General features: G+C 68.7%; 42 protein-coding genes and 1 tRNA gene (2 of these 43 cut by a window edge). 22 read left to right on the forward strand and 21 right to left on the reverse strand.

Features of this window, described 5'->3' with window-relative positions:
• A protein-coding gene (locus OHB23_RS03850) for a PucR family transcriptional regulator (RefSeq protein ID WP_261776324.1) crosses the window boundary here: on the forward strand, positions 1 to 82 show its final stretch. The gene continues 1,175 nt to the left of window position 1, outside the view; only the last 82 of its 1,257 coding nucleotides appear in the window; its start codon lies beyond the left edge, outside the window; it ends in the stop codon at positions 80 to 82.
• 67 nt (positions 83 to 149) lie between these two features.
• Here OHB23_RS03850 and OHB23_RS03855 read toward each other — a convergent pair.
• The 3 genes from OHB23_RS03855 to OHB23_RS03865 all read right to left on the reverse strand — a co-directional run bounded on the left by OHB23_RS03855 (position 150) and on the right by OHB23_RS03865 (position 1,982).
• Positions 150 to 239 (reverse strand) — tRNA-Ser (locus OHB23_RS03855).
• Between the two features lie 10 nt (positions 240 to 249).
• Positions 250 to 756: a MarR family winged helix-turn-helix transcriptional regulator gene (locus OHB23_RS03860; protein WP_222633270.1), complete on the reverse strand. Its 507-nt coding sequence runs from the start codon at positions 754 to 756 to the stop codon at positions 250 to 252.
• Positions 757 to 806: 50 nt separating this feature from the next.
• Positions 807 to 1,982: an alpha-hydroxy-acid oxidizing protein gene (locus OHB23_RS03865; protein WP_328810913.1), complete on the reverse strand. Its 1,176-nt coding sequence runs from the start codon at positions 1,980 to 1,982 to the stop codon at positions 807 to 809.
• A 79-nt stretch (positions 1,983 to 2,061) separates the two neighbouring features.
• Here OHB23_RS03865 and mgrA point away from each other — a divergent pair, with 79 nt between their 5' ends.
• Complete coding sequence (gene mgrA, locus OHB23_RS03870) at positions 2,062 to 3,108, forward strand: L-glyceraldehyde 3-phosphate reductase (RefSeq protein WP_328810914.1); 1,047 nt, start codon at positions 2,062 to 2,064, stop codon at positions 3,106 to 3,108.
• Positions 3,109 to 3,128: 20 nt separating this feature from the next.
• Entirely contained in the window at positions 3,129 to 4,118 is a 990-nt protein-coding gene (locus OHB23_RS03875) for an NAD(P)H-quinone oxidoreductase (protein WP_328810915.1), read from the forward strand.
• A 10-nt stretch (positions 4,119 to 4,128) separates the two neighbouring features.
• Here OHB23_RS03875 and OHB23_RS03880 read toward each other — a convergent pair whose 3' ends face one another.
• Entirely contained in the window at positions 4,129 to 5,331 is a 1,203-nt protein-coding gene (locus OHB23_RS03880) for a cysteine desulfurase-like protein (protein ID WP_328810916.1), read from the reverse strand.
• A 94-nt stretch (positions 5,332 to 5,425) separates the two neighbouring features.
• On the opposite strand from OHB23_RS03880, the gene OHB23_RS03885 reads away from it, so the two are divergent.
• Genes OHB23_RS03885 through OHB23_RS03905 form a run of 5 tightly spaced genes read left to right on the forward strand, consistent with a single transcriptional unit; the run spans position 5,426 to position 9,506 of the window.
• Entirely contained in the window at positions 5,426 to 6,037 is a 612-nt protein-coding gene (locus OHB23_RS03885; protein WP_051613544.1) for a bacterial proteasome activator family protein, read from the forward strand.
• 27 nt (positions 6,038 to 6,064) lie between these two features.
• On the forward strand, positions 6,065 to 6,940 hold the full coding sequence (wzm, locus tag OHB23_RS03890; RefSeq protein ID WP_027506560.1) for a galactan export ABC transporter permease subunit Wzm/RfbD: 876 nt from the start codon (positions 6,065 to 6,067) through the stop codon (positions 6,938 to 6,940).
• A 15-nt stretch (positions 6,941 to 6,955) separates the two neighbouring features.
• On the forward strand, positions 6,956 to 7,780 hold the full coding sequence (wzt, locus tag OHB23_RS03895; RefSeq protein WP_328810917.1) for a galactan export ABC transporter ATP-binding subunit Wzt/RfbE: 825 nt from the start codon (positions 6,956 to 6,958) through the stop codon (positions 7,778 to 7,780).
• Complete coding sequence (gene glfT1 / locus OHB23_RS03900; protein WP_328810918.1) at positions 7,773 to 8,660, forward strand: galactofuranosyltransferase GlfT1; 888 nt, start codon at positions 7,773 to 7,775, stop codon at positions 8,658 to 8,660. Before wzt ends, glfT1 begins: the two co-directional genes overlap by 8 nt.
• A gap of 39 nt (positions 8,661 to 8,699) precedes the next feature.
• Positions 8,700 to 9,506 (forward strand): class I SAM-dependent methyltransferase, encoded by an 807-nt coding sequence (locus OHB23_RS03905; protein WP_027506557.1) that lies wholly within the window; start codon positions 8,700 to 8,702, stop codon positions 9,504 to 9,506.
• Here the strand turns inward: OHB23_RS03905 and OHB23_RS03910 are convergent.
• Positions 9,499 to 11,367 carry a glycosyltransferase gene (locus tag OHB23_RS03910; protein ID WP_328810919.1) on the reverse strand — a complete coding sequence of 623 codons (1,869 nt, stop codon included), beginning with the start codon at positions 11,365 to 11,367 and terminating at the stop codon, positions 9,499 to 9,501. The two genes, OHB23_RS03905 and OHB23_RS03910, sit on opposite strands and share 8 nt — an antisense overlap.
• Before the next feature lie 153 nt (positions 11,368 to 11,520).
• On the opposite strand from OHB23_RS03910, the gene OHB23_RS03915 reads away from it, so the two are divergent.
• From OHB23_RS03915 to OHB23_RS03935, 5 genes are read left to right on the forward strand one after another with little or no spacing between them, the layout of a single operon-like run.
• Positions 11,521 to 13,767, forward strand: coding sequence for a hypothetical protein (locus tag OHB23_RS03915; RefSeq protein WP_328810920.1), 2,247 nt, complete (start codon positions 11,521 to 11,523; stop codon positions 13,765 to 13,767).
• Between the two features lie 38 nt (positions 13,768 to 13,805).
• On the forward strand, positions 13,806 to 14,831 hold the full coding sequence (locus OHB23_RS03920) for a glycosyltransferase (protein WP_056444213.1): 1,026 nt from the start codon (positions 13,806 to 13,808) through the stop codon (positions 14,829 to 14,831).
• Positions 14,828 to 15,769 (forward strand): NAD-dependent epimerase/dehydratase family protein, encoded by a 942-nt coding sequence (locus OHB23_RS03925; RefSeq protein ID WP_056443141.1) that lies wholly within the window; start codon positions 14,828 to 14,830, stop codon positions 15,767 to 15,769. The genes OHB23_RS03920 and OHB23_RS03925 overlap by 4 nt, the downstream gene beginning before the upstream one ends.
• A gap of 60 nt (positions 15,770 to 15,829) precedes the next feature.
• Positions 15,830 to 16,303: a GtrA family protein gene (locus tag OHB23_RS03930; protein WP_231476428.1), complete on the forward strand. Its 474-nt coding sequence runs from the start codon at positions 15,830 to 15,832 to the stop codon at positions 16,301 to 16,303.
• A 1-nt stretch (position 16,304) separates the two neighbouring features.
• Positions 16,305 to 17,153 (forward strand): glycosyltransferase family 2 protein, encoded by an 849-nt coding sequence (locus OHB23_RS03935; protein ID WP_328810921.1) that lies wholly within the window; start codon positions 16,305 to 16,307, stop codon positions 17,151 to 17,153.
• On the opposite strand, the gene rfbB is transcribed toward OHB23_RS03935, so the two are convergent.
• Positions 17,154 to 18,158, reverse strand: a complete 1,005-nt coding sequence (rfbB, locus tag OHB23_RS03940; protein WP_056443132.1) for a dTDP-glucose 4,6-dehydratase — start codon at positions 18,156 to 18,158, stop codon at positions 17,154 to 17,156.
• Positions 18,159 to 18,215: 57 nt separating this feature from the next.
• Here rfbB and rfbA point away from each other — a divergent pair, with 57 nt between their 5' ends.
• Complete coding sequence (gene rfbA / locus OHB23_RS03945; protein WP_328810922.1) at positions 18,216 to 19,091, forward strand: glucose-1-phosphate thymidylyltransferase RfbA; 876 nt, start codon at positions 18,216 to 18,218, stop codon at positions 19,089 to 19,091.
• Complete coding sequence (locus tag OHB23_RS03950; protein WP_056443125.1) at positions 19,088 to 19,645, forward strand: dTDP-4-dehydrorhamnose 3,5-epimerase family protein; 558 nt, start codon at positions 19,088 to 19,090, stop codon at positions 19,643 to 19,645. The genes rfbA and OHB23_RS03950 overlap by 4 nt, the downstream gene beginning before the upstream one ends.
• On the opposite strand, the gene OHB23_RS03955 is transcribed toward OHB23_RS03950, so the two are convergent.
• Positions 19,642 to 20,103, reverse strand: a complete 462-nt coding sequence (locus OHB23_RS03955) for a GtrA family protein (protein ID WP_082544389.1) — start codon at positions 20,101 to 20,103, stop codon at positions 19,642 to 19,644. The genes OHB23_RS03950 and OHB23_RS03955 overlap by 4 nt on opposite strands.
• Positions 20,104 to 20,150: 47 nt before the next feature.
• On the opposite strand from OHB23_RS03955, the gene OHB23_RS03960 reads away from it, so the two are divergent.
• From OHB23_RS03960 to OHB23_RS03985, 6 genes are read left to right on the forward strand one after another with little or no spacing between them, the layout of a single operon-like run.
• Entirely contained in the window at positions 20,151 to 21,557 is a 1,407-nt protein-coding gene (locus tag OHB23_RS03960) for an FAD-binding oxidoreductase (protein ID WP_328810923.1), read from the forward strand.
• Positions 21,554 to 22,318 carry a decaprenylphospho-beta-D-erythro-pentofuranosid-2-ulose 2-reductase gene (locus OHB23_RS03965; RefSeq protein WP_328810924.1) on the forward strand — a complete coding sequence of 255 codons (765 nt, stop codon included), beginning with the start codon at positions 21,554 to 21,556 and terminating at the stop codon, positions 22,316 to 22,318. The genes OHB23_RS03960 and OHB23_RS03965 overlap by 4 nt, the downstream gene beginning before the upstream one ends.
• A gap of 8 nt (positions 22,319 to 22,326) precedes the next feature.
• Positions 22,327 to 24,216, forward strand: a complete 1,890-nt coding sequence (locus OHB23_RS03970; protein ID WP_328810925.1) for a galactan 5-O-arabinofuranosyltransferase — start codon at positions 22,327 to 22,329, stop codon at positions 24,214 to 24,216.
• Positions 24,213 to 25,928, forward strand: a complete 1,716-nt coding sequence (locus tag OHB23_RS03975; protein WP_328810926.1) for a glycosyl transferase — start codon at positions 24,213 to 24,215, stop codon at positions 25,926 to 25,928. Before OHB23_RS03970 ends, OHB23_RS03975 begins: the two co-directional genes overlap by 4 nt.
• A gap of 47 nt (positions 25,929 to 25,975) precedes the next feature.
• Positions 25,976 to 29,245: an arabinosyltransferase domain-containing protein gene (locus tag OHB23_RS03980; RefSeq protein ID WP_442973017.1), complete on the forward strand. Its 3,270-nt coding sequence runs from the start codon at positions 25,976 to 25,978 to the stop codon at positions 29,243 to 29,245.
• A 50-nt stretch (positions 29,246 to 29,295) separates the two neighbouring features.
• Positions 29,296 to 32,607: an arabinosyltransferase domain-containing protein gene (locus OHB23_RS03985; RefSeq protein ID WP_328810927.1), complete on the forward strand. Its 3,312-nt coding sequence runs from the start codon at positions 29,296 to 29,298 to the stop codon at positions 32,605 to 32,607.
• Between the two features lie 10 nt (positions 32,608 to 32,617).
• On the opposite strand, the gene OHB23_RS03990 is transcribed toward OHB23_RS03985, so the two are convergent.
• From OHB23_RS03990 to glf, 14 genes are all read right to left on the reverse strand, one after another.
• Positions 32,618 to 33,877 (reverse strand): lipase family protein, encoded by a 1,260-nt coding sequence (locus OHB23_RS03990; RefSeq protein WP_328810928.1) that lies wholly within the window; start codon positions 33,875 to 33,877, stop codon positions 32,618 to 32,620.
• A 24-nt stretch (positions 33,878 to 33,901) separates the two neighbouring features.
• Positions 33,902 to 35,443, reverse strand: a complete 1,542-nt coding sequence (locus OHB23_RS03995; protein ID WP_056443109.1) for an acyl-CoA carboxylase subunit beta — start codon at positions 35,441 to 35,443, stop codon at positions 33,902 to 33,904.
• Positions 35,440 to 40,536 (reverse strand): polyketide synthase Pks13, encoded by a 5,097-nt coding sequence (gene pks13 / locus OHB23_RS04000; RefSeq protein WP_328810929.1) that lies wholly within the window; start codon positions 40,534 to 40,536, stop codon positions 35,440 to 35,442. Before pks13 ends, OHB23_RS03995 begins: the two co-directional genes overlap by 4 nt.
• A 101-nt stretch (positions 40,537 to 40,637) precedes the next feature.
• Positions 40,638 to 42,533 (reverse strand): long-chain-fatty-acid--AMP ligase FadD32, encoded by a 1,896-nt coding sequence (gene fadD32, locus OHB23_RS04005; RefSeq protein WP_027507279.1) that lies wholly within the window; start codon positions 42,531 to 42,533, stop codon positions 40,638 to 40,640.
• Positions 42,534 to 42,729: 196 nt separating this feature from the next.
• Positions 42,730 to 43,734 (reverse strand): LLM class F420-dependent oxidoreductase, encoded by a 1,005-nt coding sequence (locus OHB23_RS04010; RefSeq protein WP_027507278.1) that lies wholly within the window; start codon positions 43,732 to 43,734, stop codon positions 42,730 to 42,732.
• Between the two features lie 113 nt (positions 43,735 to 43,847).
• On the reverse strand, positions 43,848 to 44,837 hold the full coding sequence (locus OHB23_RS04015; protein WP_328810930.1) for a cutinase family protein: 990 nt from the start codon (positions 44,835 to 44,837) through the stop codon (positions 43,848 to 43,850).
• Between the two features lie 10 nt (positions 44,838 to 44,847).
• The gene (locus OHB23_RS04020) at positions 44,848 to 45,393 is read right to left on the reverse strand and encodes a DUF732 domain-containing protein (protein ID WP_027507276.1); all 546 of its coding nucleotides are present in this window, start codon (positions 45,391 to 45,393) and stop codon (positions 44,848 to 44,850) included.
• A 140-nt stretch (positions 45,394 to 45,533) separates the two neighbouring features.
• On the reverse strand, positions 45,534 to 47,393 hold the full coding sequence (locus OHB23_RS04025; protein ID WP_328810931.1) for an alpha/beta hydrolase-fold protein: 1,860 nt from the start codon (positions 47,391 to 47,393) through the stop codon (positions 45,534 to 45,536).
• Between the two features lie 231 nt (positions 47,394 to 47,624).
• On the reverse strand, positions 47,625 to 48,581 hold the full coding sequence (locus OHB23_RS04030) for an alpha/beta hydrolase (RefSeq protein WP_231476482.1): 957 nt from the start codon (positions 48,579 to 48,581) through the stop codon (positions 47,625 to 47,627).
• A gap of 398 nt (positions 48,582 to 48,979) precedes the next feature.
• Positions 48,980 to 50,800, reverse strand: a complete 1,821-nt coding sequence (zomB, locus tag OHB23_RS04035) for a flagellar motor control protein ZomB (RefSeq protein WP_321163703.1) — start codon at positions 50,798 to 50,800, stop codon at positions 48,980 to 48,982.
• Positions 50,801 to 50,849: 49 nt separating this feature from the next.
• Positions 50,850 to 51,755, reverse strand: coding sequence for a decaprenyl-phosphate phosphoribosyltransferase (locus OHB23_RS04040; RefSeq protein ID WP_027507272.1), 906 nt, complete (start codon positions 51,753 to 51,755; stop codon positions 50,850 to 50,852).
• Positions 51,752 to 52,297 carry a phosphatase PAP2 family protein gene (locus OHB23_RS04045; RefSeq protein ID WP_328811586.1) on the reverse strand — a complete coding sequence of 182 codons (546 nt, stop codon included), beginning with the start codon at positions 52,295 to 52,297 and terminating at the stop codon, positions 51,752 to 51,754. The genes OHB23_RS04040 and OHB23_RS04045 overlap by 4 nt, the downstream gene beginning before the upstream one ends.
• Before the next feature lie 19 nt (positions 52,298 to 52,316).
• Positions 52,317 to 54,209 carry a glycosyltransferase gene (locus tag OHB23_RS04050; protein ID WP_027507271.1) on the reverse strand — a complete coding sequence of 631 codons (1,893 nt, stop codon included), beginning with the start codon at positions 54,207 to 54,209 and terminating at the stop codon, positions 52,317 to 52,319.
• On the reverse strand, positions 54,206 to 55,405 hold the full coding sequence (glf, locus tag OHB23_RS04055) for a UDP-galactopyranose mutase (protein WP_231476480.1): 1,200 nt from the start codon (positions 55,403 to 55,405) through the stop codon (positions 54,206 to 54,208). The genes OHB23_RS04050 and glf overlap by 4 nt, the downstream gene beginning before the upstream one ends.
• 223 nt (positions 55,406 to 55,628) lie before the next feature.
• Here glf and OHB23_RS04060 point away from each other — a divergent pair, with 223 nt between their 5' ends.
• Positions 55,629 to 57,671, forward strand: the 5' portion of a protein-coding gene (locus OHB23_RS04060) for an N-acetylmuramoyl-L-alanine amidase (protein WP_222641451.1). 36 nt of this gene lie beyond the right edge of the window; only the first 2,043 of its 2,079 coding nucleotides appear in the window; the start codon lies at positions 55,629 to 55,631; the stop codon falls past the right edge of the window.

A 57,671-nucleotide genomic window follows, 5' to 3' on the forward strand; every position in this document is an offset into this window, starting at 1 on the left:
CGATCCCAGCGTGCCCTCGGGACTGCGCTACCTGCAGGCCGCCATCGTGGCCCGCGGACTCGCCGCCGCGAAGCAGAAGTAACGCGGCACCGACCGACACGAACGCCCCCTCCGGACGGAGGGGGCGTTCGTCGTCGATCACAGCGCACTGGCGGAAGCGGAGGGATTTGAACCCCCGGACGCTTTCACACGTCTCTCGCTTTCAAGGCGAGTGCATTGGGCCGCTCTGCCACGCTTCCGCGATCGATACTAGTGGTCTCCCGTGAGCAGTCGTCGATCGACCTTCTCGAACACCTCGGCCATCGTCGCGAGTTCGTCGGCCGTGAGCAGATCGATCAGGCATCGCCGTACCGCGGCGACGTGCGACGGTGCCGCTGCCGCCAGGCGGGCGCGTCCGTCGTCCGTGATGACGGCCAGGACACCACGGCCATCCTCGTCGCAGGTGTCTCGAACGACCAAGCCCTGCTCCTGCATTCGGCGGATCTGGTGCGTGAGCCGGCTCCTCGACGAGAGCACGCCGTCGGCGAGCAGACTCATCCGCAGCGAACCGTCGGGAGCCTCGCTCAGTCGCACCAAGATGCGGTACTCGGCCAGGGTCAGACCTTCTCGCGTGTGCAGGTCGCGGTTCAGGGTGTCCATGAGGCGGTAGTCGGCATCGATGAACGCGCGCCACGCGCGGGCCTCCGCCTCGTTCAACCAGGCCACCGGCGGGGCCGCGGTCTGTGACTCCTCGGGACGCGCACTGTGAACGACCATGACGGAAGGCTAGACCGAGGTGACCCCCGCGCGTGCCGACCTGCGCATCTTCAGGACCGGTACAGAATCGACCCGTCCACCTCGGTGACCGACGACAGCCCGGCCAGTCCCATGGTGATGTCGAGGTCGCCCAGCAGGCACCGCAGCGCATGGACGACACCCTCCCGGCCCGCGAGTCCCAGGCCGTACACCCACGGCCGCCCGTAGAACACCGCGTCGGCGCCGAGGGCCAGCGCGACCACCACGTCGGCGCCGGAGCGGACACCGGAATCGAGCAGCACGGTCGCGTGATCCCCGACGGCCGCGGCGACGGGTTCGATCGCGTCGAGCGCGGCGATCGAGTTGTCCACCTGTCGCCCACCGTGATTGGAGACGACGACGCCGTCGGCACCCGCGTCGACGACGGCACGGGCGTCGTCGGGGTGCAGGATCCCCTTGACCACGACGGGCAGATGCGTCCACTCACGCACCCGCGCGACGTCGGACGGGCGGAGCGTGTGGTTGCCGAACATGCCGACCCAGGTGAGCACCGCGATCTGCAGCGCCTCGGCACTCTCCTCGGGAGGCGACGCCAGGCGTGAGCGAAAGACCGGATCGGACAGGTAGTTCGCGATGCCCTCGGCGCGGAGGAAGGGCAGATGACCGAGCGTGAGATCGCGCGGACGCCACCCGATGCCGGGGGTGTCCGCCGTGACGACGATGACCTTCGCTCCCGCCGCGGTGGCACGACGCACCAATGACTCCGCGACGCCGTCGTCCGACGGCCAGTACAGCTGGTACCACCAGTTCTCGCCGGACTCCGCCGCGACGTCCTCGAGTGGGGTGGACGACGCGGTGGACAGCACCGAGCCGATCCCCAGCTCGGCGGCGGCCGACCCGACGGCGGGTTCCGCCGCGGGGTGCACCATGCCGAGGACGCCGATGGGCGCGGTGAGCACCGGTGCGGCGAGGGTGGTCCCCAGCACGGTCACCGACAGGTCGCGGGCGTCCGGTGCGCTGGCCCCGCGCCACATCCGGGGAACGATCCTGCGGGAGCCGAACGCGTCGACGTTCCCACGCGCCGTGCGTTCCGTGGACGCACTCCCGGCGATGTACGCGAACGCGGCCGCGGACAGCGTCTCGCGCGCCCGCTCCTCGAGACCGTCGGCCGTCATCGGCAGGTCGGGGGTCGTGCCGCCGAGCCCGGTCAGGTAGATCTCGTTCTGGAAGTTGCCGAAAGTGCTCACACGCAAACGCTAGCGAACGCGCACGCCCGGCAACACGATTTCACGCTGGCGAGCGTCGCATGTCCGGCAGGATGACGCCATGCCGGATCCCTATGTCGCCTCCCCCGACCGCTACGACACAGACCGCCCGACAGCGATGCCCTACCGCTGTACCGGTGAGAGCGGACTGAAGCTGCCCGCCATCTCGCTGGGGCTGTGGCACAACTTCGGTGACGACGTGCCGCTCGCCACCCAGCGCGCCGTCCTCCGCCGGGCGTTCGACCTCGGCATCACCCACTTCGATTTCGCCAACAACTACGGGCCGCCGTACGGCAGCGCGGAGATCAACTTCGGCCGCATCCTGCGGGAGGACTTCGGGCCGTACCGCGATGAGCTGGTCATCTCGACGAAGGCGGGGTGGGACATGTGGCCGGGCCCGTACGGCTTCGGCGGGTCGCGCAAGTACCTGCTGAGCTCACTGGACCGCTCACTCGAGCGCATGGGGCTCGACAGCGTCGACATCTTCTACAGCCACCGCCCCGACAAGGACACACCCGTCGAGGAGACCGCGGGCGCGCTGGTCAGTGCCGTCGAGCAGGGCAAGGCGCGCTACGTGGGCATCAGCTCGTACTCGGCGGCGCGCACCCGCCAGATGGCGGCACTGCTGTCCGATGCGGGAGTGCCACTGCTGATCCACCAGCCGAGTTACTCGATGCTCAATCGCTGGATCGAGTCCGATCTACTGCCGGCCGTCGACGAGCTGGGAGTCGGCGTGATCGCGTTCTCCCCTCTCGCGCAGGGCATGCTGACCGACAAGTACCTCGGCGGCATCCCCGACGAGTCGCGCGCGGCACAGGGGAAGTCGTTCGATCCCGAGTGGCTGACCGAGGACATGCGCGGGCATCTGAACGCGCTGAACGACATCGCCGCGGCGCGGGGGCAGTCGCTCGCCCAGATGTCGTTGGCGTGGGCGCTGCGGGACCCGCGGGTCACGACGGTGCTGATCGGCGCCTCGTCCGTCGAGCAGCTCGACGACAACGTGGGTGCACTCGCGCAACTCCGATTCGACGACGACGAACTGAGCCGCATCGACGAACACGCCACCGAGGCCGGGATCAACCTGTGGGAGGAACCCTCCCGTATCTGAGGGCGGCATACGATCGAGACGTGCATGCCATCACGCTGACCGAGTACGGCGACCCGGAGGTCATGGTCTGGACCGAGGTACCCGATCCGGTGCCCGGCCCGGGCGAGGTCCTGATCTCGGTGTCCGCGTCCGCCGTCAACCGCGCCGATCTGCAGCAACGGCAGGGCAACTATCCGCCGCCATCCGGCGCCACCGACATCCTCGGGCTCGAGTGCTCCGGTGTGATCGCCGACGTCGGTGCGGACGTCACCTCGTGGAAGGTCGGCGACCGGGTCTGCGCGCTGCTCGCGGGCGGTGGCTACGCCGAGCAGGTGGTGGTGCCGGCCGGACAGGTGCTGCCCGTTCCCGACGGGCTCGACCTGCACGTGGCCGCATCGCTGCCCGAGGTCGCGTGCACGGTGTGGTCCAACGTCGTCATGTACGCCGGCTTGTCCGCCGGGGACACGTTGTTGATCCACGGCGGTGGCAGCGGCATCGGCACGCACGCCATCCAGGTGGCGAAGGCCCTCGGCGCGCGCGTCGCGGTGACGGCAGGCTCGGCGGAGAAGCTCGAGATCTGCCGATCGTTCGGCGCGGACATCCTCATCGACTACAAGACCTCGGACTTCACCGAGGAGTTACGGTCCGCGACGGACGGGCACGGAGCCGACGTCATTCTCGACAACATGGGCGCGAAGTACCTCTCTCTCAACATCTCCGCGCTCGCGATGGACGGCCGCCTGGTCACGATCGGCATGCAGGGCGGCCGGGTGGCCGAGTTCGACTTCGGCGCGCTGATGGCCAAGCGCGGCAGTGTGCACTGCGCCGGGTTGCGGGCGCGCCCCCTCACCGGCCCGGGCGGCAAGGCCGACATCGTGCGCCAGGTGCGCGAGCACGTGTGGCCGATGATCGCCGACGGTGCGGTCGTGCCCGTCGTGCACGCGGAGGTGCCGGTGTCGGACGCACCGCAGGCTCATCGCATGCTGGACGACCACGCCACGGTGGGCAAGGTGATCCTGCGCGTCCGCTGACGGGCGCGGATCAGGTCAGCGTCTCGAGAACCGTGACGAGCTGGTCGATCTCGTGCCGCGTCGTGTACGGGGCCAGCCCCACCGTGATCGCGCCACCGGCATCGGCGACACCCAGCGACTCGAGCAGGCGGCTGCCGCCGTGCAGGCCACCGACCACGTCGATCCTGTTGTCCGCCAGTCGCGCCGCCACCTTGTCGGAGTCGACGCCGTCCACGCTGATGCTCAGGCACGGGATGCGGCTGGACGCCTGACCGATGGCCATGACGTGCGGCAGTGCCGCCACACGTTCCTGCAGGTACGCGAAGAGCCGATCCTGATAGTCCTGCAGCGAGCCGATGGACATCTCGAGACGCTGTCGGCGTGTCCCGCTCGCGTTCTCGTCGAGGGCGGCGAGACAGTCGACGGACGCGGTCATCCCCGCGAGCAGTGAGTAGTGCAGACCGGCGACCTCGAGCCGCGCCGGACCCTTCGCATCGGTGTCGAGCGCCTGCGACGGCAACCGGTCGAGCAGCTCGGGGTCCCGGAACACCAGCGCTCCGACGCGAGGCCCACCCCAGGCCGCGGCGTTGACGGCGACGACGTCCGCCCGGAGTTCCTCGATGTCGAGCACCGCGTAGGGGGCCGCACCCACCGCGTCGACGACCAGCAGCCCACCGGCGTCGTGCACGAGGTCGGCGGCGACACGGACGTCGGGGGCCGACCCCACCACCGTCGACGCCGCGGTCAGCGCGACGAGCCGAGTGTTCGCCGCGATGAGTTCCCCGAACTGCCAACTGGGGAGCTCGCACGTCTCGATGTCCACCTCGGCCCACTGCACCTGGGCGCCGTACCGATTGGCGATGCGCAGCCACGGTGCCACGTTCGCCTCGTCGTCCAGCCGGGACAGGACGATGCCCGTACCGAGGCCGAGACGCGTGCTGAGGGCTTCCGCGAGAGCGGTCAGGAGGATGCCGTGGTCCGGACCGAGGACCACGCCCTCGGGGGTTCCACCGACCAGATCTGCGACGGCCTGCCGAGCTTCGTCGGCGACCTTCGCGCTGCGCTGCGCGTAGGGGTGCCGACCGATGTGCGTCGATGCGGTCCCACGGAAGGTGGTGGACACGGCCGTGGCCACCCGGTCGGGGATCTGCATGCCCAGCTGCGGATCGAGGTGGATCCAGCCGTCGCCGAGCGAGGGAAACAGCCCTCGTACGCGGGCGACGTCGTAGGTCATGCCGCACACTCTAGGCGCCGACGGCGACAGGGCGGGCACGCACGGGCACGCCCCGGACCCCACCCTGGTGAGCGACCCGGGTCAAGATGGAGACATGACGTCTTCACACGAGCAGAACTCGGACGGCGGCCGCGCGGACGACAGCGCCGACCACGTCGTCGTCATCGGTCCGGACGGGCAGCCGATCGCGCTCAGTCCCCGCGAGGCGGCGGCCGCCGCTGCCCGCGCGAACGTCACCGGGGCCGGCGACTCGTCGGACGGCGACGACCAGGAATCGCTGGCGGACATGGTCGAGCAACCCGCCAAGGTCATGCGCATCGGCACCATGATCAAGCAGCTCCTCGAGGAGGTGCGCGCGGCACCGCTGGACGACGCCAGCCGCACCCGCCTCAAGGAGATCCACACCTCCTCCATCCGTGAGCTCGAGCAGGGACTCGCGCCGGAGTTGCGCGACGAGCTCCAGCGCCTGGCGTTGCCCTTCGGCGAGGACGCGGTGCCGTCCGACGCCGAGCTCCGCATCGCCCAGGCACAACTGGTGGGCTGGCTGGAGGGACTGTTCCACGGCATCCAGACGGCACTCTTCGCTCAGCAGATGGCGGCGCGCGCCCAGCTCGAGCAGATGCGCCAGGGTGCACTTCCGCCCGGTGTGTCCATCGGCGGCGGCGGTCAGGGCCAGCACGGGCAGGGCACCGGCCAGTACCTCTGACGGTTCTCGTCTGTAGGGTCGTCGGTCGTGGCAGCACCAGCGATCGACTCGAACACCGGGGACTCGAACTCCGGGGATGCACCCGCGTCCGATTCGCAGACGTTCCGCCGGGCCGTCCGCGATCTCCGGCAGGGCTACGCCCAGCGTGAGCTGTGGCTGAGCCTCGGGTGGCAGGACATCAAGCAGCGGTACCGGCGTTCCGTCATCGGCCCGTTCTGGATCACCATCGCCACGGGTGTGCAGGCCGTCGCGATGGGTCTGCTGTACTCGGTCCTCCTCGACATCGACCTGAAGTCGTTCCTGCCCCACGTCACCGTCGGGCTCATCATCTGGAACCTCATCAGCGCGTCGATCCTCGAGGGCGCCGACGTCTTCGTGGCCAACGAGGGCCTGATCAAGCAACTGCCGTCGGCACTGAGCGTGCACATCTATCGGCTCGTGTGGCGCCAGGTGCTGCTCCTCGGCCACAACATGCTGATCTACCTGATCATGCTCGCGGTGTTCCGTCCCGAGCTGCACTGGACCATCGTCATGGCGATCCCGGCGTTCGGTCTGATCGTCGTCAACATGGTGTGGGTGTCACTGCTCTTCGGCATCATCGCCACCCGCTATCGCGACCTGGCCCCGATCCTCGGCAGCGTCGTCACGCTGCTGTTCTTCATGACGCCGATCGTGTGGACCACGGCGAATCTGCAGAAGATGGGCGGGGCCGCGGCGGACCGCGCGCGGCTGGTGGAGATCAATCCGCTGTTCCACTACCTCGACATCCTGCGCGCGCCCCTGATCGGCGAGGACCAGCAGGCGTACCACTGGTACATCGTGCTGGCGTTCACCGTGGTCGGCCTGGCCGTCACCATGGTGGCGATGCGTACGTTCCGGGCCCGCGTGCCCTACTGGGTCTGATCGGACGAGACACACATGACAGTCAGCATCGAGACGCACGCCGCGTGCGTCGACTTCCCCATCTTCGACGCCAAGACCCGGTCGCTGAAGAAGGCGTTCCTCGGCAAGGCCGGCGGCACCATCGGACGCAACAGCAGTGACGTCGTCGTCGTGGAGGCGCTGCGCGACATCACGCTCTCACTGAAGGAGGGCGACCGCGTCGGACTGGTCGGCCACAACGGTGCGGGCAAGTCGACGCTCCTGCGCCTGCTGGCGGGCATCTACGAACCCACCCGCGGCAGTGCCGTCGTGCGGGGTCGCGTCGCGCCGGTCTTCGACCTGGGCGTCGGCATGGACCCGGAGATCTCCGGTTACGAGAACATCATCATCCGCGGCCTGTTCCTCGGCCAGACACGCAAGCAGATGATGTCGAAGATCGACGAGATCGCCGACTTCACCGAGCTCGGCGAGTACCTCGACATGCCGCTGCGCACCTACTCGACGGGCATGCGCGTGCGCATCGCCATGGGCGTCGTCACGAGCATCGACCCCGAGATCCTGCTGCTCGACGAGGGCATCGGCGCTGTCGACGCCGAATTCATGAAGAAGGCGCGCACTCGTCTGCAGAAGCTCGTGCAGCGCTCGGGCATCCTCGTCTTCGCCTCGCACTCCAACGAGTTCCTCGCCCAGCTCTGTGATTCGGCGATGTGGATCGATCACGGCCACGTGCGGCAGCAGGGCGGTATCGAGGAGGTCGTGCGGTCGTACGAGGGCGACGACGCGGGAGACCACGTCGCGCACGTCATTCGTGAGCTGGAGGCCGCGGATCGTGGCCAGGCCGATCACGACCCGCATGCCTGAGTTCATCGTCGGCGTGGTGGTCACCCACCGGCGCCGCGAGCTGCTGGCCCAGTCCCTCGCCGTCCTGACGTCGCAGACCCGTCCGCTCGACCATCTGATCGTGGTGGACAACGCGAACGAGACCGCGGTCCGCGAGCTCGTCGAGAGCGCAGACGTGCCGACCACCTACCTCGGGAGCAAGCACAACCTCGGTGGGGCCGGCGGCTTCGCGCTGGGGATGCTGCACGCGCTGTCCCTCGGTGCCGAGCGGGTGTGGCTCGCCGACGACGACGGCAGGCCGGAGGGGCCGGACGTCCTCGCCACGCTCCTCGACTGCGCGGTGCGCCACGGCCTCGACGAGGTCTCCCCCGTCGTGTGCGACATCGACGATCCCGATCACCTCGCGTTCCCGCTGCGACGCGGCACCGCGTGGCGACGGTGGCGGTCCGAACTCGGTGACGAGGAGTTGTTGCCGTCCTACGCGTCGTTGTTCAACGGTGCGTTGTTCTCGGCCGCTGCGATCGACGCCGTCGGTGTCCCCGACCTCCGGCTCTTCGTCCGCGGCGACGAGGTCGAGATCCACCGTCGCCTCACACGCTCGGGGCTGGCTTTCGGCACGTGCCTGCAGACCGCGTACCTGCATCCGAACGGCGCCGACGAGTTCAAGCCGATCCTCGGCGGCCGGATGCACACGCAGTATCCGGACGACGCCACCAAGCGCTACTTCACCTACCGCAACCGCGGATACCTTATGGCTCAACCCGGCATGCGCAAGCTTCTCCCGCAGGAATGGGTGCGCTTCGGGTGGTACTTCGTGGTCACACGACGGGACCTCCGCGGCCTGCGCGAGTGGTTGCGTCTGCGCAAGCTCGGCCGGGATGAGTACTTCCGCAAACCCTGAACTACGGTATGTCCCCATGACGAGTGGACGGTGCGGGTGATGCGGTGGAGCCGACGCGTCAGAGCCTCGGCGCGGGGCAAGGTCGTGCAGGCAGTCCAGGACGCCGTGGCACCCGAGGCCGACCGTCGTCACAGTGAGTTGATAGACCTGATCACGGGTCAGGCGAAGACGATCGCCGACCTCCAGGAATCCATCACCACGCTGGAGTTCCGGATGCGCCGCGACATCCCGTTCGCCTCGGACCTCGAGGCCACCGCCTCGAGTGCCGACTTCGTGGAGGACCACCTCCCGCGGACGCCGTCGTTCACCCGTCCCGACCTCACGTTGCGCCACGCACTGGGTGCGGTGTCCATCGACGGCATGGCACTCGAGTTCGGGGTCGCCACCGGGACCACGCTGGCGATCATCGTCGACGAGTGGCGCCGCGCCGCCAACGTCGGAGTCATCGCCGGCTTCGACACCTTCGAGGGCCTGCCGGAGGACTGGCGCACCGGCTTCGAGGCCGGGACCTTCGCTCAGGACGCTCTACCGGACGTTCCGGGAGCGCACCTGGTGAAGGGCATGTTCCAGCAGACCCTCGGGCCGTTCCTGTCGAAGAACCGCGGCCCGGTCGCGTTCCTGCACCTCGACGCCGACCTGTACTCGTCGACCGACTTCGTCCTGCGTCGTCTCGAGTCACGACTGGTGCCGGGCACCGTCATCGTGTTCGACGAGTTCTTCAACTTCCCCGGCTGGGCCCTGCACGAGTACAAGGCGTGGACCGAGTTCGTCCACCGCACCGGGGTGACGTTCGAGTACCTCGCCTACACGTCCAACAACGAGCAGGTGGCGGTCCGGCTCACCTGACCGATTCGGTGACGGCAGTGTCGATCCCGTAGAGGCGCGCCCAGTTCTCGCGTGCGATGAGATCGGCACCGGCCGCGCGGTACTGCTCCTGCAGAGCAGGAGCCTCCCGCCGCAGACGCCGCATCACCTTGACGGCACGCACCATCAGCGCGACCCCGCGTGCCTTGTCCCGCTTGCGGATTCGAACGCCGCCCTGTGATGCGTCGGTGACCACGACGTGGTCGAACCTGGCGATGTGCCACCAGTGCGCGTCCTCGCGTGTGACGCCGACGAGACCGCCGATCGTGCGTCCGAGGAACTGGTCGACACCGCGCTTGGCCAACACCGCTCGCATCGCGCTCGGCTCCCCGCCCGCTCGCGACACCCGCACCTCCGCGGAGGGCACCGGCGCGGTGGCCGCCGGGTGCATGATCGTCTCCGGGTACTCCTTGCGGTCGGCTCGGATACGAGCCATCGCCGCCATGCCGCCGTCGGACAGATGGTCCGGCCCCGACAGCCAGTCCTCGATACCCTTCAAGGTGGTGTGGGCGAGGCCGTACTGCATTCCGACGACGTACTCGGCGATGTGCCGCAGGAACATTCGCGACAACACCGTCGTGTTCAGGTCGCTGTGCAGAGACCCGACGATCAGCGAGTTGCGCGTGCTGAAGTACCGCGCCCAGTCGTCGAAATCTTTCCAGTAGAAGTCGGCGTGCCACACCGCCGCGTTGGGCAGCGTGACGGTCGGGAAGCCGGCACGGCCGGCGCGCACGCCGTACTCCACGTCGTCCCACTGGAAGAACATGGGAAGCGGGAGACCGATCTCCTCGACGACCTCGGACGGGATCAGGCACGTCCACCAGGCGTTGTAGCCGGCGTCGACCCGGCGCTCCTGGTTCTTCTTGATCATGCTCTTGTTGGACAACGCCTTTCCGACGGTGCGACCGTGCTGCAGGTGCAGGAAGTCCACCTCCTCCGCGCCGACGTTGAGGTAGTCGGGATTGAGCAGGAACAGCATCTGCGCACCGACCAGGGTCGGCTGCGCCGTGACGTTGGCGAAGGCGCTCAGACGCAGCACCGTCTCCGGCTCACACAGGATGTCGTCGTCCATGAGGATGACGTCGACACCACTCCGAGACGCGGTCACCTCGTACAGTCCACGCGTGAAACCGCCCGCACCACCGAGATTGGGCTGCCGGAGGTACACCAGGGTGTCGCCCATCCGCGCCCGCGCATCGGCGAACTCCGGCTGATCCTGCACGAGGTCGGTGCCCTGATCCACGACGTGCACGGTGTCGATCAGCGACAACACCACGTCGTCGGACGCCAGTGCGGCCACCGTGTGCGCACAGTCGATGGCGCGGTTGAACGTGCAGATGGCAATGGCCACCGGACGTCTCGGCACCGTGGTGGCGTGGGTCCACTCGAGGCCGTCGACGACGGCGGACTCGCCGAACGTCTCGAACTCCAGCCAGAGGGCACCGCCGTCGACGAACTTGTCGAGCGGAGCCTCGAATGTCAGCACGGCGTCGCTCCGCGTCTCCTGCACCGACACGATGCGGCGGTGACCGGCGATGTCCGAGGCCAGCAGTCGCACTCGGACACGGCCGCTCGTCGCGATGCGCAGAGACGCCGTGACCGCGCCGACCGTGGTCCACCGCTGCCAGTAGGACGCCGCGAAGCGCCCGAAGTACGTGTTGGTGTGAGCGAAGGAGTTCTTCGCGAGCGTCATGTCGTGGCGCCTGCGATCCCCGCTGCCCTTCTCGATCTGCACGTACAGATCGGGATTCACTCTGGTGGAGGGGCCGAGGAAGACGCCTCGCTGGAGGACCAACCTGTCGTGGCCGCTGTGCGGAATCGTCGCGGGCGCGGTCGACTGCATCGGTTGTCCAACTCCTGACAGTAGAGACAGGCGTGCTCGTCGCACCCCGTAACAAATGAGACCGGTCTGTGACCTACGATAACAACCGGGAGGGTTCCGTCGCGTCCATGACACTTGCGGGGAACGACGTGTCGGTCAGGAAGCGAGGACGGTGTGACGCACACGCCTGTCGTGACCTCGGTCGAGACGTCCCGTCGAGAGCGCTGGTCCTGGGGTCTCGGCTCCGGTGTGGTGGTGGTGCTGGGATTCGTCGCGATCCTCGTGAGCGACCATCGCTTCTTCTACCTCGACGACACCGAGTCGGGCGCGGTGGGCAACTGGCTGGCTCTGGGCCGACTGCTGCGTGAAGGGCAGTTCCTCCCCCTCGTCACCACCCAGTGGATGGCCGGCAACTACCCGGTCGAGGGCCAGGGTGGGCTCTGGAATCCCGTGCAGATGATCGTCAACCTCATCTCACCGTCGGTGGACGACCTGGCACTGCTCGCTGCCGTCGTCAAGATCTTCTTCGCCGTGGTGCTGGCGATCGGCGTCTACCGCGTGGCTCTCGAATACGGATCCAGGCCCTCCTGGGCGGCGGTCGCTGCGACTGCCACGCCGTTCGCGGGATTCACCCTCTTCTTCGAGCAGCCGTCCTGGGTGACGTCGCTGATCGGCATGGCCTGGGTGATCAATGCCTGGGCGAGTGCCGTGCGCTATGCCCGCGGCACCTCCGGTCCGCTACCGGTCTTCGCGTTTCTCTACCTCGCCATCAGCGTGGGGTACGTCCACGCGGCCCTCATGGCCGGAGTCGCCGCGGGCGCGGTGATGATCGGCGAGTACCTGCGTGCGCGCGTCCTGATGCCGGTGATCCGACTCGGGGCCGTATCGATCGCCGCCGCCCTGTGCGGCGCCGTCACGTTCCTCCCCGGCGTCCTCACCTCGGGCGTCACCTGGCGCTCGGGCGCCGAGGGAACCCTCAACGACAACTTCCTCGTGGTCCCCTGGTCGGAGACCTTCAGCGCGAGCCTGCCGTCGGCGGTGACCAGCATGGAGTCGTGGAGTGGCGAGACCACCATGGCCCCGGTCACCTACATCGCCTGGTTCCTCGTCCCGGCTGTGGCATTCATCGACTGGCGCCGTGTGCCGACGGTCGTGCGCGAACTGTCCGGTCCCCTCATCGTTCTCGGCGCCCTGCTCCTGTACACCGCGGGGCCGTCCGACATCGGGCCGATCCGTTGGCCCGGACGACTGCTGCCCTTCGTCGCTGCCGCCCTGCTCATCATCGCCGCAGTTCTGCTGAGCCGTTTCGGAACCCTGCGCTCTCTGCGCGGCCGACTGACCGCCGCCGGCGTCATCACGGGCGTCCTGCTGATCCGCGCGCTGTCGTCCGGACCGCAACTGGCCGGCCGACACCTGCTGTCCGTCCTCTTCGTCGTCGTTCTCGGCGGGCTCGTCGTCGCCGTCTTCCGCGCGCGCAGGGCGACCGCCGCCACCGCGCTGCTCATGGTGTCTGTCATTCCCGTCGCGCTGTACCAGATCCACAACTACCGGCCCGTTCTGAGCGAGTGGAACTTCCCGTCGTCCCAGCAGGAGGCGCGTGCGGAGTTCCCGGACTGGACCGGGACCACGCTGCAACTGGGCGATCGGGCACTGTCCGACAGATCGCCCGAGGACGCCACGGATCGCTGGCGTGCGCAGGTGTACGGCAACTACGCCAAGGTGCTCGACCTGAACTACGTCAGCGCCTACACGCCGGTCGGCCACCAGGCGTTCTCGGAACTGTTGTGCGTCGCCTACGAGGGCACCACCTGCCCCGATGCGTACCGCAACGTGTTCCGTCCCGACGTCTACACCGGGCGGACCACGGCGGATCTGATGTTGCTCGACCGCGTCGTCGTCCAGAAGGCGCAGTACCCGATGTGGCGGCAGCTTCCGGTTCCTCCCGGATGGCGCTGGGTCGACGTCCCACGACCGCAGTCCGACCAGGTCGCCGTCCTCGAACGGGTCGACGGGCCGGTGTCGACGCAGGAGGGCACCGTGTCCGCGACGGTGAACGCCGACGTCGAGCCGGTGCGCTCGAGCGACGTCGACGAGAGCCTGCGGGTGAGCTCCGCCGCCGGCGGCAGCGTGGTCTTCGCCAGGCTCGCCTGGCCGGGATACACGGCCACGCTGAACGGACAGCCGTTGCAGACCAAGGGGCTGGGCGACACCTTCCTCTACGTCGACCTGCCCCCGGGTACCACCGACGCCGATCTCGAGCTGACTTTCCGCCCGCCCGGGTTTCGGCTCGGACTGGCTGCCATGGGCGCTGGAATCGTCGTTCTGCTGGGCCTCGTCGTGCTCGACGTCCGACGACGGTTCTCCGCGCGACCGCAGTCGTCGGCCGCTCGCTCGTCGGCAACCGGCCCCTCTGCGTTATAGGGTCGGCTCTCGTGACTGACGATCAGCTTCCGCACCGGATCTCGGTCATCGTTCCCGTCTACCAGGGTGAGAGGACCCTCGGCCCGTTGACCGACGAGCTCGAGACCCTCACCCGGCCCTTTCTGACCCCCGGTCGCCGACTCGCGGTGGTCGAGGAGGTCCTGTTGGTGTTCGACCACGGCCCGGACGGATCCGCGGCCGTCATCCGAGACCTGGCGGACCGTCACTCGTTCGTCCGCGGAATCTGGCTCAGTCGCAACTTCGGGCAGCACCCCGCGACGCTCGCGGGCATGGCCTCGAGTGGCGGCGAGTGGATCGTCACGATGGACGAGGACGGGCAGCACGATCCCGCCGACATCGGCGGACTTCTCGACACCGCACTCGACGAGCAGGCCTCGGTCGTCTACGCCCGCGGTACCAACGCCGCCCCGCACGGACTGTGGCGCAACGCGACGAGCAAGGGTTCGAAGTGGCTCATCGCCAAGGCGTTGGCCGGTGAGAACACCGTGCAGTACAGCAGCTTCCGCATGGTCGTGGGCGAGGTCGGACGGTCGGTGGCCGCCTACGCCGGATCCGAGGCGTACCTCGACGTCGCACTCGGGTGGATCGCCGGCAGTGTGACCACCAGCCCGGTGACGCTGCGCGAGGAACAGGGACGGCGTTCCGGCTACAACCTGCGGACCCTGCTGTCCCACTTCTGGCGCATGGTTCTCTCCAGCGGCACCAAGGGTTTGCGTCTGGTCAGCGTGCTGGGGGTGGTGTTCGCCGTTCTCGGTCTCGTCCTGGTCGCCTATCTCCTCGTCGTGTACACGTTCTTCGACCCGGACACCGAGGTCCGCGGCTGGGCGTCCACCATGGTCGTCCTGCTGTTCGGATTCGGGGCCACCCTGTTCTCTCTCGGCGTCGTCGCCGAGTACGTCGGCGTCAACGTGAAGACCGCGATGGGAAAGCCTCCCTATCTGATCGTGGGCGATCCGGCTGCCGGGCCACTGGGTCGGGCCGACCGGGTGTCCCCGAGCCCGGACGCCGAGAACCGGGACGCCGAGAACCCCGACCTCTCGTGACGACGTTGTCCTGGGTCGTCGGGAGTGGTGGACTTCTCGGCTCGGCCGTCTCCGCCGAACTCGCCCGTCGTGGGCACCGGGTGGTGACCGAGACGATCCCGTGGCTCGACGAGGACGCGGCGCGCACCGTGATCACCTCTCGCGCGCGAGCGGTGGCCACCTCCGACGCACGCCGCGTCAATGTCGTGTGGTGTGCGGGCGCAGGCGTCAACGGCACGCCGCGCGCGGCCTTCGACCGGGAGAACGACCTGTTCGCGCACGCGTTGGCACAGCTCGAGTCGTATGCGGTCCCGAGGCCGGAGCCTGTCACCGTCTTTCATGCGTCGTCCGCCGGTGGGGTCTACGCGGGCACGCCCGACGCACCGCACGACGAGTCGAGCGCGGTCGCGCCGCTGGGCGAGTACGGCCACGCGAAGCTACGCGCCGAGCAGAGAGCGGTGGATTTCGGTCGACGCACCGATGCGTCGGTGGTGGTCGGCCGCTTCGCCAACCTGTACGGACCGGGACAGAACCTGTCGAAGCCGCAGGGCCTCATCTCCCACCTGTGCCGCGGGTACCTGCTGGCATCACCCATCTCGATCTACGTGCCCATCGACACCCTGCGCGACTACCTCTACATCTCCGATGCGGCAGAGATGGTGGCGGACGCCCTGGACGTCGCCGCGCGGGAGCGCACGGAGCCCGTCACCAAGATCTTCGCCTCGGGGAATGCCGTCACCATCGGCGCCATTCTCGGCGCGTGCAGGTCCGTCTTCCGTCGGCGACCGCTCGTCGTCCAGGCCGCCTCCCCGTTGTCCTCGCTCCAGGGCCGTGACCTGCGTCTTCGATCCACCGTCTGGCCCGAGATCGATCGCAGGACTCACCGCACGCTGCCCGCCGGCATCGCCTCGACGCTGGAGTCCATCCGGTCCTCGCTCCTCGCCGGCCACCGCGGGTGACGAACCCGGAGCGGGTCCGCGAGTTTGTGCCACGGTGAACGCTGCTGAGACACTGCCGTGGTGACCGCCGATCAACCTGCCGACGACGACCGTGTCGTCGTGGACGCGCAGCCGGTCGGCCCGCTCCTCCGCCTGATGGGCAACCAAGGACTCGTCTTTCTCCTGGTGGGCGGCTTCAACACGGTGCTCGGCACCGTCTGGTTCATCGTCTGGCAGCTCGCGATCGGTGACACGCTCGGTTATCACGCCGCGATCGTGCTCGGCTACCTGTGCAACGTGCTGACTGCCTTCTGCACGAATCGCTACCTCGTCTTCCGGGTGCGGGGACACGTGCTCCGCGACTTCTGGCGCTTCGTGGTGGTCAACTCCGGGGCCTTTGCGGTGAACCTCGCCGCGATGACCGTGGCCGTCTCGGTACTCGGATTCGCGCCCATCCCGTCCCAGCTGGTCATCACCTTGCTCACCGCCTGCATCAGCTTCTTCGGCTACCGCGACTTCTCGTTCAAGCGCTCGTCCTCGGTGAAAGGTTCCTGACATGGCACCCCGCGTGTCGATCGTGGTCCCGGCGTACAACAACGCCGACTTCATCGGCGAGACCATCGAGTCGATCCTGAGTCAGACCTACCGAGACTTCGAGCTGGTGATCGCCGATCACGCGTCGACCGACTCCACCCTCGACGTCATCGCCCGCTACGACGACGGTCGCATCCGCGTCGAGCACACCGAGGCCGGCGGCGGAGCGAAACGCAACTGGGACAGAGTGAGTCGACTGGCCACGGGCGAACTGATCAAACTCGTGTGCGGCGACGACACGATCACCGAGACGTCGATCGCCGACCAGGTCGCCGCGTTCGACGCGCACCCGTCGGCCGTCCTGGTGGCGTCGCAACGCACGCTCGTCGACGCCGCCGGCAAGACCATCATCGCCACGCGTGGACTGGGAAAGTTGTCCGGCCTCGTCGACGGACGCACGGCCGCACGCACCGCGGTGCTCGCCGGCTCCAACATCTTCGGTGAGCCGGGATGCGTCCTGATGCGACGAGACGCCCTCGCCGACATCGGCTGGTGGGACAACGACCACCCGTTCCTCATCGATCAGGCGACCTTCACGGAGGTCGCACTCAAGGGTGACGTGGTTGCCATCCGCTCGTCGCTCGCGGCGTTCCGCATCAATGCCGGGCAGTGGAGCGTGCGCCTGGCGCGGGAACAGGCGGGGCAGGCCGCGGGATTCCATCGGAAACTGCGCGCGGCCTACCCGGACCTGCTGTCCGAGAACGACGTTCGTATCGGTAATGCTCGCGCGCTCGTGACGTCGTTCCTGCGCCGCGCGGTGTACGTGCTGCTGCGGCGGCGCATCACGCACCAGCCGCCAGAACCCGTCTGATCAGAGCGTCCGTTCGCCGGCCGATGCGTAGGCCGCTTCGGTCGCGGCTTTCTGCGGCGCCCACCAGGATTCGTTGTCGCGGTACCAGTCGATGGTGGCGGCGAGTCCGCTGCGGAAGTCGGAGTAGCGGGGTGTCCAGCCGAGTTCGGTGCGCAGGCGGGTGCTGTCGATGGCGTAGCGCAGGTCGTGGCCGGGGCGGTCGGTGACGAAGTCGAAGTCGGCCTTGTCGTGGCCGCAGAGTTCGAGGATGGTCTCGACGACGGTGCGGTTGTCGACCTCGCCGTCGGCGCCGATGAGGTAGGTCTGGCCGAGGGCGCCCTTGTCGATGATGGTCCAGACGGCGGTGTTGTGGTCCTCGACGTGGATCCAGTCGCGGACGTTGAGTCCGGCGCCGTAGAGCTTGGGGCGGATGCCGGTGAGGACGCCGGTGATCTGGCGGGGGATGAACTTCTCGACGTGCTGGTAGGGGCCGTAGTTGTTGGAGCAGTTGGAGATGGTGGCGCGGACGCCGAAGGATCGGGTCCAGGCTCGCACCAGCAGGTCGCTGGAGGCCTTGGTGGAGGAGTACGGCGAGGAGGGGTTGTAGGGGGTGTTCTCGGTGAACCGGGCGGGGTCGTCCAGCTCGAGGTCGCCGTAGACCTCGTCGGTGGAGATGTGGTGGTAGCGGACGTCGTGGGTGCGGACCGCTTGGAGGAGGGTGGTGGTGCCGACGATGTTCGTGTGCACGAACGGCCAGGGGTCGCCGAGAGAGTTGTCGTTGTGGGATTCGGCGGCGAAGTGGACGACGAGGTCGGTGTCGGCGACGAGGCGGTTCACGAGGGCGGTGTCGGTGATGTCGCCGTGGACGAAGGTGATGCGGTCGGCGACAGGCTGGAGGGAGGCCTTGTTGCCGGCGTAGGTGAGGGCGTCGAGGACGGTGATCTCGATGTCGGGGCGGGTGCGGGCGGTCAGGTGCACGAAGTTCGCGCCGATGAACCCGGCGCCGCCGGTCACGAGCATTCTCATGGGCGGCACTTTACGTGGGAGAGCGGCGCGAAGCGCAGTCTGAAAGACTCGACCATCATGCGAGGAATCATTCTGGCCGGTGGCACGGGGTCGCGGCTGCATCCGATCACTCAGGGCGTGAGCAAGCAGTTGGTGCCCGTCTACGACAAGCCGATGATCTACTACCCGCTGACCACGCTGATGCTCGCCGGGATCCGCGACACCCTGATCATCACCACCGCGCAGGACGCCGAGCAGTTCCAGCGGCTGCTCGGTGACGGCTCCCAGTTCGGCATCTCGCTGACCTACAAGGTGCAACACGAACCCAACGGCCTCGCGCAGGCGTTCGTGCTGGGTGCCGAGCACATCGGCACCGAGGGCGCCGCGCTGGTGCTGGGGGACAACATCTTCTACGGCCCCGGCCTGGGAACGCAGCTGAGCCGGTTCGGGGACATCGACGGCGGCGCGGTGTTCGCCTACGAGGTCTCCGACCCCACCGCGTACGGGGTCATCGAATTCGACGAGAGCGGCACCGCCCTGTCCTTGGAGGAGAAGCCGACGCACCCGCGGTCGAACTACGCGGTACCGGGGCTGTACTTCTACGACAACGACGTCATCGCCATCGCCCGCGACCTCGCCCCCTCCGCTCGCGGGGAGTACGAGATCACCGACGTCAACCGCCACTACCTCGAGGCGGGGACCCTGCAGGTGCAGGTGCTGCCGCGTGGGACCGCGTGGCTCGACACCGGCACCTTCGAATCACTCCTCGACGCCTCCAACTACGTGCGCACCATCGAACAACGCCAGGGACTCAAGATCGGCGCCCCCGAGGAGGTGGCGTGGCGACGCGGGTTCATCACCGACGACGACCTGCGCGCCCGCGCGCAGACACTGCTCAAGTCCGGATACGGGGCATACCTGCTGGACCTGCTCGAGAGAGGACACCGACCGTGAGCTTCCGCGAACTGCGCGTCCCCGGGGCGTTCGAATTCACTCCCCGCCAGTTCGGCGACGACCGCGGGGTGTTCTTCGAATGGCACAAGGACTCCGCCTTCACCGCCGCCGTCGGCCACCCTCTGGAACTGCTGCAGGCCAACTGCTCGGTCTCCGCCGCCGGTGTGCTGCGCGGCATCCACGTCACCGTCGACCCACCCGGACAGGCGAAGTACGTCACCTGCACCCGCGGCGCATTCCTCGACGTCGTGGTCGACCTCCGCAAGGACTCACCGACGTACGGCACCTGGGACTCGGTGCTCATCGACGACGTCGACCGCCGCGCGGTGTACCTGCCCGTCGGGCTCGGGCACGCGATCCTCTCCCTCGAGGACCACTCCACGGTGATGTACCTGTGCAGCCTCGAGTACACCCCCGGAGCGGACCGCGACATCCACCCGCTCGACCCCGACCTCGCCATCGACTGGCCCACCCACGGCCGCGACGGCACACCCCTGACCTACCAACTCTCCGACAAGGACGCCGCGGCACCCGCGTTCGCGGACTGGGCCTAGCGCAACTTGAAGATCACCGCTCGCTGGACCACGAAGTTGATCACCGTCGCGGTGCCCTGCGCGATGACGAACGCCGCGGCGCTGTAGAGGATCGTCTCGGGCCACAGGTGCCCGAACAGCGTGTACAGCACGTTCTGGACACCGAACGTCGCCGCGTACAGGACGACGACGGCCACGAACCGCGCCCGCGACGGCGGTGCCGCGAACGTCCAGCGCCGGTTGATCAGGTACGCGACGGTGGTGCCCACGACGAATCCCGCGGCCTTGGCCAGCGAGAGCTGCACGTCCAGGCCGTACTGCAGCGCGATGGTGATGGAGAAGTCGACGACGGCCGACAGCACCCCGGTGACGAGGAACCGGACGATCTGGGTCCGCAGATCCAGCGCGTCGTCGGCGGTGTTCTCCGTGACGGGGATCTCGACGGGCAGAGGAAGGCGCTGGTGATCGTCTGATGACACAGAGCGTCAGCGTACTGGCCCTCTCACTGCCTGTAACCTGGCGAACGATGTCCATCACCGAATTGCCACCCACCAGTGCGCGCACCCTCACCGGGTGGGCACGTACCTCGCCCACCACGGCGCAGGTGCTGACCACGTCCGATCCCGAGATCGTGGCCGCCGCCGTCCTCCGGGTCGCGGAGCAGAACGAGAGCAAGCCGTCCCATCTGCGGCGCGGCGTCATCGCCCGCGGACTCGGCCGTTCGTACGGTGACAACGCGCAGAACGGCGGCGGGCTCGTCGTCGACATGAGCGCACTGAACCGCATCCACTCGATGGACGCGGAGACGCACATCGTCGATGTGGACGGTGGAGTGAGCCTGGACCAGCTGATGCGTGCGGCACTGCCGTTCGGATTGTGGGTCCCCGTGCTCCCCGGCACTCGTCAGGTGACCATCGGCGGCGCCATCGGGTGTGACATCCATGGCAAGAACCATCACAGCGCCGGCAGCTTCGGCAATCACGTGCGCTCGATGGAGCTGCTGCTCGCGGACGGCACCGTCCGCCACATCACGCCCGACGGCGACGACGCGCCGCTGTTCTGGGCCACGGTGGGCGGAAACGGCCTGACCGGCATCATCCTGCGAGCGACCATCGAGATGACGCCGACCGAGACCGCGTACTTCATCGCCGACGGCGACGTGACGGCGAGCCTCGACGAGACCATCGCGATCCACAGCGACGGCAGCGAGAGCCGATACGACTACTCGAGCGCCTGGTTCGACGCCATCTCGGGTCCGCCGAAGCTGGGACGTGCGGCGCTGTCGCGCGGATCGCTCGCGACCCTGGACCAGCTGCCGGCGAAGCTGCAGAAGGATCCGCTGCGCTTCAGCGCGAAGCCGCTGCTGACCTTCCCCGACATGTTCCCCAACGGCCTCGCGAACAAGTACACGTTCGGACCCATCGGCGAGCTCTGGTACCGCAAGTCGGGTACCTACCGCGGCAAGGTGCAGAACCTGACGCAGTTCTATCACCCGCTCGACATGTTCGGGGAATGGAACAGGGCCTACGGCCCGGCCGGATTCCTGCAGTACCAGTTCGTGGTGCCGCCGCAGGCCGTCGGCGAGTTCAAGAAGATCATCCACGACATCCAGCGCTCCGGGCACTACTCGTTCCTCAACGTCTTCAAGCTCTTCGGGCCGGGAAACCAAGCGCCACTGAGCTTCCCGATCGAGGGCTGGAACGTCTGCGTCGACTTCCCGATCAAGGACGGCCTGGGCGCGTTCGTCGCGGACCTCGACCGGCGGGTGCTCGAATTCGGCGGACGGCTCTACACAGCCAAGGACTCCCGGACGTCCGCGGACACGTTCCACGCGATGTACCCGCGCATCGACGAGTGGATCGCCGTTCGGCGATCCGTCGACCCCACAGGCGTCTTCGCCTCGGATATGGCCAGAAGGTTGGAACTGCTGTGACGATCGATGCTGTGGGCGACCCACAGACCATTCTCGTACTGGGTGGCACGAGCGAAATCGGCCTCGCGATCACCGAGGAGTACCTCGCCACGTCGTCTGCCCGCGTGATCCTCGCGGCACTGCCGAACGACCCCCTGCGTGACGCCGCCGTTGCACAGCTGAACGCCAAGGGCGCCAAGTCCGTCGAGGTCATCGACTTCGACGCACTCGACACCGCGTCGCACCCGAAGGTCATCGACGAGGCCTGGTCCAAGGGTGACGTCGACGTCGCGATCGTGGCGTTCGCGGTGGACTTCGACCCGGAACTGTTGTGGCAGGACCAGAACAAGGCCGTGCTCACGGCCAACATCAACTACACCGCGTCGGTGTCGGTGGGTGTGCTCCTCGGCGAGAAGATGAAGGCGCAGGCCTTCGGCCGCATCATCGTCATGTCCTCCGTCGCGGGCGAGCGCGTGCGCCGCTCCAACTTCGTCTACGGCTCCACCAAGGCCGGACTCGACGGGTTCTACCTCGGCCTCGGGGAAGCCCTGCGCGAGTTCGGACCTCGCGTCACCGTCATCCGTCCGGGCATGGTGCGCACCAAGTTCAGCGCGCACGTCAAGGAAGCACCGCTGACGGTGGACAAGGAGGACATCGCCAAACTGGCCGTGTCCGCGTCCCGCAAGGGCAAGGATCTGGTGTGGGCTCCGGGGCCCTTCCGCTTCGTCATGATGGCGCTGCGGCACGTCCCGCGTCCGATCTTCCGCAAACTCCCCATCTGAGCAGGGCCATGCCGAACAGAGTCATGCGGACGGCTCTGAGTACCAGCGCAGAGGCCGTCGCCGCGGCAGTCGTCGCGGCCGCGGTGGCGGCCGTCGGTCTGTACGCCTTCTCCCTGGTGCAGTGGCCGGCGTTCAACTCCTCCAACGTGACTCGCGCCGTCGCGACGGTCGGGCAGGTGGCTGCTCTCGCCGTGCTGGCCGCGTCGGTGGTGATGCTCCGGCTGCGCCGCTCCCCCCGTGTCGCGACCCTGCTGTCGTGGATCGGCCTCTCCGGATTCGTCACCGTCACACTCGGCATGCCGCTGGCCGCCACGAAGCTGTACTTGTTCGGCATCTCGGTGGATCAGGAGTTCCGCACCGAGTACCTCACTCGCCTCACCGACTCGCCGGCACTGGCCGACATGACCTACGCCGACCTCCCGCCGTACTACCCCGCGGGGTGGTTCTGGGTCGGTGGCCGGGTCGCGGACGCGCTCGGTATTGCCGGGTGGGAGGCCTACAAGCCCTACGCCATCGCGTCCCTCGCCGTCGCCGCCGTGGTCTCGCTCGTGCTGTGGCGCAGTCTCGTTCGGGCGGACCTGGCAGTACTGGCCGCGCTCGGCGTGACGGCCCTGATGCTGGCCTACGGTTCACCCGAGGCCTACGGCGCCACGATCGCAGTCATGATCCCGCCCGCGCTGATCCTGGCGTGGGGTGCACTCCATCGCCCGGGGTCGACACGCGGCGCAGGATGGGGAGCCGTCGTCGGCACCGGCCTGTTCCTCGGTGTCGCCGCGACGGTCTACACCCTCTATCTCGGTATCGCGGCCTTCACCGTCGTGCTCATGGCGGTGGTCGCGGCGGTGCTGCGCTATCGGGGGAACCGTTCCCTCGCAGTACTGCTCGACCCGGCACTTCGCCTCGTCGTCATCGCAGGCATCTCCGGGCTGCTCGCGCTCACCGTCTGGGCGCCGTACCTGCTCGCGTCGCTGACGGGCAGCACGGCGGAGAGCGGTACCGCTCTGCACTACCTGCCGGAGTCCGGGTCCGAGCTGCCCTTCCCGATGGCGCAGTTCACCCTCACGGGCGCCCTGTGCCTCGTCGGCACTCTGTGGATCGTGGTGCGAGTCCGTGATTCTCGCCGTGCGCAGGCCCTGGGTCTCGGCGTCGTCGCCGTCTACGGGTGGTGCCTGCTGTCGATGCTCGCCACTGTCGCGGGTACCACCCTGCTCGGCTTCCGACTCGAGGCGGTGCTGGTGCTGATCCTCGGCGCCGCGGGCGTGTTCGGCTTCCTGGAGGGCGCTCGGGCGCTCTACCTGGTGGCGAGTGAGTCGCCCCGGGTCCGAACCGTCTCCGTCGCGGTCGGGATCGTCGGCGCCGTCGCCTTCGCCCAGGACATCCCCCACGTCCTGCAGAACGAGATCACGGTGGCGTACACGGACACCGACGGCGACGGAGTCCGTGCCGATCAGAGACCACCGAGCGCCGTGTCGTACTACGGCGAGGTCGACGCGGCACTCCAGGAGGCGCGGCCCGGTCCGCGGACCGACACGGTGTTGCTCACCTCGGACACGACGTTCCTCGCGTACCACCCATATTTCGGGTTCCAGGGGCTGACGTCGCACTACGCGAACCCGCTCGCCGAGTTCGCCGCCCGCGCCGACGCCATCGAGTCGTGGAGCGATCTGCGCAGCAGCGACGAACTGATAGCCGCCCTCGATGCCCTGCCGTGGCGCGCCCCCGACGCGTTCCTCTTCCGCCGCGGCGCCGACGGTTACACGTTGCGTCTCGCGGAGGACGTGTACCCCAACGATCCGAACGTGCGCCGCTACACCGTCTCCTACCCCGAGTCGCTGTTCGACGACCCTCGCTTCGAGATCCGCGAGATCGGTCCGTTCGTCCTCGTCGTGCGCACGTGACCGCCCGCCGGGCGGACCTCCTCGCTGCCACCGTCTACACGCTGCTGTCCGTGCTGGTGCTGCACAACCAGTGGCAGCACCTGCAGTCGCAGTACCTCCGTTTCAGCGGCCAGGACCAGACCATGTGGGAGTGGTTCTTCGCCGTGACCGCCCGCTCGGTCACCCATCTCGACAACCCGTTCTTCTCCGACCTGCAGAACGCGCCCGACGGCGTGAACATGATGGCCAATACCGCGATGCTCGGCCTGTCGGTACCTCTGACACCGATCACTCTGGCCTTCGGACCGGCGGCCACGTTCACCCTCGCCCTGACGCTCGGGCTGGCGACCACCGCCTACGGGTGGTACTTCCTGTTCTCCCGCACCGTGATCCGCTCACGTGCGGCCGCCGGTCTCGGCGGGCTCCTCAGCGGGTTCGCGCCGGGCATGATCTCGCACGCCAACGCCCACCCCAACTTCGTCGTGCTCGGAGTCCTGCCGTTCATCCTGTATCTGCTCGTCCGCATCGCCGACGCGGAGAACACTCGCCGTCGCCGTCACGCCGTCGTCCTGGGTCTCCTGGTGGCGTGGCAGGTGATGCTCGGCGAGGAGCCGCTCCTCGTCTTCGCGGTCGCCGTCGCCCTGATCACGGTGCTGTACTGGGTGTTCCGGCCGCGCCGGTTCGTCCCCATGGTCCGGCACGCGGCCCTGCCCGTGCTGGGTGCCGCACTGCTGACAGCGGTGCTCGTCGCGGTACCCCTGTGGTGGCAGTTCCGCGGGCGACAGCACTACAGCTACCTCGACCACAATCTGCCCGGGAACGATCTGGTGTCACTCGTCCGGTTCCCGCCCCAGTCGCTCTGGGGTGCAGCGTTTCCGATGGACGACGTCGCCCTGAACCCCACCGAGCAGAACGCGTACTTCGGCATCCCGCTGCTGCTTCTCGTCGTGGTCTCCGCCGTGGTGCTGCGCCGCCGTCCGATCGCGGTGGCCGCCTTCGTGTCGATCCTGATCCTCGGCGTCGCCTCACTGGGCGTCGCCCTCGTGGTCGACGGGACGGAGACCGGCATCGCCCTGCCCGGCGAGTACCTCGACCGGATCCCGCTCCTGCAGTCCGTCCTCGAGACCCGGTTCGTACTGGCCGCGGTGCCGGCCATGGCGCTGCTGATCGCGATGGTCACCGATCACGTCCTGACCGCACCCGCGTCGCGCCGCGTCGCCGTGGTGTGGACGGGCGCTCTCGCCGTCGCACTCGTCCCCCTCGCACCGACACCGCTGCCGACGGCCGACCGGGGAGAGACCCCGTCGTTCCTGGCGGACGGGACGTGGCGCGAGTACGTCGACACCGACGACCCGGGATCGATCGTCACCGTGCCGGTCCCGAATCCCGGCACCGCCGCAGCGCTGCGCTGGCAGGTGGACACCGGGCTCGAGTACCGCATCGCCGGTGGCTACTTCGTCGGACCGAGCGGACAACCGGACGGGGAGGCGAAGTACGGCGCGATCGATCGACCCACCGCGAAGCTGCTCGGCACCGCGGGACGCACCGGCATCGTCCCGACACTGAACGACGATCAGCGACGCACGGCGCGAGAGGACCTCGCGTTCTGGGATGCCGACGTGGTGATGCTGCCCCCGACCGAGAACCAGGACGCACTGCGCGACACCGTCGACGATCTGCTGGGTCGCACCGCCACCGAGATCGACGGCACGTACGTGTGGGACGTCCGCTGACGGTCGCGGATTCTGGCGGGGCGGGTCTCGTCGCCTAGCATCGTGGCGTGCCGACAACCGCCGAGACGACGACCGAACCACCGGCCCCGGCGTCGAGACCGAGTCGATTCGCCTTCGGGAAGGCCGGAGGCCGGTCGGGACAGTTCGCCACCACGCGCATCGTCGCGATCGTCACGGGTCTGCTCGGCACACTTCTGGCGATCCTCACTCCGCTCCTGCCCGTCGAGCAGGACGCCGCGTCCGTCACCTGGCCGCAGGACGGCTCGTTCACCAGCGTCGAGACGCCCCTCGTCTCGTACAACCCGCTCTCGCTGTCGGCCACCGTCCCGTGTTCCGTTCTCGCCGACGCCACGCCGGGCAGCCTGGTGCTGTCCACCGTCGCGCCGCAGTCACCGGATGCCCGGCGCGTGGGCCTCGTGGTCACACGGACCGACGCCGGCGACGTCACCGTCGTGCTGCGCGACCAACTGCTGCTCTCGGTGCCCGCGGACACCGTGGCCGGCTGCGATGCGCTCACTCTCACCTCGACGCCGGAGAGCACCACCGCGGCGGTCGGCGATCTCACCGGCACGGCCCCGGGCGACGTGCGCCCCCAGACCGTCGGGGTGTTCAGCGACCTGACCGGATCCGCACCGGCCGACATGTCGGTACGCATCGACGTGGACTCCCGGTTCTCCTCATCACCGTCGACGCTGAAACTGCTCGCGATCGTGCTGGGGTCGCTCCTGGTCGTCGCGTCGCTGGTCGCACTGCACCGGCTCGACGACGCCGACGGCCGGCGCGCACGGCGGTTCTTCCCCCGGCACTGGCTCCGGGTCACCGGCGTGGATGCCGTGGTCGTGGGGACGCTGCTGCTGTGGCACGTCATCGGCGCCAACACCTCGGACGACGGATATCTGCTCAACATGGCGCGGGTCTCCGAGCACTCGGGATACATGGCCAACTACTACCGGTGGTTCGGCGTGCCCGAGGCGCCCTTCGGCATGCCGTACTACGACATGCTGGCCGCACTGGCCAAGGTGTCGACCGCCAGCCCGTGGATGCGCCTGCCCGCGCTGATCGCGGCCGTCCTGTGCTGGCTCGTCATCTCTCGGGAGGTCATCCCGCGCCTCGGTCGCGCGGTGCGCACCCGACCGGTGGCCGTGTGGACGGCCGGTCTGGTCTTCCTGGCCTTCTGGCTGCCCTACGACAACGGCCTGCGTCCCGAGCCGATCATCGCGCTCGGCGCTCTGCTCACCTGGTGCTCCATCGAGCGTGCGATCTCCACCGGGCGCCTGCTGCCCGCGGCCGTGGCCGTGGTGATCGCCGCCTTCTCCCTCGCTGCCGGACCCACCGGCCTCATCGCGATCGCCGCGCTGCTGGCCGGCGCGCGCCCGGTCATCCAGATCGTCGTCCGTCGGCGCCACGCCGTCGGACTGCCCGCGCTGCTGGCCCCGATCCTCGCGGCGGGCACCGTGGTGCTGTTCGCCGTGTTCGCCGACCAGACCGTCGCCTCCGTCCTCGAGGCCACCCGTGTCCGATCCGCGGTCGGACCCAACGTGAAGTGGTTCGACGAGCGGTACCGCTGGGACGCTCTGCTCAACATCTCGCCCGACGGATCGCTCGCCCGCCGCTTCGCCGTCTTCGCGATGCTGCTGTGCCTCGTGACCTGTCTCGTCGTGATGCTGCGTCGCGGCGGCCGGATCCCGGGAACGTCGACCGGTCCGTCCCGCCGCATCCTCGGCATCGTCGCCGGAGCCCTCGCCCTCATGATGTTCACGCCGACCAAGTGGACGCACCACTTCGGCGTCTACGCCGGGCTGGCGGGGTCTCTCGCCGCGCTCGCCGCCATCGCCGTGATGTCGGCGACGGAGCGTTCACCGCGCAACCGGACTCTGTTCACGGCCGCCGTCCTGTTCCTCACCGCGCTGGCGTTCACCGGGTCCAACGGGTGGTGGTACGTCTCGAGCTACGGCGTGCCGTGGTTCGACAAGCCCCCGTCCATCGCCGGCAAAGGCTTCGCGACGCTGCTGCTCGGGCTCACCGTGCTGACGCTGGCGTACGCCGCATGGCAACACTTCCGCGCTCCCTACGTCGGCGCCGAGCCGGCGCGGACCCGGCGTTTCAGCGGGGCCTCGCTCACCGTCGTGGCCGGCCTCGTGGTGCTGTTCGAGGTGTTGTCCCTGCTGAAGGGCGCGGTGTCGCAGTACCCCGCGTACTCGGTGGCCCGGTCCAACGTGAACTCGATCCTCGGTCAATCGTGTGGCCTGGCACGCGACGTCCTGGTGGAGACCGATCCGAACGCCTCGATGCTCCAGCCGCTGAACCCCGAGCCGGGCGCCGACCCGCTCGCCGGGACCGCCAGCGTCGGCTTCACCCCGAACGGCGTCGCCGGCGATCTGAGCGCCGATCGCGAGAGCTCGGGTGCGACAGGCGGAGCCAACTCGGTCGACCCCTCGGACACCGATCAGCAGGCCACCGCGAACAGCGCGGGCACCGGGGGCGGCACCACCGCCGGCACCGGCGTCAACGGCTCGCGGATCGCGCTGCCGTTCGGGCTGGACCCCGCGACCACGCCGGTTCTCGGCAGCTTCGGCTCCGGTGACGCCGCACCGGCGAGCCTCACGTCCGGCTGGTACGCGCTGCCCGACGCCGCGCAGCGAGACTTCCTGTCCGTCACCGCCGCGGGTCGTATCCGCTCGGTCGACACCGACGGCATCGTCACCCCGGGGCAGAGCCTCGAGGTTGAGTACGCCACGGTCGGGGCGGACGGTGCCGAGGAGATCCTCGGACGCGTCGCGCCCATCGACATCGGCCCGCAACCGTCGTGGCGCAACCTGCGGGTCCCCCTCGACCAGGTCCCGCCGACCGCGAACGCTGTGCGACTCGTCGCCTCCGACGAGGATCTGGCGGGCGACCAGTGGCTCGCCGTCACCCCGCCGCGCGCACCGCGGACCACCGTTCTCAACGACGTCGTCGGGTCCACCGACCCGGTGCTGCTGGACTGGTCCGTCGGACTCGCGTTCCCGTGCCAGCGGCCGTTCGACCACCGCTACGGAGTCGCCGAACTGCCGGAGTGGCGCATCCTGCCCGACCGCAACGGGGCCGAGTCGACCAACGCCTGGCAGGACTCCGTCGGCGGCGGCCCTCTGGGCTGGACCGGACTGGTCCTGCGCGCGGAGACGGTACCGACCTACCTGGCGGACGACCTCCGTCGCGACTGGGGATCCCTCGAGCGCTATCTGCCCCTCGACCCGGACGCGGTGGCCGTCGAACCCGACGTGACCACGTCGTCGCGTTCGGGCATCTGGTCGCCCGGACACATCAAGTACCAGTAAGTAACCAGCGAGTGCAGCAACCGGATCACGGTCGCATAACATCGGGAGCCGTGCCCGACGCCCTCACCTCTTCGCCGACCGCGCCGACACCTGCCGGCCCGGATCGCTCGGTGGACGTCCGACAGCAGTACCGCACCACCCGCCTCGTGGCGATGGTGGCGGGGGTTCTCGGTGTTCTCTTCGCGATTCTGACCCCGTTCCTTCCGGTCACGCAGGACGACGCCGTCGTCCAGTGGCCGCAGGACGGCACCGTCGACAGTGTCGATGCACCCCTGATGTCCCAGGTGCCGGTCTCGATATCGGTCTCCATCCCCTGCAGCGCCGTCGCGGACGTGCCGGCCGCGGGCGGCATCCTCCTCTCCACCGCGCCGCCGCAGGGCGAGGGCGCCGCGCTGAACGCGATGTTCGTCCGCGTCGGCGAGAACACGGTCGACGTCCTCGACCGCAACGTCGTGATCGCCTCCGCCCCGCGCTCCGAGGTGCAGTCGGCCGCGTGCGGGGCGATCACCTTCGAGTCGACCATCGATGCCACGTCCGCGTCGTTCGACGGGCTCGTGGACGCACAGGGCAATCCCCGCGCGGGTCAGCTCGGCGGCGACCTGCGGCCCCAGGTGGTCGGCGTCTACTCCGACCTCGCCGGCAGCGCCGAGCAGTACCCGGGCCTCGACGTGTCGATCGCCGTCGACTCCCGTTTCTCGTCGTCGCCCACCGTGCTCAAGCTGCTCGCCATGGCCGCCGCCATCGCCTGCACGGCGCTCGCACTGAGTGCGCTGGCCAGGCTCGACGGTGTCGACGGCCGCACCCACCGCCGCTTCTTCCCCGCGCACTGGTGGAGGGTCACCGGTATCGACGCGGTGGTGGTCGGCGCACTCGCCGGCTGGCACTTCTTCGGCGCCAACACCGCGGACGACGGGTACCTGCTCACCATGGCCCGCGTCTCCGAGAACGCCGGCTACATGGCCAACTACTTCCGCTGGTTCGGCGTCCCCGAGGCGCCCTTCGGCTGGTACTACGACGTGCTGGCCGCGTTCGCCAAGATCTCGACGGCGAGCCCCTGGATGCGCCTGCCCGCGCTGATCGCCGGCATCCTGTGCTGGCTGGTCATCAGCCGCGAGGTGGTCCCGCGCCTCGGGCGCGCGGTGCGCGTCAACTCGGTCGCCGTCTGGACCGGCGGACTGGTCTTCCTCGCCTTCTGGCTGCCGTACAACAACGGGCTGCGTCCCGAGCCCGTCGTGGCCCTCGGCGCCCTGCTCACGTGGTGCTCCGTCGAGCGCGCCATCGCGACCGGACGGCTGCTCCCCGCCGCCATGGCAGCGCTGATCGGCGCCTTCACCCTCGCCGCCGCACCCACCGGCCTCATGTGTGTCGCCGCGATCCTGACGGGCATCCGGCCGCTGGTGCGCATCGTCGTCAAACGGCACCGCATGGTCGGGACGCTGCCGCTGCTGGCACCCATCGCCAGTGCCGGCGTGCTGGTCCTCATCGTCGTCTACGGGGACCAGACCTTCGCGGCGGTCCAGGAGTCGACGCGTGTGCGCACGCTCATCGGTCCGAACCTGCCCTGGTACAACGACTTCCTGCGGTACTACTACCTCTTCGTCCAGACGGTCGACGGATCGGTCGCCCGCCGCTTCGCCTTCCTGACCATGCTGCTGTGCCTCTTCACCACGGTGTTCGTCCTGCTGCGGCGCAAGCGGATCCCGGGCGTCCCGTCCGGTCCGGCGTGGCGTCTCATCGGTGTCGTCTTCGGCACCATCTTCTTCATGATGTTCAACCCGACGAAGTGGACCCACCACTTCGGGGTGTACGCCGGCATCGCCGGTTCGCTCGCGGCGCTCACCGCCGTCGCGGTCTCGGCCAGTGCACTGCGGTCGCGGCGCAACCGCACCGTCTTCGTCGTCGGTCTCGCCTTCGTTCTCGCACTGTCGTTCTCGGGCATCAACGGGTACTGGTACGTCTCGAGTTACGGCGTGCCGTGGTTCGACAAGGTGGTCTCGGTCAAGGGGATCCAGTCCAACACCGTGCTGCTGATCCTGTTCTTCGCCGCCGTCGGACTCGCGGCATGGCACTATCTCCGCGAGGGATTCGCTGCGCCGCAACCGAAGCCCGGAACCGAACGCGGGCGGCGCATCCGCAAGTTCGCGGCCGCGCCGCTCACCGCGGTGGCCGGGTTGCTCGTCCTGTTCGAGATCCTCTCGCTCCTCAAGGGTGCCGTCTCGCAGTACCCCGCCTACTCGCTCGGTCGCTCCAACGTGCAGGCGTTGGCCGGCAACAGCTGCGGACTGGCCGGGGACGTCCTCGTGGAGTCCGACCCGAACGCCGGTGTGCTGTCGCCACTTCCGGGACCGGTGGACACTGCCACGGGCCCACTGGGCGGCGCCGAGCCCGTCGGCTTCACACCCAACGGCATCCCCACCGACCTCAGTGCCGACGCCGTGGAGGTCAAGCCCGGACAGGGCAACACCGACCAGCAGTCCGTGGGCGCGTCCTTCGAGGAGGGCCAGTCCTCCGGTACCGCGGGTGGTGTCGGCGCCGCCGGCGTCAACGGCTCCACCGCGCGCCTGCCCTTCGGGCTCGACCCCGCCACGACACCCGTCCTCGGCTCGTACCAGACCGGGGTGCAGACACCGGCCTACGCGACGTCGAGCTGGTACGGCCTCCCCGCGCGCAGTGACGACGCGCCCCTGGTGGTGGTCAGTGCGGCCGGCCGCATCTGGTCCGAGAACCAGGAGACCGGCGAGAACACGTACGGTCAGTCGCTCCGCGTCGAGTACGGCGTCCGGCAGCCGGACGGCTCGGTGCAGGTCCAGGGCGACTACCTCCCCAAGGACATCGGCCCGGCACCGTCGTGGCGCAACCTGCGCATCCCGCTCGACGAGCTCTCCCCCGATGCGGATGCCGTGCGTGTGGTCGCCAACGATCCCAACCTCACCGGTGACCAGTGGCTGGCCTTCACGCCGCCCCGCGTGCCCGTGGTCGTCCCGCTGCAGGAGGAGATAGGCACGACGCAGCCCGTCCTGCTGGACTGGGCCGTGGGGCTGCAGTTCCCTTGCCAGCGTCCGTTCGACCATCTCGACGGCGTCGCCGAGGTGCCGAACTTCCGCATCCTGCCCGATCGCGGGTTGGCGGTCTCGTCCACCGACACGTGGCAGGCCGCGGAGAACGGTGGCCCGCTGGGCTTCACCGAGATGCTGGCGACACCCACCACCGTCCCGACGTACCTGAACCACGACTGGGGACGCGACTGGGGTTCGCTCGAGCGCTACGACAGGTTCGATCCGAGCGCGTCCGCAGCGACCGTCGAGGTCACCGAGCAGACCCGGAGCGGGCTGTGGTCGCCGGGGACGCTGCGGGTCTACTAGACAGCGTTCGTCACCCTGTGGGATCCGCCGGCGCGATAGGCGACGGGTGTGAGCACGAGTTCGGCGCGGGGACGCCGTCGAAGCGGTCCTGCAACCAGTCGACCGCCACCAGCCCGCCGACCTTCGCCGTGTCCTGGTGTGCCACCTGGCCGATCCAGGCGACGTCGGACTCGGGAGACGGTGCGGAGCAGGCCGTCCGGGCCAGCAGCGCCGTCGTGTTCGGGAGGACGACCGTGTCGGCGAGGCTCTGGACGACGAAGAGGGGTACGTCGACGCGCGAGAGGTCGATTGCCTGATCCGCTGCGGCGGCAGCCCAGTCCGGGTTCTGCATGGGGTCGGAGTCGAAGAACTGCTCCCCCTCGGCGCGCTCGAGCAACAGTTCGGGCAGTTCGTCCGTGATGCACCCGTCGGCCAGCGACCGGTAGCGCGACATCGCCGCGTCGCCGAGCACCCCCTCGAGCGGCAGGTCGGGATACACGACCGGCCACGAGACCGCGACGCTGGGCCCGATCCCCCACGCCACGAACGTGTTCCACTGCTCGGAGAACAGCGGACCCAGCAGCGCCGCGGGCGCCGCCGCCGCCGCGCCCACCGACCGGAGCTCGGGCGCGTAGTCGGCGAACATCGCCGTGCCGATCGCCGCGTGACCGCCCTGCGAGTGCCCGAACGTGGCGTACACCGAACTCGCCTGCGCCGGAGCGTGATCGCGCGCCGCCCGCACCGAGTTCAGAACGTCCTGCGCCTCGCTGCGGGCGATCAGATAGTAGGTGTCACCGGCGGTGCCGAGGCCCGTGTAGTCCGTCGCCGCGACGACCCACCCGCGCTCCATCACGGACGGCAACCAGTTCGTGAAGTCCAGGGTGTCCATCGTCGGGTGGTACCGCCGCGACGGGGTGCACTCGTCTCCGAAGCCGAGCGTGCCGTGAGACCACGCCAGAACCGGACGCCCACCCGGCGGCGCCGGTGCCGTCGGCACGATGAGCATTCCGGACGAGACGGCGGGCGACCCGTCGGGACGCTGGGTGCCGTAGAGCATCCGGTAGGCCGTGCCGCCGGGCACGTCCAGATCGTCGATCGGCTCGATGCGGATCAGCTCGCCCGGCGCGGCAGGCGTGTCCGGTGACTCGTAGAACGACGCGATCGACTCCTGGAACCGCGCATCGTCGCGAGACGTCGTGGACGACCGCGTGATCACCACCGCCACCACCGCGGCCACCACCAGCACCACGACCGCTCCGACGCAGGCCAGGACGACCACGGTCCGTCTCATGGCAGCACGATAGCCCCGGCGGAACTAGATCGGGAACAGATGCTGCTTTCTCGGTCGCGGTTCCTTCGCCTTGTCGCGCAGGATGTGCAGGGCCTTGCGGATCTCGAGACGCGTGGTGGACGGCTCGATCACGGCGTCGATGTAACCGCGCTCGGCGGCCACCCACGGCGTCGCCACGTGCTCGTTGTAGAAGTCGATGAATCCCTGACGGATAGCCGGGGCGTTGTCGCCCGCCTCGGCCAGCTGCTTGCGCGCCATGATCGACACCGCACCCTCCGCGCCCATCACCGCGATACGTGCTGTGGGCCAGGCGAAGTTGATGTCGGCGCCGAGCTGCTTCGACCCCATCACCGCGTATCCGCCGCCGTACGACTTGCGGATCACGACGGTGACCTTGGGGATCGATGCGCACACGTACGAGAAGATGAACCGGCCACCGCGCTTGATGACGCCGATCTTCTCCTGCTCGAGCCCCGGCAGGAATCCCGGTGTGTCCGTGACCAACACGAGCGGGATCTCGAAGGCGTTGCAGATGTTGATGAAATGAGACGCCTTGTCGCTGCTCGCCGCGTCCAACGCGCCGCTGAGGTGCATCGGCTGGTTGGCCACCACTCCCACCGGACGACCGTCGACGCGGGCGAACCCGACGATGATGTTGGACGCGGTCTGTGCGGTGAGTTCGTGGAAGTCACCGTCGTCGAAGATGCGCAGCAGGATCTCGTGCATGTCGTACCCGGCGTTGTCCGAGTCCGGCATGAAGGTGTCCAGCGAACGATCGTCGTCCGTGATGGTCGGCTCGAGACCGGGGTTGATGACCGGGGGCTGCTCGTGGCAGTTCGACGGCAGGTACGACAGGTACTTGCGCACCCACTCGAACGCTGCCTTCTCGTCCTGAGCCACGTGGTGCACGTTGCCGTACTCGGCCTGCTTCCGGGCACTCCCGAGATCGTGGAGGCTGACGTCCTCGCCGGTGACGGACTTGATGACGTCCGGGCCGGTGACGAACATGTAGGCCTCTTCGGTGGCCACGATGATGTCGGTGTTGATCGGCGCGTACACGGCGCCGCCGGCGCACTTGCCCAGGATCACCGAGATCTGCGGGCACATGCCGGACAACGGTTCCTGCCGACGACCGAGCTCCGCGTACCAGGCCAGCGACGTGACGGCGTCCTGCACACGCGCGCCGCCCGAGTCGTTGATACCGACGCACGGGCAACCGACATCCGCCGCGAACTCCATGATGAGCGCGACCTTGCGGCCGAACATCTCGCCGACGGTGCCGCCGAACACGGTCTGGTCGTGCGAGAACACGGCGATCGGTCGGCCGTCGACCGTGCCGTGGCCGGTGACCACGCCGTCGCCGTACAGCGAGTCCTGGTTGCCGGGCGCGCGGACGAGGGCGCCGATCTCGACGAAGGAACCCGGATCGAGCAGCATGTCGATGCGCTCGCGCGCACTCGGAATGCCCTTCTTCGCGCGCTTGGCGATGGCGACGTCCCCTGCGGGTTCCCGCGCCACCTCCAACTTCTCGCGCAGTTCGGCCAGCTTGGCGGCAGTGGTGCTCACGTGTGCGACTCGCTTCCCTCCGGCGTGATCGACGCCGAAATGTCTCGCATCTTGCCCGTCAGATCCGCGGCGATCGCGCGGATGTACGGCTCGTCGATCACCGCGAGGTGGTCACCGCCGATGTGCACGATGTCCAGATTCGGTGCGAACGGCGCCCAGCCGCCGTGCGGCTCCCGCTTGCCGAGCCGAGGCTCGAGCGCGATGGCGTCGTCGTGGTACTTGTCCGCCATGTAGAGCGTGACGTCCCCGTCGTAGTGCTGGGGCCGGGCGGTCTGGATCGCGCGGTTGTCCAACCAGGACGTGCGCTGGTGCTCGATGATGCCGCTGGGGATCTTGGCGCTGCTCATCTTGACCATGTCCATGATGATCTTGATCTGGCCGTCGTCGTCGGCCTGTGCCAGCTTCTCGTACGGCAGCGGGTAGTCGACGTTGTAGAGCTTCTTGCCCACCTGCGCGTAGCGCTTCCAGCGGAGCTCGATCTCCTCCGGGGTGTCCGGGATCGGCTCGTACGGCATGACGGTGTCGATGAGCCCGACGTAGCGCACGTCGGCGCCCTCCTCGCGGAGCATCGTCGCGACGGCGTACGAGAGCACACCGCCGAGGGACCAGCCCATCAGCACGTACGGCCCGTCGCCCTGGATCTCCCGGAGCAGGGGCAGATAAGCGCGGGCGCGATCCTCGATCGGTCCCTCCGTGCGCTCGAAGCCGTACATCGGCGTGTCCGCCGGGAGTCGCTTGAGCAGCGGCTCGTACACGACGCACGAACTGCCCGCGGGGTGGAAGACGAACACCGGCACCGCGGTGGAGCCCTCCGGGCGAGCGCGCAGCGTGCGCACCAGTCCGGTGACGTCACCCGACTCGAGGAACGGCCGCACCACGTCGGCGAGCTGCTCGATCGTCTCCGAGTCGAGGATGTCGTCGAACGTGATCTCGCCCTTCGACCGCTCGCTCAGACGCTCCGCGAGCTTCTCGGCCGTCGGATCGTCCAGCACGGGAAGGGGATTGAAGATGCCTCTGGCGGACTGCCCCGTCACGACGGCCCACGTCGCAAAGGTGAGGCGCTCCGCGGCGTCACGCGGTGCGACGTCCGTCCCGGTCGCCTCCGCGAACGACTGTGCGTCGCCCACGTCGGTCACCGCGTCGGACACGGGCGCCTCGAACGCCGTCGCCGTGGTCGGGCCCGCCTGGCCGCTGTCGGATCCCGGTACGGTCTCGTCGACCGCCGTCTCGGGCTCGGCGATCACCGGATCCGGCTGTGCGACAGGGGGTTCCTGCTCGGGCGTCTGATCGGCGGCCTGCTCGGCCGTGCGCTCGCGTTCCTGCTGCTCGGCGAGCGCCGCGACCTCCTCGCGATTGTCCAGCGCGTAGCGGAGGTACTTCTCCACCTCACGCAGGCTGGCGTCGCGCACGGCCTGCAACTGCACCTGGGGGATGTCGAACTCGAACTCCACGCGGTTCTTGATGCGCACGGCCATCAGTGAGTCGAGACCCAGTTCGATCAACGGGATCTCGGCCGGCAGATCCTCCGGCGCGTACCCCATCGACTCGGCGACGATGATCGCGAGACGATCCTCCATCGTCTGGGTCCCGTTCGGGATCCAGCGATCGCCGAAGTCGTCGACGACCTCGGGTTCCTCCTCCACGAACGGAGCCGCCGCGGCGGAATCGCCTGCGGGAGCCAGTGATCCGACACTGCCCGCCGCGGTGACCACGGCGTCGGCGACCGGCACGAAGAGGGTGCCGTCGTTCCAGTGCACCTGGAGGGACGCACCGCCCGGATGCGGGGTGAGCGTGGTGGTGAGAGAACCGGTGGTGGGCACGGGGCGCTGCGTGACCACGGCGCCGACCGTCACGTCGCCCAGCACCTCGCCGGCGAGTGTCGACACCAGATCTCCGATGGCGGACACACCGGCCACCGGTGTCTCCCAGACGACGCGGCCGTCGGGCAACGCGACTCGCGCGCCCCCGGCGCTGCCGCTGCCCAGATGCACCGCGGCGTCGATCCAGTGGTGTTTGCGCACGAAGGCGGTGCGTGGCAGGTCCGCGTACTCGCCGGGTCCGAACAGACTCGACAGCGTCACGGCATGGCCGTGCACGTAGAGGTCGGCGAGTGCGGCGAGGAACGTCGCGGGCTCGCTCTCCTTGCGCTTGAGCGTCGCGATCAGCGTCGCGTCCGGGACACCCGTCGCCCACGCCGTCGCGGCGACGGACATCAGCGCCACCGGATTGGGCGACAACTCCACGAAGGTGGTGTAGCCGGCATCCACGGCCAGCTTGACCGCCTGGGTGAACCAGACGGGATGGCGCATGCCCTTGGTCCAGTACTCGACACCGTGGATCGGCTCGTGACCCGCGCGGTAGAACGCTTCCCTGTCCACCGACGAGAACACCGACACGGCGAGTGGGGTGGGCTCGATGCCCATCAGTTCGGCCGCGAGCTCGCCCAGCAACGGATCGACGGCCGAGGTGTGTCCGGCGCCCTTCACGTCGAGGATGCGGCCCATCTTGCCGAGCGACTCGGCGTACTCGACCAGCTGTCGCACCGGCTCGGCCGGTCCGCCCACGGTCGTGTGCGTCGGCGCTGCGTACACGCTGGGCTCCACCCCGGGGAAGCGGTCGGTGAGGTCGGCGACCTCCTGCGCGGAGAATTCCACCAGCGCCATCGCGCCGGCCTCGGCGTCGCCGAGACCTTCCTGGCCCTCGCCGAGCAGTCGCGAACGCGCCACGATGATGCGCACCGCGTCCTCGAGGTTCAGACCACCGGCGGCGTACGCGGCGGCGACCTCACCCATCGAGTGGCCCACCACCGCGGTCGGCGCGGCGCCGTACGCACGCAGCGTCTCGACGAGCGCCACCTGGATCGCGAAGATCCCGACCTGCGAGTTCTCGAAGTCGTACGTGAGCGAGTCGTCCGAGACGATCGCCCGGATCGAGTACCCGGACTCGTCCTCGATGAGCGCGTCGACGCGATCGAGCGCCGCGGCGAACAGCGGCTCGGACGCGTAGAAGTCCTTCGCCATCGTGCGGTGCTGCGCACCGAAGCCGGAGAACACCCACACCGGGCCGTTGGACGCGGGCGCGTCGGCGGAGAACACGCCGGGGCCCGGCTTGTTGTCGGCGACGGCGCGCAGTCCGGCGACGGCCTCGGCACGCGTCGTGGCGAGCACGACGGCGCGGGAGCGCCCGTGATTACGACGGGCGAGGGACCGACCGAGAGCCTCGAGGTCCGTGGTGCTGCCGACCTCGGACTCGATCCAGTCGGCCAGATCCGATGCCGCACGACGACGGCGCGACGGCATGCTCGCCGACACGGCGAGGAGAACGGGTCCCGGCTCCGGCGCCTCCTCGGACTCGGCCGGAGACGCCGACACACCCGCGAGTACCCGCTCGATGTCCGCCGGCGTCTCCTCGGGAACGCCCACGGGCTCCCCGATCAGCGCTTCCGGATCGACCGCTGTCGAATCGAACTCCGGCGAATCGAACTCGGGTGCGTCGGCAACGCTCGGCGCCGACGCGGCGGGAACGTACTCGCGGACCACGACGTGCGCGTTGGTGCCGCCGAAACCGAAGCCGGAGACACCGGCGATGGCGGTGCCGGAGTACCGGGGCCAGTCCGTCGCGGTGTCGACGACGCGGAGCCTGGCCGCGTCGAACGGAATGTAGGGGTTGGGTCCGGCGTAGTTCAGGGACGGCGGCACCTGGTTCTCGCGCATCGCGAGGATCACCTTGATGAGCCCCGCGGCGCCCGCGGCACTCTCGAGGTGGCCGAAGTTCGTCTTCGCGGAACCGAGCAGCGCGGGCTTGTCCGCGTCGCGTCCGCGGCCGACGACGCGACCCAGTGCATCGGCCTCGATGGGGTCGCCGAGGATGGTGCCGGTGCCGTGCGCCTCGATGTAGTCGACGGTGGTGGGCACGATGCGGGCGTCGCGGTAGGCGGTCCGCAGGACGTCGGCCTGGGCGTCCGGGTTGGGCGCGGCCAGCCCGTTCGAGCGACCGTCCTGGTTGACCGCGCTGCCCGCGATGACCGCGAGCACGGTGTCCCCGTCGCGCTCGGCGTCCTCGAGACGCTTGAGCACCACCAGGCCGCCGCCCTCCGAGCGGATCATGCCGTCGGCGTCCGACGAGAACGCCTTGATGCGGCCGTCGGGTGCGAGCACGCCGGTCTGCCCGAATCCGAGCGTCGCGGCGGGCGAGAGCAGCATGTTCACGCCGCCGGCCAGGGCCAGGCTCGACTCGCCGGTGCGGAGGCTGCGCACCGCCTGGTGCACGGCGACGAGGGACGACGAGCACGCGGTGTCCAGCGCGACGGACGGCCCGCGGAAGTCGTAGAAGTAGGACACGCGCCCCGCGACGACGGCGGTCGACGTGCCGGTCAGTGCGTAGGGGTGCGGGTCGGGATCGCTGACGGCGATCATCTGGTAGTCGTTGGTCGACGTGCCGATGAAGACGCCGACCTGCGTGCCCTTGAGTTCGTTGGCCGGAATCCGCGCGTCCTCCAGCGCTTCCCACGTGAGCTCCAGCGCGAGGCGCTGCTGCGGGTCGACGTTGGCCGCCTCGCGCGGCGACATGGCGAAGAACTCCGCGTCGAACGTCTTGACGTCGTCGAGGTACCCGCCGCGGGTCACCGTCTTCTCCACCGCCTCGGCGATGGCACGGTCGCCGAGGAACTCGGACCACCGGCCCTCGGGCAGATCGGTGATGCCGTCGCGTCCGCCGGACAGCATGTCCCACATCTCGTCCGGCGTGTGGCCGGCACCCGGGAAGCGGGTGGACACGCCCACGACGGCGATGTCGTGACTGTCGTCGGTGGTGCCGGACAGGTAGAACGCGTCGTCGGTGGTGCTGCTCTCCGACTCGGGCTCCCCGTCGATGATGCGTGTCGCGAGCGAGGCGATCGTGGGGTGCTGGTACGCGACCGTGGCCGTCAGCGTGACGCCGACCAGATCCTCGATGTCGCCGCTCAGCGCGACGGCGTCGCGGGACGCGAGACCGAACTCCTCCATCGGACGGTCGTCGGAGATCTCCGAGACGTCCTTGCCGGTGGCCTCGGCGACCCAGGCGCGGAGCCAGTCCCTCAGCTGCGCGACGGTCATGTCGCCCGCCTGCGGGGCCCCGGCGTCACCTGTCGGCTCCGGTGCGGACGTCGTTGTCTCTTCTTCAGCCATCAGCTCGCCAAACTACCCGCGTCGGGTGATCAGTCTTCGGGATTGTCGGGGAACGCCGTCTGCTGGTAGCCACCACGCAGCGTGCCCTCGATGTACGCCGCCTTGCAGGCCCGACGCGCGATCTTGCCGCTGGACGTACGCGGGATCGAACCGGCGGGAACCAGGAGGATGTCGCGTGCCGTCACGCCGTGGCGAGTCGAGATCGCCGCACGCACGGTGTCCGCGATGGGCTGCGGATCCGCCTTGCCGGCGCCCGGCGCCCGCTCGGCCACGATGACCAGCTGCTCCGACGAGTCACCCGGGTCTCGGGTGAGTCCGGCGCCGCCGTGCTCGAAGACGAAGTCGGGAAGCTGGTTCGCGGGCACGGCGAAGGCCGCCACGAAACCGGGGCGCAGGGCCGTGCTCGCGTCCTGGGCGGATGCCTCGAGGTCCTGCGGGTAGTGATTGCGGCCGTCGACGATGACCAGGTCCTTCACACGACCGGTGATGTAGAGCTCGCCGTCCACGTAGACACCGAAATCGCCGGTGCGCATCCAGTTCGCGCCCTCGGCCGCACCGTCGGCGTGGCTGTTCTCCGTCTGGCGCGAGACCAGCTTGTTGTGGAAGGTCTCCGAGGTCTCCTTCTCCCGGCCCCAGTAGCCCTTGCCGATGTTCTCGCCGTGCAGCCAGATCTCACCGACGTGCCCGTCGGGAACCTCGGACGCGGAGTCGGCATCGACGATGGCGGCCCACTGGCTGCGTGCGACGTAGCCGCACGACACCTGCGGAATGGAGTTGGGCGTTCCCTCGGCGACCTGGACGACACGTCCGGAGTTGAGCTCCGTGCGGTCGACGTGGATGACCTTGGCCTCGTCCGAGTGCTTGGTGGAGGAGACGAACAGTGTCGCCTCCGCCATGCCGTACGACGGCTTGATGGCCGTCTTCGGCAGTCCGTACGGCATGAACGCGTCGTTGAACTTCTTCATCGACGTGGTGGTGACCGGCTCGCTGCCGTTGATCAGGCCGATGACGTTGGACAGGTCCAGCGACTCGCCGTTCTTCGGCAGGCCGCGCTGTGCCGCGTGCTCGAACGCGAAGTTCGGTGCAGCCGCGAACGTGCCGGCCCCGTCGGACACGGCGGCGAGTTCCTTGATCCATCGCCACGGCCGCTGCACGAAGGCACGCGGGCTCATGATGGTGATGTACTTGCCGCCCAGCGCCGGCAGGATCACCGTGAGCAGGCCCATGTCGTGGAACAGCGGCAGCCACGTGACGCCGCGCGAGTCGTGGTTCAGCTCGATCGCGTCGACCATCTGCAGGGCGTTGACGCCGACGGCGCGGTGCGTGATCTCCACACCGGCCGGCACGCGGGTCGATCCGGACGTGTACTGCAGGTACGCGATCGCGTCGATGTCGGTGGGCGGCTCGGTCCAGGTGGCGCCGACGCTGTCCGGGATGGCGTCGACCGCGATGATGCGGGGGCGCTGCGCCGCGGGAAGAGCGCGGAAGAACTGGCGTACACCGGCGGCCGAGTTGGTCGCGGTGAGGATCGCCGACGGCGAGCAGTCGTCGAGCACGGCGTGCAGGCGGTCGCTGTGTCCGGGCTCGTCCGGATCGAAGAGCGGTACCGCGATGGTGCCCGCGTACACGGCACCGAAGAACGCCACGACGTAGTCGAGGCCCTGCGGAGCGAGGATCGCCACGCGGTCACCGGGCGACGTCACCTGCTGCAGGCGCGCGGCCACGGCGCGCAGACGGGCACCGAACTGCGACCAGGTGAGCTCGTGCACCTCACCGTCGCGCTCCCGCGAGTAGTCCACGTAGCGGTAGGCCAGGTCGTCGCCGTTGTCCGCGACGTTCTGCTCGACGTGGCGGACCAGCGTCAGATCCTCGCGGATCACGATGTTGCCGGTGTCGTCGACGAAATCGTCGAACGAGTTACTCATCATTCTCTCCTCCGAAGCAGTGCGACACCGCCGGCTACACGACACCGCCCAGTTCTGATGTGGGCGCGGTCTGCTGGATGCACGCGCTCGTTCTCGAGCGTCGTCATCTTACTCACCGGTAAGTCTCACCGGTCCCGCTCACCGATCGTGACAGCGAGAACCACAAGCATGGTACAGACCCGCCGAGCGACGACCGTCATTCTCCCGCCAGCAGCGGAATGACCGGAGCGAAGGCGTCCATCTGCGTCGGGAAGACACCGACGTACGACATCGTCGTCCGGGCCCGCACGTTCCGGATCTGGTCCGCGATCTCCTCGAAGCTCCCGATCGCGATGTACGGCGACTCCAGGATCTGCTCGACGGTCAGACGGGTGTCGACTTCCATGTTGGGCGGGAAGCCGTTGTCGAGCGCACCGATGACCATCTCCGCCGTCTGCTCCCGATCGTCCGAGATCAGGATGGTCGTGATGGTCCAGTTCAGCTCGATGTCGGCGAACCGGTCGCCCGCAGCGGCGCGGATGAGCTCGACGCGCTCGATGCTCTTCTCCATGGTGATCTCGGACAGCTTGAGCTTGCCCTCGCGCGTGGTGCTGGGGACCAGGGAGATGATGTCGGCGTGCTTGGCTGCCATCGCGAGCATCTTCGGGCCGCCGCCGCCCACGGCGATGGGAGGCCGGGGGCCCTGGCGCGGCCGCGGGCTGCCCTGCAACCCGTTCACCTGGTAGTGCTTGCCCTGGAAGTGGCACTCCTGCCCACGCATCAGGGTGTCGAGAATGGTGAGCGACTCGTCGAGCTTCTCGATGCGCACACCGGGGCTCTCGTAGGCGATGCCCGCCTTGTCGTACTCCTCCTTGAGCCAGCCCGCACCGATTCCCAGCTCGAGCCGTCCGCCGGAGATCTGGTCGATGGTCGTCGCGTCCTTCGCCAGCACCGCCGGGTGACGGAAACCGTTCGCGAGGACTGCGGTCCCGAGGCGGATCTTGTCGGTGGCGACGGCCAGCGCGCCGAGCGCGGCGATGGGGCCGACCTGGTTGCCCAGGTGGTCGGGAATCATGAAGCTGTCGAAACCCAGCTCCTCCGCCTTCTGCGCCAACTTCACGAAACGCCGTGCGCCGCCCTCGTCCGGGTTGCCCTCACCGCCTGCCGCGAAGCGGAACGTGCGCAGTGGCGCAGTGGTGGCCGCGGCGTCGGCAGAACTCATGAATTTTCTCTCCTGCAGCGTCGAGGGAAGGTGCGGTGGCCGGAGTCGAAGCCGACTCGCCACTCTAACCGTTACCGGCTCGAGACCAAAGTTGCCCCGCGCAGCACCTTCCGTCAGCTGTGAGCAGGCGTCGGAGCCGACGCGACGAGCCCCGCCGCCCAGTTCGCCGTCCACTGTGTGGCGGTGGTGCCGGCGTCGTCGACGACGTACCGAGCGTAGTTGCCGTGCACCGGATTACCCGCCGCACCGGCCAGTGCGGTCAGCGACGACGGGATGTTCCGGAGCGACATCGCCTCGGGCGGCGCCGCGCAGATGAGGTCGCCGGGAGCGCAGATCGAGAAGGTCCGATCGGCGAGCGCACCGAACCCACCCTGGCGGGCACCGGTCATGGTGATTCCGGGTACGTCGAGACCGCCGAGAGCCACCTCCGCGCCCACGCCGTCCACCGGCGGGCCGATCTGCTGCGCGCTGGTGCCGTCGCGTCGGCCGTCCGCGATGACGGTGACGCCGAGGACTCGCTCCGCCGGAACCGGACCCGCCCCTGCGCCGATCGACGCGGCGAGATCGCCGACGATGACTGCTCCCTGCGAGAACCCTGCGAGCACGTAGGACGTGAGCGGGCACTCCGAGGACCGCTGCGCCAGGATCTCGTTCGCCTTCGCGGCGCCCTCCGACCGGCTGACGTTGTACGAGGCCTGGCCGTCGGGCGGGAACGCGATGGGATTCGAGAACTGCGCGACGTACGGAACCGTGTAGACCTCGGCGCGCTCGGGGCCGAACTGCTGCTGCAGCGACTGAGTCACGTTCAGCATCAACGAGATCGGGTTCGCGGTGGGAGCGTAGGGATCGTCCGCCGCGTTCGACTCCCACGTGCCCGGCACCGAGAGCACGAACACGTCGGGGCACGACGCCGGCTGCGAGGTGGGCGGCTCGGCGCCGGGAACCTGCGGCTCACCGGGACCGGGTGTCGTCAGTCGACCCGCGAGCAGGTACCAGAGCAACAGCAGGACGAGGACGACGACGAGCGCGACCGCGAGCAGGACGAGCAGTGTGCGCGCCACCGAACGCCGACGCGGCGGCCCGGGCCGACCGGATCGTGTCACGAGGCGCCGCCTATCCGCAGTACGTCGAGCGCGCGACGTCGACGTACGTCTGTGCGGTCCGCGACGCGTCCTCGGCGCTGATGGTCGCACCGGACGCCGACGCCTCGGCACCGACGTTCGCGGTGACGAAGGTGAGGACCTGGTCGTCCGCCACACCCTCGGACTGGGCGGCGCAGATGTAGCTCGCCGTGCCGATGGCGATGTCGCCGTTGCCGGCCACCGTGACGCCGCGGGACTTCAGAGCGTCGAGGAACGCGGTTCCACGGGCGTCGATCGGCACCTCGGTCGGGCCGGGGAAGCCACTGGGCACCGGTTCCGCCTCGTCGGGAGCGGTCGCCGCCGCGCCCGGACTCGTGGTCGCGCCAGGCGAGGTCGACGTGGCGGACGCGGACGTGGAGGTCGGCGCCTCCGTCGTGGTCGCAGCGGCGGTGGCGCTCGACGTGAGGGACGGCGTGCTGCTGGCCGAGGAGTCGTCGCCGCCGCACGCGGTGAGCAGAGCACCGGCCGCGACGGCCAGCATCACGGGAGCGACGGTGGTGGCGAACCTCGAGGTCACGAAAACGTCCTTACTGTCATCGGGGCACGGCAACTGACAGCGGACGGTACCGGCACGGTCTGAGAGGACTCTGTGTGCGGGAAGGCCGGAGGCCGGCCGCGGGGCGAAGTCCCACCGTGTCGGCACCGCCCGGTGTCGGGTCAGGGAACGATCTGGACGACGCCGTCCCGCACCGTCACGAAGCCGTTCTGGAAGTTCTGCTGGACACCGCCGGGGATGTCGAACTGATCGCTGGTGACGTATCCCAGGCGACCGTTCTCGTACCCGACGCTCTTCCACGCGTCGAATATCTGGCCGTTGAGGATGGACCACGCGCCGGTCGCGGGCGACCAGTAGATGTTGCCGCCCTGGAACTCGGTGAAGCGACCGCCGTCACGGACCGGGACCTCGTTGGTCTTCGCGAAGCCGAGTGCCCCGTTCTCCCACCCGAGCTGGCCGTACTTCTCCATGATCTTGCCCATCACGGCGTGCGTGCCGGTGTCGGGCGAGAAGTACATCGCACCGATCTCGAAGCCCTGGACCGCACCCGGCTTGTTCGGGGTCTGCACCTCGTCGCGCAGCGGGTAGCCCAGCGGCCCACCCTCGTAGCCCTGGCGGGCCCACTCGTCGAGAATCGCGCCGCGCACTGCGTGCGCACCGGTCTGCGGGGTCCAGTAGACCATTCCGTTGCGGAACGAGTTGTAGCGTCCACGGCCGTCCGGGGTTCCGAGCTCACCCGACAGCGGCATGCCCAGTGCACCGGCCGGACCACCGTTGGCCGCGTACGCGCCGCCGATCGCACCGGCGACCACGTGCGTGCCCCCGTCGGAGGAGAAGATGCGACCGAACCGGAAGTCCTGTGCGCGCCCACCCGCGACGTCGTACTCGGAGGTGAGGCAGTCGCCGAGCCATCCGTTGGCGCTCGCGGTGCCGCCGATGTTCCCGCCGACGCTGCACGCGGGCTTGTCCACCTCGACGCCGAGGGCGGTGGCGATCTGCGGCCATGCCTGGCGGAGCTCGAACTGCCAGTACTGCCACGAGTGGGTTCCGGACGGCCGGTAGTTGATCGAGGCCGGGATGCCGAGCTTGTTGAGCTTGGTCGCGAACGTCTGCGACGTGAGCCGCGACAGGATCTCGAGACCCATGCCGGCGTAGTTCGTGCTGATGCCGGGGATGTCGGACTGCTGGTCGTACGGTCCGGCGGTACCGCTGCCGCTCGAGACGTACAGGCTCATGCCCTTCAGCTTCTCCGCGAGAACGTACGGGTCGTGCTGAGCCCACAGCTCGCTCGACGGCACGCCCCACATGGCACCGGCGTCGAAGCCGCCCGCGTCCTGCATGGCGTACCCGATGGCCTGCGGCATGCCGAGCGTCGTGGTGCTGAGGATGCCGGAGAACGATCCGGCGAATCGGAAGAAGCCCGGGTTCCGCGCCGAGAGCGTCATCGCGGCGGTGCCGCCCATGGAGAGACCGGCGACCGCGCGCGTCTGGTTGGAGCGCCAGTCACGCTCGAGAATGGGCGGGAGCTCCTTGGTCAGGAACGTCTCCCACTTGTAGTTCCGGCCGTTGTTCTGCTCGGCCCAGTCGGAGTAGAAGCTCGACTGACCGCCGACGGGCAGCACGACGTTGACGTTCTTGTCGGCGAACCAGGACTCGGCGTCGGTCTCGGCGGTCCAGCCGTTCTCGGTGTCGGTCGCGCGCATGCCGTCGAGCATCCACACCGACGGGAACGTGGCCTGCGGGTTCTTGTTCCAGTCCCGCGCGAGCAGCAGCTGCACCTGGATCGGGACTCCCATGGACGGCGAGTTCACCCACACCGCGACACGGCGGTCGGTGATCCAGTCGACCGCGGACACGGTGGCGCCGGCATCCGCCTGCGCGCGCAGCGGCGCTGCCTGGACAGGTGCCGCGTGGACCGGAGACGCGACCGCCGTGGCGGCCTGGCCCCCTGCGAGCGGAAGAACCATCGTGACCGCCAGGGCGGACAGGATCCGCGCTCTCCGGCCGTTCGGAACTCGCATGTGTGGGACTCGCTTCCTCGAAACGTCAGACTGTGCGGGGCCGTCGGCGTGCCGGAGAGGTCCGGTACGTCGAGAGTGCCGCCGATCTTGTTCTACACGGTCACGGCGACGGTCTCGGGGAGACTCGCTGTGACTGGTGGTGCAAATGTTACTGGAGTCGCCTCAGAACATGCGACAGCCCCGGACACCGTCGCCGAAGCGAGGGCCGGGGCTGTCGACTAGCGAGCTGACTCAGCCGATGTTGGCACGCAGGTCGGGCATCATCTGCACGATCTGATCGAACCAGTAACCCCACCGGTGCGTTCCCTGCGCGGGGAAGCTGTAGGTGACGTTGTTGGCGCCGATCGAGGCCATGCGGACCTGGAACGCGCGGCTGTTGGCGAGCGCCAGAGCTTCGAGGCCCATGCCGTTGGCGGTGTTGTAGTAATCGAGCAGCGAGCCCGGGCGGTCGTAGTTGCCCGGGAGACCGCTGGCGGCCGAGACCCAGACTCGCGTGCCGTTGTCACGCAGACGCGGCGCGAAGACGAACGGGTCGTTGCGCAGCCACGCCGGGTTCCAGGGCGGTCCCCACATGCTGTCGACGTTGTAGCGACCGGCGTCGAGCATCGCGACGCGGATGGCCTCGCGCATGCCGGGCGCCGAGATGTTCAGGTAGCCGGACAGCGAGCCGGCGTAGCTGAACTGGTTCGGGTGGTACGCGGCGAGCGTCAGCGCAGCACTGCCGCCCATCGACAGACCGACGATGCCGTTGTTCTGACGCGAGAAGCCGAGGTCACCCGCTGCGAGACGGTTGGGGAGATCCTGCGTCAGGAACGTCTCCCACTTGTACGTGATCTGCTGGCCGTTGAAGTTCGACGGTGCGTACCAGTCGGTGTAGAAGCTGGACTCACCGCCGACCGGCTGGACGACGTTGATGTTGTTGTCCGAGAGGAACGAGCCCGCATTGGTCTCGTGCTCCCAGCCGCTGATGTCCGGCGTCGCGCGGAGACCGTCGAGGAGGTACACGACCTTCGACGTGTTGCCGTCGGCGGCGCGCCAGACGCGACTCTTGATCGGACCCATGGACGAGTCGGACCAGACGTCGAATCCGGCACGGATCTCGGCGTTGGCAGTGGCTCCGGTTCCCACGACCGCGAGGCCGAGGGGGATGGCGGCGGCCATCACGACGGAGACGAGGGCCTGACGCATACGTCGGCCCACTCGGGGGGTGCGCAGGCGTGAAGCCTTACGCGGCAGAGCGCTGTCGTCACCAGCGACATCGGTAACGGACCCGTCACGCATACATTCGGCCTCTCACAGTTCCGTGCAGCCGGACGGCCGCACCGCTTCGTCGATCGATATCCGGTCACGCTCCGAGGAAGACCTCGGAACCTGAACCATCGGTCTCGTCTTCCGCGCACGATCGCCCCGCGGGCGATCCTGCACGTCGACGCACATCATCTACACATATCTCCGCCGACGGAGACAGCGTTACACAAACGAGATGCCGGAATCCAGCCGGGACGTCGAAATCGGAATACTCACGACACCGAAACGCCATGACCCGGTGATCTCACTGTGACGCGGATCTCACTTGCCGCACATCGTCACGATGCGGGCCGCTCCGGGGGCATCTCCAAATTACACCGTTGTATTTCGTACTTCGGCACCCGGTCGAATCGGTACCCCGCGAGATCCAACGAGTGCTTGAAGTTCTGCACGAATCGGGCCCGCGTGAGCTCCGAACGGTAGGACGTCAGCAGTTCCTGCGTCTCCGGACAGGTCAACGCGACCTGCGCCTGCTCCACCCATTCCTCGTCCAGATAGAACGGCAGGAAGGGATGCACGTCCACCATTCCGGTGTCCGCGACCACCCAGTCCGTGTACAGGTTCTTGTCGTGTCCGATGCGGCCGTTGTCGAGCCGTTCCGTGTGCGCCGCCAACGGATACGCCAGGCCCATCTGATCCAGCACCCGGACGTCGAGCCCCACGTTCATGCTGGTCATTCCCAAGTTGAGGAAGTAGACGACGTGCTCGTCGCCGCCCTCGGGAATCGGCAGGGGCGGCGGCACCACGTCCCAGTAGGTGAACTGCGCGGACGGCAGCAACAGACCGCCGTCCGGCGTGTTCTCGATGGTCTGCACCATTGCCCGCATGCGCGGGTAGTCCAGGTAGTCGCTGGCCAGGATCGGATGGCGGTGGCCGGTGTTCTCGGAGTAGAAAGCCCGCTCGTCGACGATGCCGCTACGCCCGACCGTCGTGCCCTGCGGCATGCCGGTGGTGGTGGCCGCGAAGACCGCCCAGACGACCACGCCGAGCCACAGCGCGACGCACGACACCAGCGCCACGATCCCGCGCCGCAGCGGGATCGGCACGACGGCGACCGGGAGCAGCAGCAGGAACAGCGCGGGGAGCAGAGTGCGGCCGTGCATGAAGTCGCCGCCCACGCGCACGGCGTACACCGTGGAGATCAGACCCGACACGAGCGCGAAGACCACCACGGCGCTCGGCGTCCGGATCCGCGAGACCAGTCCGGCGAGACCGCTCGGCGCCTCGCCACGGCGAGCCGCACCGGGCCCGATCCGGGTGGCGGCCAGTGCCGCGGCCACGACGACCAGCACCGCGGGCACCCACAGGGCGTAGGGCCCCACGAGGTTCCACAGATACGTCGAACCCTGCGCCCACTTGGCGCCGCCGGCGTCCTTCGACACCGCGGTGTTCGGGTACGGCAGCGCGTAGTAGCCCATGCGCCAGATCTGGTAGCCCACCGGGAGCAGACCGGCGACCACGACGACGGCGCCGCGGCGGATCCATCCCGACGTCGCGACGACGAGCATGAGGAGCGCGAGGCCGCCGACGATGACGAGTTCCGGACGGACGAGGGGCGACAGTCCGCCCCAGAACGCGATGACGAGCACGAGTGCCGTCGACGGGTTCTCCACCCGTCGGTCCGCCCACCGGAGCATCAGCCACCACAGGACCGCGATCCAGAAGATGACCAGGCACGACTCGAGGCCGGACGTCGCGAAGTCGCGTGCCGGCGGTACGGCGATGTAGACGAGCGCTCCTGCGGGGAGCACGAGCACCGCGCGCCCGGCGTACAGGCGTGCCGTGCCGATCATCGCGACCGTGACGGCCGCCGTTGTCAGCACGAGGGCGATGGTCAGCACCACGTACTCGAGGCGGACACCGCTGAGCCAGGAGAAGGCGTACACGACGTAGGTCCAGGCGGCGCTCGTGTTGGTCTCGACGCGCTCGCCCGCGTTGAACACCGGCCCGTTGCCGGCCAGGAGGTTGCGGACCGTGCGCAGCACGATCAGTCCGTCGTCCGCGATCCAACGGCGGTCCCAGGCGCCCCAGAAGGTCAGCACCGCGACCACGGCGATACCGGCGACGCCGGTCGCTCGGGCCCACCCGGGCGTTCCCACCCGGTCCTCGGCCCGCGACTGCTCGTCGCCGGTACGTTCTGTCAGTTCCTCATGCGAGGTAGACAGCGACACCCACCACTCCGATCCACACGATGGCGAGCATCTGGAGCACCCGGTCCCCGAGTGCGATCTCCTCGGGCTCGCCCGCTTCGCCACCGTCCACGTCCACTGCGTACCGCAGGATAGCGACAGTGAAGGGAACCATCGAGATGGCGAAGAGGGAACTGCCGTTCTTCGCGTCCTGGTCGAAGGCCCACAGTCCGTAGCAGATGACGACGGCCGTGGCGCTGAGCGTCCACACGAACCGCAGGTAGGTGGTGGTGTAGTTCTCCAGCGACTTGCGGATCTTGGCGCCGGTGCGTTCGGCGAGCTGCAGTTCGGCGTACCGCTTGCCGGCTGCCATGAACAGCGATCCGAAGGCCATGATCAGCAGGAACCACTGCGACAGCGGGATGTCGGCCGCCACGCCGCCCGCGATCGCGCGCAGCAGGAAGCCGGACGAGACGATGCAGATGTCGAGCACCGCCTGGTGCTTCAGGCCGAAGCAGTACGCGAGCTGGACCGCGATGTAGACGCCCATGACCACGGCGAGGTTCCAGTTGGCCAGGAACGAGAGCCCGATCGCGCCGCCGAGCAGCACCACCGCCATCGCGAAGGCCAGGTTGACCGGGAGGACACCCGCCGCGATGGGACGGAATCGCTTGGTGGGGTGCGCCCGGTCCGCCTCGACGTCCATCGCGTCGTTGACCAGATAGATGCCCGACGCGGCCATGCAGAAGACGAGGAACGCGAGCGCGACCGGCAGGAGCACCGAGCTCTCGGTGACCGAGCCGGCAGCCAGGGGCGCCGCCAGGACCAGCACGTTCTTGACCCACTGGCGCGGGCGCACAGCCTTGACGATGCCTGTGGCCAGGTTCTTCGGGGGCGCGCCGACGACGGCGGGTTCCTCGCTCATGCTGCTCCTGCTGTCGTGGCCGCTGCGTCTCCGCCGGTCAGGCCGAATCGGACCGCCGCGTTCTTCTCGGCTCGCACCGTCGCCGCCGCGGACAGCGCGCCGAGCGCGGAGCCCACGAGTACGTCGGAAGGGTAGTGAACACCGAGCACCAGGCGCGACACCAGCATCGCGGGCACCAGCACCGGTGCCACGGGCAGACCGCTCGCGCGGCCGATCAGCAGCGCCGCGGCCGTGGTGGACGTCGCGTGCGACGACGGGAAGCTGAACCGGCTGGGCGTGGAGACGCCGACGCGCACGGACGGATGGGTCGGGCGCCGACGCCGCGAGATGCGCTTGACGACGATCGACGCCGCGTGCGCACCGACGGCACCGACCGCGACCGACGCCCACTGCTCGCGCCGCGCCGAGTCGACCACGGCACCGACACCGCCGATGGCGATCCACCCGAGGGCGTGCTCACCGAAGTGCGACATCCCTCGAGCGACGCGCACGGCGCCCGGCAGTGAACCGACGCTGCTCTGCACCGCGGTGAGGACCCGCAGGTCGGTTCGAACCAGGTTGTCAGTTCGGATAGGAGAAGACACGTTCCCAACGCTCCTTGCTGGTGAGTTCGGGCACGGCGCGACGGTACCGGTCGGACAGCTCGGGGAAGCGCGACGCCAGCTCGCGGCGCAGCGAGAGCGCCTCTCCGAGCAGCGCGGAGGCGATCTTCGGATCCCGCTTGCGGTACACGACGCCGCGTCCGTCGGCGGTGGTGACGGTGACACCGTCGACCTGCGAGAGCAGGTACCAGCGCGCATCGAGCGTCGGCACGTTGAGCTGGGGACGGTCGTGGTGCTGCCGCTGCGCGCCTCGGGCGTTGTGGATCAGGCCCTTCGCCAGCCGGGACACCTTGGCCACGGCGCCGACCGGCTCGGCGACGGCGGGTACGTCCGCGCCGCTGGCCGGCGGGAGCAGCGTCGACGACGGGACGACCACGGCGTCGGGGTACTGCCTGCGTACCCGGTGCACCTCGGCGAGCGCCGTCGGCAGGATGTCCATGATGTGCTCGGGGCCGGCGAGGAAGTCGCGGATCGCCATGTTCTGGATCGCGACCGTGGAGTACTCGAGGCACAGCAGATGCTTCATCGTGGCCTTGACGGTGTTCACCACGAGGCCGCGGGCGGAACCCGGGGAGTGCAACGCCGCCACCACGAGTCGGTTGCGCAGGTGGAAGTACGCCTGCCAGTCGATGGCGTCGTCCTTGTCGCTCCACGCCATGTGCCAGATCGCGGCCCCCGGCAGAGTCACCGTGGGGAACCCGGCCTCGCGGGCTCGCAGTCCGTACTCGGCGTCGTCCCACTTGATGAACAGCGGCAGCGGCTGACCGATCGTCTCGGCGACCACCCGCGGGATGAGGCACATCCACCAGCCGTTGTAGTCGACGTCGATCCGGCGGTGCAGCAGTGTCGACTCGCGGAGCGGCTTCTCGGCGAAGTCGTGGTCGTACTCGACGTTCTGGGCGCCACCCCACATGAAGATGCCGGTGTCGATCTTCTCGCCCATCACGTGCAGGTGACTTCGTGCCTGCAGGTTGAGCATCTGGCCACCGACGAGTGTCGGCACCTTCGCGAAGCGGGCCATGGCGAGCGCCCGCAGGATCGAGTCGGGCTCGATCTCGATGTCGTCGTCCATGAAGAGGATGTGCTCGGCGTCGGTGTTCTCGAGCGCCTCGTACATGATCCGGCTGTATCCGCCGGATCCACCGAGGTTGGCCTGGTCGTGGATGCTGAGGAGATCGCCGAACGCGGCCGCGGCGTCGTCGAATCCGGGCTCGTCGCGCACCTTGCGGGTGCCCTGGTCGGGCACGATGACGGCGTCGACGACGGCCATGACCAGTGGATCGGACGCGATCGCCGTCAGCGCCTTCACGCAGTCCGTCGGACGGTTGAACGTGGGGATGCCGATGGCCACGGACGCGCGTCCGGGCGCGTCGACGGGTGCGAACCACCCGGCGGACCGCACCTCGACGTCGGTGTCCGTGGTGACGTCGAACCAGATCCATCCGCCGTCCTCGAAGGGACCGAGCTCGACGACGAACTCGAGAGTCGTGACGTCGCCGTCGACCGTCGTCGCGTCGTCGGTGTCGCCGCCCTGGACGTGGATCCGGGACCCGTCCGCCTTCGAGCGGTAGACGTCGACGCGGCAGTGGCCGATCAGCTCGACCCGCAGGACGACGGAATCCAGCGTGCTCCACCGTCGCCAGTAGCTCGCCGGGAACGCGTTGAAGTACGTGCCGAAGGAGACCTCCGACTCGGATCCGATGGACACCGAGGTGCGAGAGAGCGAATGCGCGCGGCGCGGGTTGGTGCGGGCCTCGTCCGTGTACAGGGTGCGGACGTCGAGCGGCTCACCGGCGCGCGGGAGCAGGATGCGTTGGAGCAGCGACCGCCCCAGCAACTGGTCCTCGCTCACGCCGAATCACCCAGTGGAGCACCGGATTCGAGGTGGGGGCGCAACGTGTTCTCGAACGTGGTGAGCGCACTGGCGATGGCCATGTGCATGTCGAGGTACTGGTAGGTGCCCAGTCGGCCGCCGAACAGGACGGAGTTCTCGGCCGTCTCCTGCTTGGCGCGGGCCCGGTAGGCCGCCAGCTTCGCGCGGTCGTCGGGAGTGTTGATGGGGTAGTACGGCTCGTCTCCCGACTCCGCGAACCGGGAGTACTCGCGCATGATGACCGTCTTGTCCGCGGGGTAGTCGCGCTCGGGATGGAAGTGCCGGAACTCGTGGATGCGCGTGTAGGGCACGTCCGCATCGTTGTAGTTCATCACCGGGGTGCCCTGGAAGTCACCAGTGTCGAGCACCTCGGTCTCGAAGTCGAGTGTGCGCCAACCCAGTTCGCCCTCGGAGTAGTCGAAGTACCGGTCCAGCGGTCCCGTGTAGACGATCGGCGCGTCCGGGCTCTCGGCCCGGAGTTCGTCACGGACGTCGAACCAGTCCGTGTCCAGCCGGACCTCGATGAGGTCGCTCTTCGCCATGTTCTCGAGCCACGCGGTGTAGCCGTCGACGGGCAGACCCTCGTGGGTGTCGTTGAAGTAGCGGTTGTCGAAGGTGTAGCGGACCGGGAGCCGCGCGATGTTGCCCGCGGGCAGATCCTTGGGATCGGTCTGCCACTGCTTGGCGGTGTAGTCGCGGACGAACGCCTCGTACAGCGGGCGGCCGATCAGCGCGATGGCCTTCTCCTCGAGATTCGCGGCATCCTCGACCGAGATCTCGCTGGACTGCTCCTCGATGAGCGCGCGCGCCTCGGCGGGAGTGAAGTAGCGGCCGAAGAACTGGGACACCAGGCCCAGGCCCATCGGGAACTGGTACGCCTGGCCCTTGTGCAGGGCGAACACGCGGTGCTGGTAGCCCGTGAACTCGGTGAAGCGAGTGACGTACTCCCACACCTTCTCGTTCGACGTGTGGAAGAGGTGGGCGCCGTACTTGTGGATCTCGATGCCGGTACCGGGCTCGGGTTCGGAGTAGGCATTGCCTCCGATGTGGGAGCGCCGGTCGAGCACGAGCACTCGTTTTCCCAGTTCCGCGGCACTCCGCTCGGCGATCGTGAGGCCGTAGAAACCGGACCCCACGACGATCAGGTCGTACCGTCCTCGCGAAGTATCAGTCACGGGTGACCAGGGTATCCGACGCTGTGTAGTCGTCCCGCAACCCGCACGTCGACCCTCCCGACGGGCGAATCGTTCGAACACCTGGCCGAACCCTCTACTTGAGGTTGATGGTTGGTGTTTCTGTGGTTAGTGTGGCGCTTGTTGCGCATCATCTATCACATGAGTCACATCCGTCACATGTGACGGTGATCGCGGGGCAACGTCTACCAGGGGAGAAATCGTCTTGCACCGTCGACCGAAGCCGTCACTGATTCTGGGTGTCGTCGCCGCACTCGCGGTCACGAGTCCTGTCGTGGTCTACGCCGTCGGGGACAGCACCACCGGAGTGCGCGCGGCCAACGACACGACCACCGTCGTTCCCACGCAGATCGCCAAGCTGGCGCTCGCGAACGCACCCGACATCGTCATCCCCGTGAAGGAACTCACCGGGCTGGATCTGCCGGACATCGACCTGGGGTCGCTGCGCGATCTGTCGCTGCCCGACTCCTTCGAGATCCCGTCCATCCCCGGACTCACGGTTCCCGAGGTGCCCGCCGCGTCGCCCACCGATCCGGCAGCCCCCGCGCCGTCCGAGGTGGACGGCTCGCAGGACGGCGCCGTGGTCAAGGAGGTGTCCCAGGACACCCCCTTCAGCATGGTCGCGCTGACGGCCGACCAGCTCGGCTCTGCGGTGGCCCGTGTGCGTGCCCAGCTCGACGACGGTTCCTGGGGTCCGTGGAACGAGACGCAGTCCATCGACACCGGTCGCACCGATTCGGACGTGCCCGCCGTCGCCAATGGCACGGAGCCCATCTACGTGGGCCTGACCAAGCGCGTCCAGTTCCTGCTGAGCCCCACCGTCCCGGCCGGCGCCGTGCTGAACCCCGCCGACCCGGCCTTCCCGGTCGAGCCGCCGGCACCCGCTCCCGAGGCGGCACCGGCACCCGAGGCGGCTCCCGCTCCCGACGCGGCCGATCCCGTCGCGCCGGCACCCGAGCTCGGCTACGTCCCGGCGTCGTCGTCCCGCCCGCTACGGGCCCAGCCGATCGCGAACGCCCTCGCGGACGCGACCGCCGTGCTCATCACGCCCGGCACCTCGGCGGCCGACAGCACGCTGAGTGACATCGCGACCCCCGTCGACGGCTCCGGCCCCGCCGTGATCACCCGCGCCCAGTGGGGAGCGGACGAGTCGAAGCGCTGCGGTTCGCCCACGTACGACGACTCTCTCGGCGGCGCCACGGTGCACCACACCGCGGGCAGCAACAACTACAGCAAGGACGAGTCCGCGGGCATCGTCCGGGCGATCTACGCGTACCACGCGCAGACACTGGGCTGGTGCGACATCGGTTACAACGTGCTGGTGGACAAGTACGGCCAGGTGTTCGAGGGCCGCGCAGGTGGCCTCGATCGCAACGTCGAGGGCGCGCACGCGGGCGGCTTCAACGAGAACACCATGGGCATCGCGCTGATGGGCGACTACAGCTCGGAGCAGCCGACGCAGGAGTCGCTCGACGCTGCCGGCAAGTTCCTCGGGTGGCGTCTCGGCAAGGCCGGCCTGGACCCGAAGGGGACCACCACGATGACGTCCGAGGGCACGCAGTACACGTTCGTCCAGCAGGGCCGCTCGATCGATCTCCCGGTGATCTTCGCGCACCGCGACGTCGGCAACACCGAGTGCCCGGGCGACGCCGCCTACGCACGTATGGATGACATCCGGTCCATCGCGGCAGCCAACCTGAACGGGACCGGCACCCCGACACCGGCGGAGCCCGGTACCGGGACCTCGACCGACGAGGGCCTGGTGGCGCCGCCCGTCGCCGCTCCCCCGAGTGTCGACGCGTCGTCACCGGCACCCGGCAACACGCTGACCGGGCTCGTGTCCGAACTCCTCGCGATGGGCGTCCAGAACCCGATCGTGCAGAAGTGGGTCGCCGAGGGCGGTGAGTCGGGTCGACTCGGCGCCGCCCTGACCGGACTGCTCCCCGCACCCGAGGGACAGACCCGCGCGGACTTCGCCAACGGGTCGATCTACACGACGCCCACCGGCCAAGTGGTCTCGGTGCTCGGCCAGATCTTCAAGCAGTTCGTCGCCATGGGCTCGGAGTCCGGATCTCTCGGACTGCCGACGTCCGACGAGTACCGCATCCCGAACGGATGGCAGTCCGACTTCGAGAACGGGTCGCTCTCGTTCGACGAGATCACGGGGATCGTGACGACGGTCGTGAAGACCTTCACCGACACGTACACCGCGGAGATGAACGCCGGCGCGCCGGTGGACGCTCCCGCA

This window comes from Rhodococcus sp. NBC_00294, assembly GCF_036163995.1.
Classification (GTDB): Bacteria; Actinomycetota; Actinomycetes; order Mycobacteriales; family Mycobacteriaceae; genus Rhodococcoides.

Excerpts from the sequence above, each read along its gene's own strand:
- wzt (WP_328810917.1), top strand. The coding sequence starts at position 6,956 with ATGACAGTCAGCATCGAGACGCACGCCGCGTGCGTCGACTTCCCCATC.
- OHB23_RS04030 (WP_231476482.1), bottom strand. The coding sequence starts at position 48,581 with ATGCGTCAGGCCCTCGTCTCCGTCGTGATGGCCGCCGCCATCCCCCTC.
- OHB23_RS03960 (WP_328810923.1), top strand. The coding sequence starts at position 20,151 with ATGTCCATCACCGAATTGCCACCCACCAGTGCGCGCACCCTCACCGGG.
- mgrA (WP_328810914.1), top strand. The coding sequence starts at position 2,062 with ATGCCGGATCCCTATGTCGCCTCCCCCGACCGCTACGACACAGACCGC.
- OHB23_RS03905 (WP_027506557.1), top strand. The coding sequence starts at position 8,700 with ATGCGGTGGAGCCGACGCGTCAGAGCCTCGGCGCGGGGCAAGGTCGTG.
- OHB23_RS03885 (WP_051613544.1), top strand. The coding sequence starts at position 5,426 with ATGACGTCTTCACACGAGCAGAACTCGGACGGCGGCCGCGCGGACGAC.
- OHB23_RS04040 (WP_027507272.1), bottom strand. The coding sequence starts at position 51,755 with ATGAGCGAGGAACCCGCCGTCGTCGGCGCGCCCCCGAAGAACCTGGCC.
- OHB23_RS03935 (WP_328810921.1), top strand. The coding sequence starts at position 16,305 with ATGGCACCCCGCGTGTCGATCGTGGTCCCGGCGTACAACAACGCCGAC.
- OHB23_RS03880 (WP_328810916.1), bottom strand. The coding sequence starts at position 5,331 with ATGACCTACGACGTCGCCCGCGTACGAGGGCTGTTTCCCTCGCTCGGC.
- glfT1 (WP_328810918.1), top strand. The coding sequence starts at position 7,773 with ATGCCTGAGTTCATCGTCGGCGTGGTGGTCACCCACCGGCGCCGCGAG.
- rfbB (WP_056443132.1), bottom strand. The coding sequence starts at position 18,158 with ATGAGAATGCTCGTGACCGGCGGCGCCGGGTTCATCGGCGCGAACTTC.
- fadD32 (WP_027507279.1), bottom strand. The coding sequence starts at position 42,533 with ATGAGTAACTCGTTCGACGATTTCGTCGACGACACCGGCAACATCGTG.
- OHB23_RS04010 (WP_027507278.1), bottom strand. The coding sequence starts at position 43,734 with ATGAGTTCTGCCGACGCCGCGGCCACCACTGCGCCACTGCGCACGTTC.
- OHB23_RS03860 (WP_222633270.1), bottom strand. The coding sequence starts at position 756 with ATGGTCGTTCACAGTGCGCGTCCCGAGGAGTCACAGACCGCGGCCCCG.
- OHB23_RS03910 (WP_328810919.1), bottom strand. The coding sequence starts at position 11,367 with ATGCAGTCGACCGCGCCCGCGACGATTCCGCACAGCGGCCACGACAGG.
- pks13 (WP_328810929.1), bottom strand. The coding sequence starts at position 40,536 with ATGACCGTCGCGCAGCTGAGGGACTGGCTCCGCGCCTGGGTCGCCGAG.
- OHB23_RS04025 (WP_328810931.1), bottom strand. The coding sequence starts at position 47,393 with ATGCGAGTTCCGAACGGCCGGAGAGCGCGGATCCTGTCCGCCCTGGCG.
- OHB23_RS03970 (WP_328810925.1), top strand. The coding sequence starts at position 22,327 with ATGCCGAACAGAGTCATGCGGACGGCTCTGAGTACCAGCGCAGAGGCC.
- OHB23_RS03990 (WP_328810928.1), bottom strand. The coding sequence starts at position 33,877 with ATGAGACGGACCGTGGTCGTCCTGGCCTGCGTCGGAGCGGTCGTGGTG.
- rfbA (WP_328810922.1), top strand. The coding sequence starts at position 18,216 with ATGCGAGGAATCATTCTGGCCGGTGGCACGGGGTCGCGGCTGCATCCG.